Raw genomic sequence first — 44,201 nt, forward strand, 5'->3', positions numbered from 1 at the left:
CGTTGATGGCCGCGCGCACCACGTAGACCAGCACGTAGCACAGCGACAAAAGCCAGATATAGGGGTTTTTCAGCACGTATTTGGTGAGGATCTCTTTGCGGGTTAGCCCCGCGCCCTCCTGCTGCTGGGCGATCTCCATCTCGTCGTGTCGCCAGTCGCCAACGGGGGGAAGCCCAACGGTCTGCGGCTTATCGCGCAAACGCCAGCAGAGGAACAATCCGGCGAGAATGGCAAGCCCGCCCGCAATCATCATCCCCGCACGCCAGCCGTAGTGCAGCGCCGCCGCGCCCACCACGATGGGGATCAGCGCCCCGCCGACGTTATGCGCCGTGTTCCATATTGCCCACCAGCCGCCGCGCTCGTTGCGCGAATACCAGGCGGTGAGCAGGCGGGCGCACACCGGCGCGCCCCAGCCCTGGAAAAAGGCGTTCAGCGCCCACAGCAACGCAAACGCCCACAAGGAGGTGGAAAAGCCAAATAAAATGTTCACCACACCGGTTGCCATCAGCCCAACGCCCATAAAATAGCGGGCGTTGGAGCGGTCGCTGACGATGCCGGAGAAGAACTTCGACAGGCCGTAGGTGATATAGAACAGCGTTGCCAGCAGGCCGATATCGGTGCGCGTCATCACGCCGGTGGCGAGGATTTCCGGCGCGGCGGCGTTAAAACTTTTGCGTGTGAAGTAGAACAGGGCGTAACCGAGCCAGATGGTCATCAGAATATGGCGACGCCAGTAGCGATAGCGGGCGTCGATCTCCGCTTTGTCGCCTAGCGGCGCGGCATTGGCAGGCGTTTTAAACATGGTGGCTCCGTAGCGGTAAACTGACGCTGACGCGCGTTCCGTGGGTGCAGGAGATAGCCAGCGTGCCGCCCAGCGCCTTGACGCGCTCGCGCATCCCCGCCAGGCCAAAGCCCTGCTGGCCAGAGCCTGGCGGCAGGCCGCAGCCATCATCCTCAATCACCAGCATCAGGCGATCGTCCTGCTGCCAGCCCTGCAGCGTCACCGCGCTGGCGTTGGCGTGTTTGACAATATTGTTCAGCCCCTCCTGGCAGACGCGGAACAGCGTGACCCGCTGGCCTTCGCTCAGCGTTGGCTCATCAATGCGCCAGTCGAGATGGCTGACAATACCGCGGCTTTCCAGCTCCATCTCGCGCATCAGGGAACGCACCGCCTGCTCAAGCGAGAGATCATCCAGCTGGCGCGGGCGCAGCCTGCCGAGCAGGCGGCGCACCGAATCGTACACCCCCAGCGACAGCTGTTCGATGTGTGCCCCGCCCTGCTTCACGCCGCTATTTTCCGCCGCCAGACGCTGAACGATGCCCGCCTGGGTGCGGATGGCGGTGATGGTCTGGCCGATGTCGTCGTGCAGCTCGCGCGCCACTTCCTGGCGCACGCTCTCTTCGGTCTCCAGCAGGCGTTCGGCCAGGCGGCGGTTGCGCGCCAGCTCGGTTTGCAGGGACTGGTTCAGCTCGCGCAGGCGCTGAATGCCCGCCCCAAGCAACAGCCCGGTCAGGCTCTGGGCCAGCAGTGAGAGGAGCAAATCAACAGGGTGATCGTGCCAGGTCTGGCTGGCGATCAGCGCGATGGCATTCATCAACGTGGCGATCAGCGCCCCCTGCCAGCCATAGTGCCAGGCCAGGGCGATAATCGGCAACGCCAGGCAAAACGGCGTAAAGCGTGAAAGCTCGGCCGGTAAACCCAGCTGCAGCCACAGGCTCACCACAAACAGCAGCAGATACCAGATGAGATGCCGTGCGCGCCAGTTTACCGGCTGGGAGACCAGCGCCGGGCCGAGCGGCTGCCAGACGGTGCTGGTGAGATAATGCCAGATGACGAGGCAGGTCGGCGCGAGCGTCAGCCCGCCGGTGAGGGTGAGGAGCAGCGCGTTCAGCATCTCCTTTTCGCCGATCCACGGCAGGGATTGCAGCAGCGCGGCGGCAATCAGCGCCGCTCCCTGACGCAACAGTGTGCGCCAGTCCCGCTGGTGCCGGTAGCGGGAGATCAGCGCCACCGGGATCAGGGTCAGCACGCTTCCGGTCATCAATAATGGCAGATGCGCCAGCGCCACCTGCTGCGCCAGCCAGACCAGCATCAGCCACTCTGCGCCCAGCAGCACAGGCCAGTAGCCGCGCGGGCATTGCAGCATCAGCCCAAGACGCAGGCCGAACGGGAACAGCAGCACCGCCAGTTCAGGGCGTTCAACCAGATGCAGGCTGATGCTCCACAGGCAAAACCATGCGGCGGAGAAGATAAAAAAACTGGCAACGACGGCGATCAGCCGCGAAAACACAGAGTTCATTGCCAGCTGTCGAACATACGGCGCGCCAGCTCGACGTCGTTACTGACGCCGAGTTTTTCCATCAGGTTAGCGCGATGAACGTGAACGGTTTTGGGCGACAGCCCCAGTTCGGCGGCAATCTCTTTCACCGCCATCCCCTGCGCGAGCTTTTCCGCCACCTGTCGTTCGCGTCGGGTCAGCGGATCCTGGCGGCCTGCCGCCAGCTTGATGGCGATATCCGGCGTCAGATAGCAGCCGCCTGTCGCGACGGTGCGCACGGCGGCGATCAGCTCGTCCGGGCTGCAGCGCTTGGAGAGAAACCCGCGCGCGCCAGCGTTTAACGCCTGTTCCACCAGCGCCGGGCTGTCGTGAACCGACAGCATGATCGTCGCCATGCCTTTTGGCAGCTGGCTCAACAGCTCCAGCCCGGAAAGGTCCGGCATGGAGATATCGCAGATACAGACATGCACGCCGCGCCCCGGCAGACCCGCCAGCGCCTCGCGGCCGGAACCGAACTCGGCCACCACCTGAAAATCAGGTTCGAGGCTTAAAAGCTGGGCAAATCCGGAGCGGACGATAAGGTGGTCGTCGATAAGGGCGATGGTAATCATGTGCGTTCCTGCGGTCTGAAAGCGCCGGATGGCGCTGCGCTTATCCGGCCTACAAAGGGCAAAGTTCGTAGGCCAACAAAGGCGCTTACCTTAAGCGATTTACTCGAAAAACACCGCAATTTTGTTAAACATGGTGGGATCGGACTGGTTGCGCACCACTTTGGCGACGTCTTCCAGCTTGTCGATCTGGGCCATCATCTGCTCCAGACGCTGATCGTCATTGACCAGCAGCCAGATGCGGCTGTGCTCGCTGCCCTGAATCGGCAGGCAGAGAATGCCTTCGACGTTAAACGCGCGGCGGGCGAACAGCCCGCAGACGTGGGTCATGACGCCGGGATGGTTGCGGACGGTGAGTTCCAGGATGACGTTATCGTGTTGTTTCTGCATGGCTTATTCCCCCACCATCTCAGTATTTGCCGCACCCGGCGGCACCATCGGATAGACTTTTTGTTGCGCGTCGATGCGCACGTGGATCAGCGCCGGGCCGGGACGAGAGATCGCCGCCTGCAGCGCCGCGTGGGCATCCTCCTCCGCGTTCAGATCGCAGGTGTGCAGGCCAAACCCGGCGGCAATCTGCATAAAGTTAATCATTCCCGGATAGGTCGCAGCAAATACCCCCTGCTTGTAGAACAGGCTCTGCTGCTGGTGCACCAGTCCCAGCGCCTCGTTGTTCATCAGAATGATTTTTACGTCTAACTGATTTTCGGCTGCGGTCGCCATTTCCTGAATGTTCATCATCAGGCTGCCGTCGCCGGAGAAGCAGATGACTTTACGATCCGGGTTAGCCAGCGCCGCGCCCACGGCGGCGGGCAGGCCAAAGCCCATGGTGCCCAGCCCGCCGGAGGTCAGCCACTGACGCGGACGGTTCAGCGGGTAAGCCTGCGCGGTCCACATCTGGTGCTGGCCCACATCGGTGGTGATAATTGCGCTGTCGTCCACGCAGGCGGCCACGGCGTTGATCAGGCCGTAGTGGCTCAGCGGGTCGCCTTCAGCGGGGATCGCCCCCGGAAACTCTTTTTGCAGATCAGCCACCAGCTGACGCCAGTCGTCACGGCCGGTTGCCTCGGTTTGTGGGATCAGCTGCGCCAGTACCTCGGCGACATCGCCCTGGATCGCGACGTGCGGCTGCTTGATTTTACCCAGCTCGGCGCGGTCGATATCCACGTGAATGATTTTGGCGTTCGGGCAGAACTGTTCGGTTTTGCCAATCGCCCGGTCATCAAAACGCGCGCCCATGACGATCAGCAGATCCGCTTCTTGCAGGATGAAATTGGTGCTGCGCGCGCCGTGCATCCCCAGCATGCCCAGGGAGAGCGGGTGTGCTTTTGGCAGCATACCCAGCGCCATCAGCGTCATGGTGGTGGGCAGGCTGGCTTTCTCGGCGAACTGGCGCACCTCGTCAGAGGCGTTGATCGCCCCGCCGCCCAGATAGAGCACCGGACGTTTCGCGGCGTTAATCATCGCCGCCGCATCGCGTACGCTCTCTGCGCTGAATTCTGGCGCAGGGGCACGGTCGCCCGGCTCCGGCAGCACGTCAATGTCGATCTCTGCGGTCTGGACATCCTTAGGAATGTCTATCCACACCGGGCCGGGACGGCCAGACTGCGCAATACGGAACGCATCGCTAATAACCTGTGGCAGCTCGCTGATATCGCGTACCAGATAGTTATGCTTGGTGATGGGGATAGAGATGCCGTAGGTGTCCACTTCCTGGAACGCATCGGTGCCGATCATCGAGGACGGTACCTGTCCGGTGATGCAAATCAGCGGAATGGAATCGAGACGCGCGTCGGCGATGGCGGTCACCAGGTTAGTTGCGCCCGGCCCGCTACAGGCCATACAGACCGCCGGTTTGCCCTGGGTACGCGCCATGCCCTGCGCGATAAAGCCCGCGCCCTGCTCGTGGCGAGCCAGAACGTGACGGATTTTTGTGCTTTGGCTTAACGCGTCGTACAGCGGCAGCACCGTGCCGCCCGGGATACCCGCTACGATGGTGATGCCCTGTCGTTCCAGTAAATGCACGATTAACTGCGCACCGGTAAAACGCGTTGTGGATGATGTTGTGCCCGAACTTGCCATGCTCCAGTCCTTTTATGAGCCGACTTTCCGGGGGGTGTTTAAACGAAAAACCCCGCCCGGTTTGCGCCGGCGGGGTTTTGGATTCGTGTGTTGATCCAGTCCCTACGGCGCATTGCCGACGACGACCACCACACGCACGACGACCACTGCGGCGGGTTGCGCAGTTTTTAGTAGGGTCGCGGTGAACAGGGATGGAGTCATTAGGAACCTGTGTTTGGAATCATTGATAGAATTTATACAACCACAGGTTGTAGGGCGTGACAATGGAAAAATGTTCAACCGCACAAAAATGCGTCAGGGATCACGTTTCGTTTGTTACGTGGTGAAAACAGACGATCGGCGTTTTTAGTCTTACTCAATAAACAGCGCAGGTGACACGCCAAATCGGGCTGCCAGCTTTTTAATGTGGGTCAGCGTCAGCTGACGTTGGCCGTTAAGCACCCGTGAAACCATTGATTTACTGCCAATTTCATCCTGAAAATCAGACAAGGTAAGCTTGTACTGATCCATCAGGGTTCTTAGGACGGCGATACCCACGGGAACAGATTCCATCTCCTGACGTAATGCGACGATTTCAGGCTGATTGGCTTCATAACGGCGAATTCTTGCGCATACGATATCGAGCAACGGGCTGCCAGGCTCATTCATAAGCAGATACTCAACCAGCTCAAGCGCATCGTTGTAATCCTGCTCATTCGGATGTTCACCCAGTAGAGGAACAGCCGCAACAAGGGCGTGCGTGGCTTTCATTGCATCAGCGACGATCATCATTTCTTCCCCTTAGTGCGATGTTTCTCCGTAAAACGGTCATATTCCTTATGAGTAAAAACATGGCGCACATAAAACTTTTGGCTTTCAAAGAAAATGAGAGCCACTACTCTGAGATTGTTGTTAGCGATATCAAGGACATAATGTTTATCCAGATACTTAAAGTTGTCGAGCGTCGGAAACAGCTTTTTAAGTGCATCAGGCGTGGGACAATTGCTCTTTTCAATGATTCTCCCCAGAAAAAGGAGTTCTTGCTTATGCTGCGGAAAGAGAGTTACCGCATCAAAAATAGCCTTCATTGAGATTAAATGCATTGTGCATGCCTGCCGCTTCCGTTGCCATTATGGCAACAATAGCATGCATTGCCAAAGAGTCAACAGACATTCTTTTTCGCGACATCAGAAAACAAAAAACCCCGCCTAAGCGAGGTTTTTATCAGGGTTTTGCGGTTGGTTTCCGCAGAACACACTGTGTTACGTCAACGGCAAAAGTATACGCGATCGAAGACGAACGCGCAATTTATGGCACGGATTTTGACGTTTTTGAGTATGGACCGCCTTCTGATTTTTGTCCATAAAATACTGTTCATACATACAGTATTTATCTATACTGAGTGTGTTCGCAGTGAGCGAGGGGGCCGCAGTTCTACCGGCGCAACGACGTCCTGGCTGAAACGGGTGGTGCCGTCAGTGCCTTAACCCCCTGAAGTGAGCACACTGTGTTACGTCAATCCAGGTGCTGGCAACAGGCGGCGGAAAGGTACGCCAGCATCGTGCTCCTTTTGACCAAAAGGAGACGCGTATGAGCGTCGTGGATATGGTTGTACTCATCCTCAAACTCATTGTTGCTGTTCTGCAACTGCTTGATGCTGTCCTGAAATACCTTCGGTGATTCAGGTTCAAGTCGCACCTAAGAGGGGCGGGAAACCGCCCCTCTTTAATAACGAGGGAATGCTATGTCGCGTCTGTTAATTGAGCCTGTTACGCCAGAAGAGCCGGGATACATCGCGCTCAAGGCTGAGAGCATCGCCTTACACTTCAACATGCTGCGCAGGCTGGAAGAGAACTGGCAGCGCGGTGAGAATCGTTTTAATGCGCCGGGCGAAAAACTGCTGGGAGCCTTCCTCAACGGCAGGCTGGTGGGCGTGTGCGGGTTAAACCGCGATCCTTTTAGCCAGCAGCCGCGTGCCGGGCGTATTCGTCATCTTTACGTCAGCGAGAAGTGCCGCGGGCTGGGCATCGGCAAACAGCTGTTAACCGTGGTGATGGCCGATGCCAGCATCTGGTTTGATTTTCTCAATACCCATGCGCCGGAAGCGGCTTACGGGTTCTATCATCGGGTTGGGTTCACGCTGGTGGCGGACGAACCGCGGGTCACGCATCGGCTTTTTTGCGCCGTGTAGCTGGCTGGTAGCATCGTGCGGTGAATGTTACAGTTGGATGACAATTCACCGCCTGACGCGCCATGACCATCACCGTATTCTGCATTCTGCTGTTCGCCGCGCTGCTGCATGCCAGCTGGAACGCCATCGTCAAAGCCGGAACGGACAAGCTCTACTCCGCGATCAGCGTGAGCGGCTCAGCAACGCTTATCGCGCTGGTCCTGCTGCCGTTCTCTCCTCAGCCGTCCGCCGCAAGCTGGCCGTTTTTGGTTGTCTCCTGCGCGCTGCAGGTGGTGTACACCGTGCTGGTGGCAAAAACCTATCAGGTGTCTGATATGAGCCAGACCTACCCGCTGATGCGCGGCACCGCGCCGCTGCTGGTGGCGCTGGTCAGCGTGCTGGTGCTCGGCGATAGCCTTTCGTGGCTGGCGTGGAGCGGGATCGGCGTTATCTGCCTGTCAATCCTGGCAATGGCGATGAACGGCAGGATGCAGTCGCGCAAAGGCGTCTGGCTGGCATTGATCAACGCCTGCTTTATCGCCGGGTATACGCTGGTTGACGGCACCGGGGTGCGGCTGTCAGACACCGCGCTCGGCTATACCCTCTGGACGTTCTTCATGAACGGCTTCTGCCTGCTTGGCTGGGCGATGGTGGCGCGCCGTCGGGAGGCGACCCGCTACCTGAGTCTGCACTGGAAAAAGGGTCTGCTCGGCGGTGTCGGTACGATGGGCTCTTACGGTCTGGCACTGTGGGCGATGACGCAGGCCCCGCTGGCGGTGGTGGCCGCGCTGCGTGAAACCTCGATTCTCTTTGGCGCGCTGCTGGCGTTTCTGCTTTTAAAAGAGAAGGTTGCCGGTGTGCGTATTGCCGCAGCGGTGGGGATCGCAGGCGGCGCCATTCTGCTGCGTCTGGCGTAAAGCGCTGGCAACATTAGTTGCCGTTCTTGTTTACAAATCCTGCCTTTTTGCTTCCATCCATTCATCACAGCAATGCTTAATTTGTCATCTGACTGTGGTAGATTCCTCGCGCATTTATGGGAATGCGTAGTCACTTATTCTTCATTTCTCTCTTTTGGCAAAAGTATTCAGCGACATGAAAAAACAAAGGAACGTTAACTTATTGTTGATGCTGGTGTTACTGGTGGCCGTCGGTCAGATGGCGCAAACCATCTACATTCCGGCGATTGCCGACATGGCGAAGGAACTCAATGTCCGCGAGGGCGCGGTGCAGAGCGTGATGGCGGCGTACCTGCTGACCTACGGCGTCTCTCAGCTCTTCTACGGACCGCTGTCTGACCGCGTCGGGCGTCGCCCGGTGATTCTGGTGGGCATGAGCATTTTCATGGTGGCGACGGTGATTGCCATTAGCACTTCCAGCCTGACGGTGCTGATTGCCGCCAGCGCCCTGCAGGGCGTGGGGACCGGCGTCGGGGGCGTGATGGCGCGAACCCTGCCGCGTGACATGTACCAGGGCACCCAGTTGCGCCACGCCAATAGCCTGTTAAATATGGGCATTCTGGTCAGCCCGCTGATGGCACCGCTGATTGGCGGCCTGCTGGACACCCTGTGGTCCTGGCGCGCCTGCTACGCCTTCCTGCTGGTGCTGTGCGTGATTGTCACCTTCAGCATGGCGCGCTGGATGCCGGAAACGCGCCCGGTGGATGCGCCGCGCACGAAGCTTCTCACCAGCTATAAGACGCTATTCGGTAACGGGGCGTTTACCTGTTATCTGCTGATGCTGATCGGCGGCCTGGCGGGAATTGCGGTGTTCGAAGCCTGTTCCGGCGTGCTGCTGGGCGCAGGGCTTGGCCTCAGCAGTATGGTGGTGAGTATTCTGTTTATTCTGCCAATCCCGGCGGCGTTTTTCGGCGCGTGGTTCGCAGGTCGTCCCAACAAGCGTTTCTCCACGCTGATGTGGCAATCGGTGATCAGCTGCCTGCTGGCGGGCCTGATGATGTGGATCCCGGGGCTGTTTGGCGTGATGACGGTCTGGACGCTGCTGATCCCGGCGGCGCTGTTCTTCTTCGGTGCGGGAATGCTGTTCCCGCTCGCCACCAGCGGCGCGATGGAGCCGTTTCCGTTCCTTGCCGGGACGGCAGGCGCACTGGTAGGCGGTTTGCAGAACATCGGTTCCGGCGCGCTGGCCTGGCTTTCAGCCATGATGCCACAAACCGGCCAGTCTAGTCTGGGCTTGCTGATGACCCTGATGGGGCTGCTGATTTTGCTGTGCTGGCTGCCGCTGGCGTCGCGCGTCCCGCATCACGAGCAGCCGGTTTAACCGCACGATGGCCCGGCTTCTCGCCGGGCTTGTCACAGTCCGGGGCGATCATCACCTGCAGCAACGGCTCAGGCGCGGGTCGCCATGCACCCTCCTCGCCGTCGTAGAACTGAAAATCGGCGTTAACCGCATACGGAATTTTTGCTTTTTGCAGCTCGCAGGCCATGAAGGTCGCGAAAGCCATTTGCGACGCCGTGGGGGTAAACCGGTTCGATTCCCCGACTCCCCAGCCGCCCACCCAGCTCACATGCCCGGTTTTTTGCTGCCAGCGCAGCGCCGTTGCGATACGGTTGTGGATAGCCGCTTTCTCCGCCGCAGTCCCTGACGTCCACGGGTATTTACCGTTATTTTTCAGCGGTCCCCACGGAAAGATGTGCCACTCCGCCAGCAGGTAATTTTGACTGCGGGGCGGCAGCTTCAGGCTGGATAAATCTTCCGGCGCAGCGCGCAGGCGCGGCGCAATGAAGATCATGCGCTGCGGGTCGATGTCGTGGATCGCTTTGATGGTTTTTTCATACACGCGGTTCAACGACGCAAGATTGTGGTTGAGCTTATCGGCAGGTTCGTAAATGAGGTCAAATCCCAGCATGGGCGAGCGTTGGCCAAAATAGTGCGCCACGGCAATCCACCAGTTGATCACCTCTTTCTCGTTATCGGCTTTCGGGTCGTTTTTATATTCATCAGCCTGATAGGCGATAACCGGAATCACGCCGTATTGCTCGCAGGCTTCCACCAGCTTACGCAGGTGGATCAGCCGAGCTTCCGTCGGCTCATCCGCCACGCGAATACGCACATGGCGGATCCCTTTCGCGTGAAAATCGCGGACCACCAGCGGGTCGAACTCGCGGATACCGCGCTCGGTGCGCGCCCAGTCCACGTCGATACCCACGCCAAGCTCTTGCGCATAGCGGGCAGCCGTCAGCGGCGGCTCAGCAGCACAGGCCAGGCCGGAAGCGATTACAAGCGCAGTGGCAATAACAAGCTTTAACACGGTTTACCTTGCGAAAAATCGAAAGCAATAACCTGTATTTAGCACGCTTTTTCACATTTGGTGTAGCCTCAAAACGTAATAATTCTTCACCCTGCCTGCGCTTTCAGCCAGCCGATAAACGCGTCAATTTTCGGCCAATGCCGTTCAGGCAGCGTGGCTATGTAGTAGTGCTGCTGGCACGGCAAGGTCTTATCACCAAAAGGGGCAACCAGTTCTCCGCGCGCGAGGCGTTTTTCAACCAGCCTTTTTCGCCCCATCGCCACCCCCGCATGGTTTAACGCGGCGGTGATGGCTAAATCTGAACGATCGAAGCCCATGCCCGATGAAGGCAGCGCGTTCACGGCAAAACGCTGCGCCCAGAGTTGCCATTCATCCGTGCCGGAATCCTGACTCCAGGCCTGACGGTCGTGCAGGAGCGTGCAGCGGGCGAGATTCTCGGGCTGGCCGAATAACGCGTGCTCGCGGGCATACTCCAGCGAGCAAACGGGTAAAATGTCTTCATCCATCAGGAACGTGTGCGCAAGATGTTTTGGCGGCGAATCGTCGAAATAGAGCGCCAGATCGACGCCGGTTCGCTGCATATCGATGTCGTCGTTGCCGGTCAGAAGGGTGAGTGAAATCGCAGGATAGCGGCGCGTAAAATCGCCGAGCAGGGGCACCAGCCAGCACTGAGCGAGGGATGGCCGTGAGTAGACGGTAAGCGTGCCGCTCAGCGCCTGGTTTTTGATATCCTGAATCTCCTGGTTCAGGGTATCGAGCGACGATTTAAGCGTCCCGTAAAGACGCTTCCCCTCCTGCGTAAGCTCAACCTTACGGTGAGAGCGGACAAACAGCCGGATCCCCAACTCCTCTTCCAGCAAATTGATACGGTGGCTCACCGCGCTGGGGCTAAGCGACAGCTCCGCCGCCGCCAGCGCGAAGGATGCATGTCGCGCCGCGACTTCAAAGGTGTACATTTTTGACAGCTGCCAGCCGTTTAGCTGCGGCTTATCTCCCTCCATCGCCCCTCCCTTTCCTGTTTGGTTCAATCTGGCTCACCTGAAACGCAATTTATATCATTTGTCAGTATGCCCCTTTTTTTGTCCAATGATGAACATGGCCGAATGGAAAGAGACGACGATGAATAACCTCCCTGCCTTAAAGGCACAGTTTCCTCTGATTGAGGATCTGATTGCCCTGAAAGAAACGACCTGGCTCAACCCGCGTACCACCACGCTTGCCGAGGGGCTGCCCTATGTCGGGCTAACCGAAGACGATGTGAATGACGCCCACGCGCGCCTGCAACGTTTTGCGCCTTACCTGGCGAAAGCGTTTCCGGAAACGGCGGCTACCCACGGGTTGATTGAATCGGATCTGGTCGCCATTCCGGCGATGCAAACGCGGCTGGAGAAAGAGGCTGGCGCGGCGATCCCCGGCACGCTGCTGCTGAAAAAAGACAGCCATCTGCCCATTTCCGGCTCCATCAAGGCGCGCGGCGGTATCTATGAAGTGCTGGCCCATGCCGAAACGCTGGCGCTGAACGCCGGGCTACTGAGCGTTGAAGATGATTACAGCATCCTGCTGGAGCCGCGCTTTAAAGACTTCTTCAGTCAGTACAGCATCGCCGTGGGGTCAACCGGCAACCTGGGGATGTCCATCGGCATCATGAGCGCGCGTCTTGGCTTCAGGGTGACGGTGCATATGTCTGCCGACGCCCGCGAGTGGAAAAAAGCCAGGCTGCGCAGCAACGGTGCGATCGTCGTTGAATATGAGCAGGATTACGGCGTAGCGGTGGAGCAAGGCCGTAAGGCGGCGGAGCGTGACCCGAACTGTTTCTTTATCGACGATGAAAACTCCCGCACGCTGTTTCTCGGCTACGCGGTGGCCGGCGGGCGGCTGAAAGCGCAGTTTGCCGCGCAGGGCCGCGTGGTGGATGCGCAACATCCTCTGCACGTTTACCTGCCATGCGGCGTCGGCGGGGGTCCTGGCGGCGTGGCGTTTGGCCTTAAGCTGGCCTTTGGCGATAACGTCCACTGCTACTTCGCCGAGCCGACCCACTCGCCGTGCATGCTGCTGGGCGTCTACACCGGCCTGCACGATGGGATCGCCGTGCAGGATTTGGGGATAGACAACGTCACGGCGGCGGATGGTCTCGCGGTGGGTCGCGCGTCCGGCTTTGTGGGCCGCGCCATGGAGCGCCTGCTCGACGGTTTCTATACCCTCTCGGATCAAAGTATGTACGACATGCTCGGCTGGCTGGCACAGGAAGAGGACATTCGCCTGGAGCCGTCCGCGCTGGCGGGTATGGCCGGGCCGCTACGGTTCAAAGCCGATGCAAGCGTTACCCACCTGGTGTGGGCGACCGGCGGCGGCATGGTGCCGGAAGAGGAGATGGCGAGGTATCTGGCTAAAGGGGAGTAATTATGTCGGGTGGCGGCTACGCCTTACCCGGCCTACAGGTGCAAAATTTGTTGAATGTGGGTTACCGCAAACAGCAGTGACAGTGACAGCACGGCCAGGGCGATCAGGAACTTATCCCGCACCGCCTTCGGTTGCGCAACGTCGTCCTGCGCCACATCCATCAGGTTTCGGCTGCGGGTGTAGCGCCATAAAATCACCGCCACCAGCGCCAGTACCACGATGGAGATCCAGAAAGGCACCCCGGTGCGATGCCAGTTGTGCTTAATCGCCAGGGCGATCAGCGCACCATACCCCAGCAGCGTGCGCAGCCAGGCCAGCGACGTACGCTCGGGCTGCAGGCCGGGGTCGGCTTCGCGACGCGCTTTGCGGCTATCCGCCATAGAACACCAGCCCCATCACCACACCGGCCACTGCCAGCAACACCGCGCTGATGATCAACAGCCCACGCGTATAGGGCAGATCCTGCTTCAGGCGCATCGCCTTTTCGTTACGCAGCCAGCGCAGATAACCGTAAATCGCCAGCACGCCCGCAAACAGACACAGCAGCAGCGCCAGCACTTCGCGGATCAATGGGGTAGCAAAATCGGGAGCCAGCTGGTCGAGGCCGACGCCCGCAGCCAGAAAGCCCAGCGCGGTGCGGATCCACGCTAAATAGGTGCGCTCGTTAGCCAGAGAGAAGCGGTAGTCCGGCGCTTCGCCGAGGCGGGAGATTTTCATGGCGGTTCCTTGTGGTGCATAAGGCAGGCTTCAGCATAGCCTAATGCTGGCACCGTTGTTAGCCTATCCCCCAGAACAGTACCGCCAGGAGTTGCGGAGTAATGATTCGCAGGAACATTACCAGCGGATAGACCGTGGCGTACGACAGCGCCGCCGCGCCGCTGGTGGCGTGGAGGTTATTGGCGAAGGCCAGCGCGGGTGGGTCCGTCATCGATCCTGCGAGCATACCGCAGAGCGTGAGATAGTTCATTTTGGCGAACATTCGCGCCAGTATCCCGACCGTTATCAGCGGAATCGCAGTGATAAAGATGCCGTAACCGATCCAGCTGACGCCTTCGCCCTGAAGCAGGGTATCAACAAAATCTCCGCCAGATTTCAGCCCGACCACCGCGAGGAACAGCACAATGCCCAGCTCGCGCAGCGCCAGGTTAGCGCTCGGCGGCATAAACCAGTACAGCTTGCCGATGCAGCCGATACGCCCGAGGATCAGCGCCATAATCAGCGGCCCGCCGGCCAGCCCGAGCTTCAGGGCCACCGGAAAACCCGGTACATACATGGGGACAGAGCCGAGCAGTACACCAAGCCCGATGCCGATGAACACCGGCAGCATCTGCACCTGCTGGAGTTTTTGCTGGGCGTTGCCCACCATATCCGCCACGGCATCAATCGACGCGGGCCGCCCGACCAGATTGAGGATATCGCCAAACTGCAGGCTGGCGTCCTGGCTGGCAACCAGCTCCACGCCTGCGCGGTTCAGACGCGAGATCACCACGTCATAGCGTTCTTTTACCTGCAAATCGCGGATTTTCTTGCCCAATACCTTCTCGTTCGTGACCACCACGCGCTCGACGCGCAGATCGGTACCCCGGGTAGAAAGTGAGGTCTCTACCTCCTGACCAATCACCAGCCGGGCGTTGTTGAGATCCCCGGGCTGACCAACCAGGTGCAGCAGATCGCCGTGCTGAATAAGCGTGCCGGGCGAGGGAACCATCAGCATGTCGTCACGTTTCAGGCGCGAGCAGATGATGGTGGCGCTGTTCAGAATGGGCACATCCTGAATCGCCATATTGTTCAGGTTGGGGTTTTCAACGCGGATATTGATGGTTTTGATCGGCGCATGGCCGTTGGTCAGGGTGGTTTCATGGTCCTTCGCTTCCTGCTCAACGTTAACGCGGAACAGCACCCGCACCAGCCACATCGAGAGCAGAATGCCGCAAATGCCAAACGGATAGGCCATGGCGTAGCTCATCCCCATCTGATCGACGACATCCGAAGAGATCCCCAGGTCGCGCAGGATTTGCTGGCCAGCCCCGAGCGCGGGCGTGTTGGTCACTGCACCGGAGAAAATGCCGAGCACCACGGGAAGCGGGATCGCGAAAAGTTTATGCAGCACGGCGGTAACCAGCCCACCCATCACCACAATGCCGAAAGCGAACAGGCCCGAGACGCGAAGAGAGGCGAAAAAGCCCGGTCCCACCTGGATACCAATGGTGTAAACGAAGAGGATCAGGCCGAATTCCTGGATAAAATGCAGCATGTCGGCGCTCAGCGCCAGCCCAAACTGGTCGGCAAAGTGGCCGATAAAAATCCCGCCGAACAGCACCCCGCCGATGCCAAAGCCAACGCCGCGAATTTTAATATTGCCTATCCACAGTCCCACCACCGCGACCAGGGCCAACACGCTAACCGTCAACGCGATATCACTCATGATCCACATCCTGTGCATAACCTTAGTTATTTCAGGGATTCTCTCAGAGCCTGGGGCGATTGTATGGGCGATGGCGCACAAAAAAGCCCTGCCGGGGCAGGGCATTATCTTTGCACCCTCTCCCTGTGGGAGAGGGTCGGGGTGAGGGCATCAGCCCGCACACTGTTAGCTGTTCAACGCCGGGCGCGCGCTAATGGCGATGCGCTGAGGCGCAATGGCTTCCGGCACGTTACGGGTGAGATCGATATTCAGCAGCCCGTTAGTGAACGTCGCGCCAGAAACTTCCATATGGTCTGCCAGGGTAAAGCTCAGGCTAAACGGCTGAGTGACAAGCCCCTGATGCAGCCATTTGGTCTCGGTTTCTTGTTTTTCCGGCGTGCCTTTTACGGTCAGACGCGTACCTTCGAGCTGGATGTCCAGGTCTTCCTGACGGAACCCGGCTAACGCCAGCGTGATGCGATAGTGGTTGTCATCGCTTTTTTCGATGTTGTACGGCGGAAAAGTCTGTTGCTCGGTGGTGCTTTGCAGGGCATTCGCCAGTTTGTCAAAACCAATCCACTGACGCAGCAGGGGGGATAAATCATAGTTACGCATACTAAATCTCCTTCTGAGAAGCGAGTTCGGCACAGTCTAATTTTGTGCGCAGTTGTTCCTGCAAATCCTGATGGATTCGCCTATGCTCCCGGTTCGGCAAGCAATTCTGAGTGGGCCGCAGCCGCGACCCGCATGATTAGTTAATTTCGATCCGGCGCGGTTTTTTCTCTTCCGGAATCACACGTTCCAGTTCGATAAACAGCAGTCCGTTGACCAGGTTCGCGCCTTTTACGTGAATGTTCTCGGCCAACTGGAACTTGCGTTCAAAGTTGCGCTCGGCGATACCCTGGTAAAGGTAGGTACGTTCTTTCTGCTCTGCCGTATGGGAGCCTTTCACTACCAGCAGGTTGTCCTGCGCGGTGATCTCCAGCTCGCTTTCTGCGAAACCGGCGACGGCAATGGCAATGCGGTAGTGGTTTTCATCGACCAGCTCAACGTTGTAGGGAGGATAGCCGTTGCTCTGGCTTTGGTTATTTTCTAAATGGTTGAACAGGCGGTCAAAACCAATAGCAGAACGGTATAGCGGAGAAAGATCGAAGTTACGCATACATTAAAACTCCTGAAATCAGCGAGAGATGTAGCCTTCCACCATGGACAGGCTTCTGTGCCCCCGAACACCCCTCAGGCGTGTTCGTTATCGGGTTACATTCTTAAAATGGGTCTGGATACGGGCTTTTCAAGCGTATGCAGACGAGATTTTTTTGCACTTTGCTGGATGTCGCATAGACTGGGACAACAGCACTAAGGGTTAAATTGCGATAGCCGCCACAGAGCCGGGTTGTCGGGCTATTCATTTTGATCAAGGCCCGCTATAACCCTGAGTTACAGGCTCATGCAATGCCATTAACAATGACTGAGTGATGATGAAAAATGTTCTGATTAAGCTGACGACGTTCAGCGGGATTGTTTTACTTTGCGGGTGTTCGAGCGTGATGTCTCACACCGGCGGTAAAGAAGGAACATACCCGGGAACGCGCGCCAGCGCAGCGATGATCTCGGATGACGATACCAACTGGGGCACCAAATCCCTGGCCATTCTGGATATGCCTTTCACGGCCGTGGCGGACACGCTCCTGCTGCCGTGGGATCTGTTCCGCACCGACAGCTCCGTGCGTTCACGCGTTGAAAAAAGCGAGAAGGAAAACCTGGCCACCAACGCCGTTATCCCGCCCGCCAGCCTGTCCGTACAGTAATCGTAATCAGGTTTCCGTTACCCAAAGCTGACGGAAACCGTTCGTTTCTTCCATCCAGGCTATCCAGTGACCGTCCGGGGAAAACACGACAGCATCCGCTGATGGCGGGTTGCCATGATCGGACGTCAGAAACGTCACCGCTCCGGTTTGCGCATCGCAGCACGCTATGCGGTTCTCCAGCACATAGCCCAGTTTTTCCCCCGACGGATGCCAGTTAAAAGCCGATTGAATGCCGCTTTCATGGTGCGTTAGCTGGCGCGGTTCACCGCCTTCCGGCGAGATAAGCCACAGCTGCACAATGCCGTTGTCGTCGCGCATCAAAAAGGCAATCTGCGTGCCCTGCGGATTGCTGCGCACCCAGTGACGCGGCACGTTGACCAGCCCCGGATACGCGTTCTGATGCGTAAAGGTTAAACGGCGCTGCACCACGCCCGCTGGCGGTGCAGGCAGGGTTTCCGGCGTGCCCTGCAAAGGCACCTCGCCAGCAAGTTTCCACCCTTGTTCATCGTTGGGCAGATCGATAACGAACAGTTCGGGCACTTTCTCACCCTTGATGGACAGCGTATCGCCAATAAAGGCCAGCCTGTCGTTACCCACCCAGCCCTCTTCATAGGCGCGGTTGATCTCATCGCTGCCGGGATGCGGCGTTGGCGTGGTGCGGCTGACCAGCACGCTCCAGAAGGCGCCAGCATAGTTACGTGGATGGTTGCCCCGCGGGGTTACCGGGCCAAACGGCGACGCGACGCCGACGTTGCGTAAGTCCCGCTTCGGGTCGCGCTCATGCATGACGTGGTCGTTATAGGTAAAGCTGACCAACTGCCCGTTCGGGCTAAAGACATGCACATGGCTGCCGCCGCGCAGCGCGCCTGCGGTATAGGGCGGAGTGATATCCATAGCATCAAGATTTTCGACCGCACCGTTGCAGGCCACCACCCCCTGACGATGGTGAAAGTCATACTGCCAGTCGGCATCCGGGCGTTGCGGGCCGTGGATAAAGACGTATTTGTCTTGTGCAGGATGAACGGTCACCACGCCGACGTGCGCGCCGTTCGTAGCGCGATAAATCACCTCAACCTCCCCCGTCATGACGTTGACCCGCTCGATGGTTTCGCCGGTGAACGACGCGCCGGACGGGCGCACGTCAAAGGCCAGCCACTGGCTGTCGGGCGTCCAGGTGTTGATATTGGTGAGCTGGTGATGGCGGGAAGCGAAGGTGATTTGTTTCATGGAGATACCCTGATGCGCAGTTATCGCATCAGGGTAAAACATCAGCGGGAATTAGCCTACACGTTTCACATCGCCCACCAGCAGGATGTAAGAAAGCGCGCCGATCAACGCCACGGCGGAGATGTAAACCAGCGCCGGACCAAAACCGTAATCCTGCGCCAGATAGCCGATTACCAGGGGTACGGTGATCCCCCCCAGACCGCCAACGAAGTTGAAGACGCCGCCCGTGAGGCCGATCAGGCGCATCGGTGCCAGCGAGGAGACCAGAGACCAGGTGATGGAGGCAAAACCGTTGCCGAAGAAGGCGATGGCCATCAGGGTCATTATCCACACCGGATCGTTGGTGTAGTTCGCGCCCATGATGCAGGTGGAGATCAGCAGCCCGCAGATGATCGGCGTTTTACGCGCCACGCCCAGCGAGAAGCCCTTTTTCACCAGCCGGTCGGCCAGCCAGCCGGAGAGCAGCACACCGAAGAAGGCCGCGAGGAACGGCACGGTGGTCATAAAGCCCGCCTTCAGTGCGGTGATGCCCTTTTCCTGCGTAAGATAGTTCGGGAACCAGGTCAGGAAGAACCACAGCGTTGAGGTGACGGCAAACTGGCCCAGATACACGCCCACCAGCTTACGGTGGAACACCAGCTTCCAGTCCGCTTTGGTCAGGGGCTGACGCGCCTCTTTTTTCACAGGCGCATCGCCATCCACCAGTCCGCCGCCGTCGCGGATATAGTCCAGCTCGGCTTTGGTGATGCTTTTGGTCAGGCGCGGCGGCTGGTACACCTTGAACCAGATCAGTGACCAGATAATCCCGATACCGCCGGTGACAATAAACACCCAATGCCAGCTCAGCAGCTCCTGGATCCAGATCAGCAGCGGCGTGAGAAACGCCAGGCCGACAAACTGCCCGGAGGTGTAGAACCCAACGGCAGACGCACGTTCATGCTCCGGGAACCAGCTGGTCACCATGCGGTTGTTGGTCGGGAACGCCGGGGCTTCGAAAATCCCGGTGATGGCGCGCAGGCCAATCAGCGACATCAGCCCGGTCGCAAAGCCCTGGAACAGCGTGGCGACGGACCAGCCGAAAATGGCGATAAAGTAGGTCAGACGCGAGCCGACCCGGTCAAGGAACCAGCCGCCGGGGATCTGGCACAGCGTATAGAGCCAGGCAAAGGCCGAGAAGACGTAGCCCATTTCCGCCTTGGTAATACCAAATTCTTCCTGAATATGGGCCGACGCAACGGCCAGGTTGGCGCGGTCGACATAACAAATCACCACGGTAATAAAAATCATCATCAGCGTCAGGTAGCGGCGACGCCCGGTTTTGGTAGCAGTAACTGGAATATCCATCGCAATCTGTCTCCAGATTTTGGGCATAGGGAAGCCGCTCACCATGCCCTGTAGTTTACAGAGGGTTATATTTTTATATGTGCGTTTTTTTGCCCGGTGGCGCTGCGCTTACCGGGCCTACGGGAGAGTAGACCGGATAAGCGTAGCGCCATCCGGCGATTTACCACTCGGCGACGGAACCGTCTTCATGCCGCCATAACGGGTTACGCCAGTCCGGCGCATGTTTACTCAGCTCAATGACTTTGGCTTCGTCGATCTCCACGCCAAGGCCCGGCTTCGTTAACGGTTTAAAGAACCCGCCTTCCATGCAGAAGTCTTCTTTGTTCTTCACAAAATCGAGCAGTTCCGCACCCTTGTTGTAATGAATGCCCATGCTCTGTTCCTGGAACACGGCGTTACGGGAGACAAAATCGACGTGCAGACAGGCCGCCAGCGCGACAGGCCCGAGCGGGCAGTGCGGGGCCAGCGCCACGTCGTAGGCTTCTGCCATACCGGCAATTTTGTAGCATTCGGTGATACCACCCGCATGAGAGAGGTCCGGCTGCAGGATCGCGATTCCGCCCGCTTCCAGCACGCGTTTAAACTCGAAGCGTGAGAACATCCGTTCGCCCGCCGCAATCGGAATGTGCGTCTGTTCCGCCAGCTTCGGATAGTATTCGGCCTGCTCGGCCAGCACCGGCTCTTCGATAAACAGCGGACGGTACGGCTCCAGCTCTTTGATCAGCACTTTCGCCATCGGCGCGCTGACGCGGCCATGGAAGTCCAGCCCAAACTCAATGTCATTGCCGAAGGCTTCACGGATCTGCGCCACGGTGTTCACCGCCCGGTCTACCGCACGTGAATTGTCGATCACCCCCATCTCTTCACAGCCGTTGAGCTTGAAGGTGTCAAAACCAATGCTGCGCAGTTGCTTGATACCGTCGATCACTTCCGCAGGACGGTCGCCGCCTACCCAGCTGTAGGCTTTAATTTTGTCGCGAACCAGGCCGCCCATCAGCTGCCAGACCGGGGCGTTCAGCACTTTTCCTTTGATATCCCACAGCGCCTGGTCGATACCGGCGATAGCACTCATCAGAATGGGGCCGCCGCGGTAGAAGCCCGCGCGATACATTACCTGCCACAGGTCGTTAATGCGCGCCGGATCCTGACCAATCAGGTATTCACCCAGCTCGTGCACGGCAGCTTCCACGGTGCGAGCGCGACCCTCAATCACCGGCTCGCCCCAGCCAACAACCCCTTCGTCGGTTTCGATTTTCAGGAACATCCAACGCGGCGGTAAACGGTACGTGGTGAGTTTGGTTATTTTCATTTCACTGCCTCTCGATACGCTTTCACAAATGCTGCTGCCTGCTGTGCGGTGCGCTCTACGCTCTGTCCGGCGCGATAAAGATCGCTACCCAGCCCGGCGCCTGCACAGCCAGCCTTTATCCACTGCGCCAGGTTTTCTGGCGTCACGCCGCCTACGGCCAGGACCGGTACGCTTGCGGGTAAGACCGCTTTCAGCGCTTTGATGTACTCCGGGCCAAAGGCCGATGACGGGAAAATTTTCAGCGCCTGCGCGCCCGCATCGAGAGCGGTAAAGGCTTCGGTTGCCGTTGCACATCCCGGGCAGACGGTCATGCCGTAGCCCACCGCGCGGCGGATCACCTCTGGGTTGATGTTGGGCGTGACGATAAGTTTGCAGCCCATTTTCGCCAGCCTGTCGACCTGCTCCGGCTGTAACACCGTGCCTGCGCCAATCAGCGCCTTATCACCAAACGCATCGACGACGGCCGGGATGCTTTTTTCCCAATCCGGGGAGTTGAGCGGGATTTCCACCGCGTCGAACCCGGCGTCAATCACCGCGCCTACGTGCGCCAGCGCCTCGTCGGGGGTGATGCCGCGCAATATCGCGATAAGGGGAAGGTTAGTTTTCCACTGCATGAGCGATGCTCCTTATTCCAGCCTGAAATGCCGTGTCGCCCTCTACCGCCGCCACGTCCCGACCCATGGCGTGAAACGCCTGGCGATACCGTGAGGTCAGCGATGAGCCTGCGACGAGAGTAATGGCCTGCTGCCCGGCGAAGCGTTCACTCAGGCTGGCGACTTCGGCGCCAATCAGCAGGCCGGACAGAAACTCGCTGACCTGCTCGCGCGGGAGTTGTCCCAGCACGTGCGAGGCGCGAACCTCAAAAAGCTGCGGCAAAACGGCAGGAGAAGCGATCCCGCGCTCAAGCCCGGCGGCAAACGCCTCCGGCGACGGGGCTTGCTCCGGCAATCCCGCACCTACCAGCGAATTCTTAAGCAGCAAATGGTGTAATTCGCCGGTCATCACGGTGCGAAAATCGTGGATTGTGTCGGTATCGGCCTGCACCCACTTGCAGTGGGTACCGGGCATGACGTAGACAGAAGAAGGAGAAAGCGTGCGTGCGCCGAGCAGCTGCGTCTCTTCACCGCGCATAACGTTGTGGTTATCGTCGCGAGAGACGCACAAGCCGGGAATAATCCAGATATTGTCGCCAACGGACGTTAACTGCTCGCCAATGGATGAGAACGGGGCAGGCACCGGCAGATAGGGCGCAACCTTCCAGCCCACATTGCTGCCCACCATGCCTGCCATCACCACCGGCGTGGCGCCGTCGCGCCAGTTTTGTGTCACCTCTGCCAGCACCGCCTCGGGGGATTTACCATTCAGACGCGTAACGCCTGCTTCTGATTGCCTGCTCTCCAGGCACTGCTCGCCCTGGTACAGCCAGGCGCGCAGATTGGTCGATCCCCAGTCAATGGCGATGTAGCGAGATGTCATGTGATTTCCTTTAACCTTCGTGTCGAGCTGGCGATCATCGTGAGCGCCGCCTGCTCTGCCGCATCGCCGTCCTGATGCCGTATCGCATCGAACAGCGCTTTATGTTCCTGGAGCGTTTTCGGCATGTTGGCCTCATCACCCATCCAGGTACGTTCAAATACCGCACGCTGTAGCGAGCTGATTGCCACGCTAAGCTGCTGCAGCACCGGGTTATGCACCGACTGGAGCACCGCCTCGTGGTAGCGAATATCCGCTTCGTTGAAGGCGTCCCGGTTCTGGTTGTTGGCGATCATGTCGTTCAGGGCCGACTCAATCTGCGCCAGGTCGCCTGACGTGGCGCGTTCCGCCGCCCAGCGGGCTATCGCCGGTTCCACGAGGTTTCGTACCTCGCTCATCGCGCCGATAAGCCGCGGGTCGTAGTCGTTTTCCAGCACCCACTGCAGAACATCGGTATCGAGGTAGTTCCACTGATTGCGCGGAGCAACAAACGCGCCGCGATAACGCTTCATTTCAATCAGCCGTTTCGCCATCAGCGAACGGAACACTTCCCGGATGATGTTGCGCGAGGTTTCAAACTCCTCACACAGTTCCGCCTCGGCGGGCAGCGGTGAACCTGGAACATATTTGCCGCCCACAATCTGGGTGCCCAGCGTGATAACAATGCGATCGGTTTTATTGAGAGTCATGGAGAGTCCTTATGCTCTTTGTGTCCATCCCTACTTTACCGCGACCGCTGAATTTCGCCTCACTTTTGCAGTACAAACGTGATGCTGTTCGTCATGCCTGTAGCCGTAATGTAGTACAATCATTAAATGTTGTACTACAATCCAGATCACAAAAAGAACAATTCAATAAATTGAAGGCAAAAAAAAGCCCCGGTTGATAACCAGGGCCGATGTGTTTAACAAAGCTTAGTTCAGGACAAATTTCTCGATCGCGTAGGCAACGCCGTCTTCCAGGTTGGATTTGGTCACGAAGTTGGCCACTTCTTTCACCGATGGGATCGCGTTATCCATCGCCACCCCCATGCCCGCGTATTCGATCATCGCGATATCGTTTTCCTGATCGCCCAGGGACATGATCTCTTCAGGCTTGATGCCCAGCGCATCGGCCAGCGATTTCACGCCAGTGCCCTTATTGACGCGTTTATCGAGGATTTCGAGGAAGTACGGCGCGCTTTTCAGCACGGTGTATTTCTCTTTGACCTCCGCCGGGATGCGTGCGATGGCTTTATCAAGAATCGCGGGCTCATCAATCATCATGACCTTCAGGAACTGCGTGGCCGGGTCCATGTTCTCTGCTTCGCAGAACACCAGTGGAATGGTGGCGACATAGGATTCATGCACGGTGTAGTAGCTGATATCGCGGTTGGCGGTATACAGCGTATTGCGATCGAGTGCGTGGAAGTGTGAACCCACTTCGCGGGAGAGCTTTTCCAGGAACCGGTAATCATCATAGCTCAGCGCGGTTTGCGCCACCGTGCTGCCATCGGCCGCTTTCTGCACCAGCGCACCGTTATAGGTGATGCAGTAATCGCCCGGCTGGTTCATATGCAGTTCTTTCAGGTAGCTGTGCACACCCGCATATGGCCGGCCAGTGGTCAGTACCACGTTCACGCCTTTTGCGCGCGCGGCAGCAATCGCGTTTTTAACGGCTGGAGAGATAGTGTGGTCTGGCAGCAGCAGCGTGCCGTCCATATCAATTGCAATGAGTTTGATGGCCATGAGATCCCCAGATTGAATGAGTCTGCACTCATGCTAACGCGATTCCGCTCAAAAAACACGGTAAGAAAGGGGATTGGGTGTGAGGGGGGGATTCCTCTTTTGCACAGGTTTACCCTCACCCTAACCCTCTCCCACAGGGAGAGGGAACCGTGCACCCTCTCCCTGTGGGAGAGGGCTGGGGTGAGGGGGATTACTTAGATATCAATATTCGCCGCTTTCAGGGCATTCTCTTCGATAAAGGCACGGCGTGGTTCAACCGCATCGCCCATCAGGGTCGTGAACAGCTGGTCCGCTGCAATCGCGTCCTTCACGGTTACGCGCAGCATGCGACGGCTTTCCGGATCCATGGTGGTTTCCCACAGCTGCTCCGGGTTCATCTCGCCCAGACCTTTATAACGCTGGATTGCCAGGCCACGACGGGACTCTTTCACCAGCCATTCCAGCGCCTGCTCGAAGCTGGCAACCGGCTGACGACGTTCGCCACGTTCAATGAACGCATCGTCTTCGATCAGACCGCGCAGCTTTTCGCCGAGGGTGCAGAGACGGCGGTATTCCGGCCCGGTCACAAACTCGTGCTCCAGCGGATAATCGGTGTCGACACCGTGGGTACGCACGCGGATAACCGGCTCGAACTGCTGATCAGCGTTCTGCTGAACATCGCATTTCCACATGCTACCGTGCTGTTCGTTCTCGTTCAGCTCGCTCACCAGGCTGTTTACCCAGCGGGACACGGTCTGTTCGTCGCTCAGATCCGCTTCGGTCAGCGTAGGTTGATACACCAGCGCTTTCAGCAGCGTTTTCGGATAACGACGCTCCATGCGGACAATCATTTTCTGAGCTGCGTTGAACTCGGAGACCAGACGCTCCAGCGGCTCGCCTGCCAGCGCTGGTGCGCTGGAGTTGGCGTGCAGGGTCGCACCATCAAGCGCGATCGCGATTTGGTACTGATCCATCGCTTCGTCGTCTTTAATGTACTGTTCCTGTTTGCCTTTCTTCACTTTGTACAGCGGTGGCTGTGCAATGTAGACGTGACCACGTTCAACGATTTCCGGCATCTGACGGTAGAAGAAGGTCAACAGCAGCGTACGAATGTGCGAGCCGTCGACGTCCGCATCGGTCATGATGATGATGCTGTGATAGCGCAGCTTGTCCGGGTTGTACTCGTCACGGCCAATGCCGCAGCCGAGCGCGGTGATAAGCGTCGCCACTTCCTGAGAAGAGAGCATCTTGTCGAAGCGCGCTTTCTCCACGTTGAGGATTTTACCCTTCAGCGGCAGGATCGCCTGGTTCTTACGGTTACGGCCCTGCTTCGCAGAACCGCCCGCGGAGTCCCCTTCCACCAGGTACAGTTCAGACAGCGCCGGGTCGCGTTCCTGACAGTCCGCCAGTTTGCCCGGCAGGCCTGCTAAGTCCAGCGCACCCTTACGGCGCGTCATTTCGCGGGCTTTACGCGCCGCTTCACGGGCACGTGCCGCATCGATAATTTTGCCGACCACGATTTTCGCGTCGGACGGGTTTTCCAGCAGGTATTCGCTCAGCAGTTCGTTCATCTGCTGCTCAACCGCCGATTTCACCTCAGAAGAGACCAGTTTGTCTTTGGTCTGCGAGGAGAACTTCGGATCCGGCACCTTCACGGAGACAACGGCAATCAGGCCTTCACGGGCATCGTCACCGGTGGCGCTGACTTTCGCTTTCTTGCTGTAGCCTTCTTTGTCCATGTAAGCGTTCAGGGTACGGGTCATCGCCGCGCGGAAGCCCGCCAGGTGCGTACCGCCGTCACGCTGTGGAATGTTGTTGGTGAAGCAGTAGATGTTTTCCTGGAAACCGTCGTTCCACTGCAGCGCCACTTCCACGCCAATGCCGTCTTTCTCGGTAGAGAAGTAGAAGATATTCGGGTGAATTGGCGTTTTGTTCTTGTTCAGATACTCAACGAACGCCCTGATGCCGCCTTCGTAGTGGAAGTGGTCTTCTTTGCCGTCGCGTTTGTCTTTCAGGCGGATAGACACGCCGGAGTTCAGGAATGACAGCTCGCGCAGGCGTTTCGCCAGGATATCGTATTCAAATTCGGTGACGTTGGTGAAGGTTTCGTGGCTTGGCCAGAAGCGTACCAGGGTACCGGTTTTGTCGGTATCACCGGTAACAGCCAGCGGTGCCTGCGGCACGCCGTGGGTATAAACCTGGCGGTGAATTTTACCTTCGCGCTGGATAACCAGCTCCAACTTCTGCGACAGGGCGTTTACAACGGAGACGCCAACGCCATGCAGACCGCCGGAAACTTTATAGGAGTTATCATCGAATTTACCGCCTGCGTGCAGAACGGTCATGATGACTTCCGCAGCAGATACGCCCTCTTCCGGGTGAATACCGGTTGGGATGCCACGACCATCATCGGTGACGGATACGGAGTTGTCCGCATGGATCGTCACCACGATGTCTTTACAGTGACCCGCGAGCGCTTCGTCGATAGCGTTATCTACCACCTCGAATACCATGTGGTGCAGACCGGTGCCGTCATCCGTATCGCCGATATACATACCAGGGCGCTTACGCACCGCATCCAGCCCTTTCAGGACTTTGATACTGGAGGAGTCATAAGAATTCGACATCAACGTTTCTCGCTCATTTAAACTTGGGTTAATCCGTTATTTTACCCTTTTCCACGGTAAACATCTTCGAATTTTCGTCCGACATGTCTATAACGTGTTCAGCGCTAATGGCACTGACGAAAACCTGCGACTGCGTGGCTTTTAAGCGGCTGGCAAGCAGCCCGCGCCGCGCGTCGTCAAGTTCCGAGGCAAAATCATCTATCAGATACAGGCAGCGTCGCCCGCTCTCGCGGGTAAGAAACTCCCCCTGCGCCAGGCGCAGCGCGCACATCAGCAGCTTAAGCTGCCCGCGCGACAAGGTATCTTCGACCGGCGCACCGTCTGCACGTATGCGAAAATCCGCTTTGTGCGGGCCGTGCGCAGTGTAGGTCAGCATGCGATCGCGCTCGAAACTTCTTTCCAGCACGTCGGCATAATCCGTCTCTTTCTCCCAGCCGCGCTGGAAGGAGAAGGTAAGAGAAAACTCGGGTAAAAATTGTTTGCAGGTATCAGCCATGTCTTCGGCGATCCCTGCACTGTATTCGGCACGCCAGCGGCTGATTTGTTCCGCAAGAGGAATGAGTTCTAAATCCCACGGACGCAGCTGGGCATAGCGCGTGACCTGACGCAACGCGGCGTTGCGCTGCTTAAGCAGACGCTTCAGGTTGCTCCAGGCGTTAAAGAAACCGGCTTCATTGTGAAAGCATCCCCAGTCGAGGAAGGCTCTTCTGTATTTGGGGCCGCCGTTGAGTAAAGTAAACCCCTCCGGCGTGATCAGCTGCATCGGCATTAACAGCGCCAGCTCGGCGACCTTGTGGCCGTCGGTACCGTCGATGCGCACCTTGCTGTCGCCCTGCTTATCTTTGCTCAGGCCGATGGCGGTTTCCCGCTCCGCGCCCTGTAAACGCCCGTGCAGAACAAAGGATTCCTGTTCGTGGCGAATGACGCGACCAATCTGCAAACTGCGAAACGCCCGGCCATGGCCGAGCGTATAGATGGCTTCCAGCACGCTGGTTTTGCCGCTGCCGTTCGCGCCAACCAGGAAATTAAAGCCAGGGGATAAAGCGAGATCCGCGCTTTCGATATTGCGAAAGTCGCGGATCAACAGACGGGTGAGCGACATTACAGTCTCATTGGCATAACAACATAAGCCGCGCTTTGGCTGGCCGCATCTTCAATCTGTACGCTCGACACGGAGTCGGTCAGCAGAATGCGAACGTTCTCGCACTTCAGCGCATTCAGCACGTCCAGCACGTAGCTGACGTTAAAGCCGATTTCCATCTCAGCCCCGGCGTAGGTGACGTCCAGAATCTCTTCTGCTTCTTCCTGCTCCGGGTTGTTGGCGGTGATTTTGATCTGGTTTTCGCTCACATACAGACGCACGCCGCGGAACTTCTCGTTAGAGAGGATGGCCGCACGCGCGAACGCCTGCTTGAGGATATCGCAGCCCGCTTCCAGCGTTTTGTCCGGGTTCTTCGGTAATACGCGGCGATAATCCGGGAAACGACCGTCAACCAGCTTCGAGGTAAAGACAAAATCACCCACGTGTGCGCGGATGTTGTTGCTGCCGATCTGCACGCGCAGCGGGGTTTCGCCGCCGTCGAGCATACGCATCAGTTCAATCACGCCTTTACGCGGCACGATCACCGAATGGTTTGGCAGTGAATCGCCAATCGGCATGGAGCAGACCGCCAGACGGTGTCCGTCGGTGGCGACGGTACGCAGCTCTTCGCCTTCGGTTTCGAACAGCATGCCGTTTAAGTAGTAGCGAACGTCCTGATGGGCCATGGAGAACTGCGTGGCTTCAATCAGACGCTTCATCGTTGCCTGCGGCAGGGTGAATTCAACTTCGCTCTGCCAGTCGTCCAGGTTTGGGAAGTCCGCAGCGGGCAGGGTGGAGAGCGAGAAACGACTGCGGCCAGAGCGCACCAGCATGCGGTCGCCCTCCAGCTGCACGGCGATTTCAGCGCCTTCCGGCAGGCCGCGGCAGATATCGAAGAATTTACGTGCCGGAACAGTGGTCGCGCCCGCGTTATGCGGCTGAGTCAGCGTAACGCGCGCGATCATTTCCATTTCCAGGTCCGTGCCGGTCAGCGACAGCGTACCGTCCGCGACCTGAAGCAGCAGGTTTCCAAGGATAGGCAGCGTTGGGCGACCACCTAATGGGCCACTCACCTGTTGCAGCGGTTTTAATAAATGTTCACGTTCAACGGTAAATTTCATAGCGTCACGATGATAGAGTTCTGATTAAATTGGAAAAATCTTCTTTTATGTCGTGGCTTTCTTCACGCAGCTGCTCAATCTTGCGGCAGGCGTGCAGCACGGTCGTGTGGTCACGGCCACCAAACGCATCGCCGATCTCCGGCAGACTGTGGTTGGTTAACTCTTTTGCCAGCGCCATCGCCATCTGACGCGGACGCGCCACCGATCGGGAACGACGTTTAGACAGCAAATCTGCCACTTTGATTTTGTAATACTCGGCCACCGTCTTCTGAATATTATCGATGGTGACGAGTTTTTCCTGCAAGGCCAGCAGATCGCGCAGCGCTTCACGCACGAAATCGATGGTGATAGCGCGGCCGGTAAAGTTGGCATTAGCGATGACGCGGTTCAGTGCCCCTTCCAGCTCGCGCACGTTGGAGCGCAGGCGCTTGGCAATAAAGAAGGCCACTTCGCCCGGCAGACGAATGTCGTTCTCGTCCGCTTTTTTCATCAGGATCGCAACGCGGGTTTCCAGCTCTGGCGGTTCGATCGCCACGGTCAGGCCCCAGCCGAAGCGGGATTTCAGACGATCTTCAACGCCGTTGATCTCTTTGGGATAACGATCCGAAGTCAAAATGATCTGCTGATTACCTTCCAGCAGTGCGTTGAAGGTGTGGAAAAACTCTTCCTGGGATCGTTCTTTATTGGCGAAGAACTGAATGTCATCGATAAGCAGGGCGTCAACGGAACGGTAGTAGCGTTTAAACTCTTCGATCGCATTGTTTTGCAGGGCTTTTACCATGTCCTGAACGAAGCGCTCGGAGTGCATATACACCACTTTCGCATTGGGCTTGCGCGCCACGATGCCGTTGCCGACAGCGTGCAGAAGGTGCGTTTTACCCAGACCCGTGCCGCCGTAGAGAAACAGCGGGTTATAGGCGCCGCCAGGGTTGTCTGCTACCTGCCGTGCCGCAGCGCGTGCCAGCTGGTTTGATTTACCTTCAACGAAGTTATCAAACGTATGCTTCACGTTCACGTTAGAGCGGTAGGTCTGCTCGGCCGGTGCGGGAACATTGTCCCAGCCCGAACGGGTCGAAGGGAGAACGCGCGGTGCCGGTGCGGGAGTCACCTGAGCAGGTGCCGCAACATTCACGGTTTCGCGAACGGTTTGGGTAACCGGTTTTGTCCCCACTTCAAAGCGCAGTTGTGGGACATCAGAGCCGCAGAAATCATTCAGCAAGCCGTTGATGTTGTTCAGGTACTTATCTCTTACCCAATCGAGCACGAAACGGTTTGGCGCGTACAAAGCCAGCGTGTTATCGCTCAGTTCCGCCTGCAACGGGCGGATCCACATACTGAATTCTGTGGCTGGTAACTCATCCTGCAATCGGGCAAGACATTGCTGCCAAAGCGAAAGTGACACGGCGGACTCCACTCGAACAATAAAAGAAAACTATTGAATATTCATGATTGTTGACACACATCGACAAGACCCGATGTAGAAGGGTGATGTGTGAATTGCTGTCTGCAATTTTCCCCGATCGGGCCACTGGGATCCCGATCAGGACCGCGGATCATAGCGTAAACTGAGCCAGAGATCTTCTGTTTCTCACAGATTCTTCCCGATTTATCCACAGGATGATCCGAAACCGGGTAAGTGTAATCGATCCTGGCGTGGGACCCCACGATTTAGCCCGCATATTGGAAAATTTAATGAGCACAGATAATTTTCTGCTTAAATGATCTAACGAAGATCCGGGACGATCCTTGCGCTTTGTTGATGAGCCCGTATAATCCTCGACCCGGCGCGTGATGGTCATCTTCCTGCGTCGTCCGCTGCTCATTTTCCACGCGAAAACGTGCGGAAATACGCGGGAAATAAGGAAAGAGAATTGACTCCGGAGTGTACAATTATTACAATCCGGCCTCTTTAATCACCCACGCTGAGGCGTTAGTCGTTCGATATTCGTTCGGGTATACGCGAAAGTCAGTGAATTTATTCAAGTTTAGGTAGAAATCGCCATGAAACGCACTTTTCAACCGTCTGTACTGAAGCGCAACCGTTCTCACGGCTTCCGTGCTCGTATGGCTACTAAAAATGGTCGTCAGGTTCTGGCACGTCGTCGTGCTAAAGGCCGTTCTCGTCTGACCGTTTCCAAGTAATAAAGCTAACCCCTGAGTGGTTAAGCTAGCATTTCCCAGGGAGTTACGTTTGTTAACTCCCACTCATTTCACTTTCGTCTTCCAGCAGCCACAACGGGCTGGCACGCCGCAAATCACCATCCTCGGCCGCCAAAATTCGCTGGGGCATCCCCGCATCGGTCTCACTGTCGCCAAGAAAAACGTTAAGCGTGCGCATGAACGCAACCGGATTAAACGTCTGACGCGTGAAAGCTTCCGTTTACGTCAACACGAACTGCCTTCTATGGATTTCGTGGTGGTGGCTAAAAAAGGGGTTGCCGACCTCGATAACCGTGCTCTCTCGGAAGCGTTGGAAAAATTATGGCGCCGCCATTGTCGCCTGGCTCGCGGGTCCTGATAGCCCTTATAAGGGTCTATCAGCGCCTGATTAGTCCGCTACTCGGGCCGCACTGCCGTTTCACACCGACGTGCTCAAGCTACGGAATTGAGGCCTTGCGCAGGTTTGGAGTGATAAAAGGCAGTTGGTTGACGGTGAAACGCGTATTAAAATGCCACCCTTTACACCCCGGTGGAGACGACCCCGTCCCCCCAGGACCATTTGATACCAGAGAACACTAACGATGGATTCGCAACGCAATCTTCTTATCATCGCTTTGTTGTTCGTGTCTTTCATGATCTGGCAGGCTTGGGAGCAGGATAAAAATCCTCAACCTCAGCAGCAGACCACGCAGACCACGACCACCGCAGCGGGTAGCGCCGCCGACCAGGGCGTACCGGCCAGTGGCCAGGGGAAACAGATTACGGTTAAGACCGATGTGCTTGAGCTGACTATCAACACCCGTGGTGGTGATGTTGAGCAGGCGCTGCTGTTGACCTACCCGAAAGAGCTGAAGTCTACTGAACCGTTCCAGTTACTGGAAACCACGCCTGAGTTTATCTACCAGGCTCAAAGCGGCCTGACCGGTCGTGATGGCCCGGATAACCCGGCTAACGGTGCGCGTCCGCTGTATAACGTCGACAGTGATACCTTTGTCCTGGCTGATGGTCAGAACGAAATCGCCATCCCGATGACCTATACTGACGCGGCAGGCAACACCTTCACCAAAACCTTCACCCTGAAACGCGGTGAATATGCGGTGAACGTGGGCTACAGCGTACAGAACGCCGGTGAAAAACCGCTGGAACTGTCGACCTTTGGTCAGCTGAAGCAGTCCATCAATCTGCCGTCTCACCGTGACACCGGAAGCAGCAACTTTGCGTTGCATACCTTCCGTGGCGCGGCGTACTCCACGCCAGATACCAAGTATGAGAAATACAAATTCGACACCATTGCCGATAACGAAAACCTGAACGTCAGTTCTAAAGGCGGCTGGGTAGCGATGCTGCAGCAGTATTTCGCGACGGCGTGGGTACCGAATAACGACGGCACCAACAACTTCTACACCGCGAACCTCGGCAACGGTATTGCAGCCATCGGCTACAAATCTCAGCCGGTTCTGGTTCAGCCGGGTCAAACCGGTAAGCTGGCAAGCACCCTGTGGGTCGGCCCGGAAATCCAGGACAAAATGGCTGCCGTGGCACCGCACCTGGATCTGACCGTCGATTACGGTTGGTTGTGGTTCATCTCTCAGCCGCTGTTTAAGCTGCTGAAGTTTATCCACAGCTTCCTGGGCAACTGGGGCTTCTCGATCATCGTTATCACCTTCATCGTTCGTGGCATCATGTACCCGCTGACTAAAGCGCAGTACACCTCCATGGCGAAGATGCGTATGCTGCAGCCGAAGATTGCGGCGATGCGTGAGCGTCTGGGCGATGACAAACAGCGTCAGAGCCAGGAGATGATGGCCCTGTACAAAGCAGAGAAAGTGAACCCGCTGGGCGGCTGCTTCCCGCTGCTGATTCAGATGCCAATCTTCCTTGCGCTGTACTACATGCTGATGGGTTCCGTTGAACTGCGCCACGCGCCGTTCGCTCTGTGGATCCATGACCTGTCTGCACAGGACCCGTACTACATCCTGCCGATCCTGATGGGCGTAACGATGTTCTTCATCCAGAAGATGTCGCCGACCACCGTGACCGATCCGATGCAGCAGAAGATCATGACCTTTATGCCGGTCATCTTCACCGTGTTCTTCCTGTGGTTCCCGTCAGGTCTGGTGCTGTACTATATCGTCAGCAACCTGGTGACCATCATCCAGCAGCAGCTGATTTACCGTGGTCTGGAAAAACGTGGCCTGCATAGCCGCGAAAAGAAAAAGTCCTGATTCGGTTGAAGGCCGGATAAGGCGAAGCCGCCATCCGGCAAACGGAACGAAAACAAAAGGCGGTCACATGACCGCCTTTTTTATTGCAACAAAATAGAGACCAACCATGAGCCATAACGACACTATCGTCGCCCAGGCAACCCCACCGGGACGCGGTGGTGTTGGCATTCTGCGTATCTCCGGCCTGAAGGCGCGTGAGGTAGCCGAAGCGGTGCTGGGTAAGCTGCCAAAGCCGCGCTACGCTGATTATCTGCCGTTTAAAGACAGTGACGGCACGCCGCTGGATCAGGGCATTGCACTGTGGTTCCCCGGCCCGAACTCCTTTACCGGGGAAGATGTGCTTGAGCTACAGGGCCACGGCGGCCCGGTGATCCTCGACCTGCTGTTAAAACGTATTCTGACCTTGCCGGGCCTGCGCATTGCGAAGCCGGGCGAGTTCTCCGAGCGCGCCTTTCTGAACGACAAGCTTGATCTGGCCCAGGCCGAGGCGATTGCCGACCTGATTGACGCCAGCTCTGAACAGGCGGCCCGCTCTGCGCTGAACTCCCTTCAGGGGGCGTTTTCCGCGCGCGTGAACCACCTTGTGGAAGCCCTGACGCACCTCAGGATCTACGTCGAAGCGGCCATCGACTTCCCGGATGAGGAGATCGACTTCCTCTCTGACGGCAAAATCGAAGCCCAGCTTAACGAGGTGATGAAGGATCTCGACGCGGTACGCGCCGAAGCGCGTCAGGGCAGCCTGCTGCGTGAAGGGATGAAGGTGGTCATCGCTGGACGCCCCAACGCCGGCAAATCGAGCCTGCTGAACGCCCTGGCGGGCCGTGAAGCGGCGATCGTCACCGACATCGCCGGCACCACGCGCGACGTGCTGCGCGAGCATATCCATATCGACGGAATGCCGCTGCACATCATCGATACGGCCGGTCTGCGCGACGCCAGCGATGAGGTCGAACGAATTGGTATCGAACGCGCCTGGCAGGAGATCGAGCAGGCCGACCGCGTGCTGTTTATGGTGGATGGCACCACCACCGACGCCGTTGACCCGGCGGATATCTGGCCGGACTTTATCGCCCGCCTGCCTGCCAAACTGCCGATCACCGTAGTGCGTAACAAAGCGGATGTTACCGGCGAAACGCTGGGCATCAGCGATGTAAATGGCCACTCACTTATTCGCCTGTCGGCGCGTACCGGCGAAGGCGTGGACGACCTGCGCAACCATCTCAAGCAGAGCATGGGCTTTGATACCAGCATGGAAGGCGGCTTCCTGGCACGTCGTCGTCACCTGCAGGCGCTGGAAGAGGCGGCCAATCACCTTGTTCAGGGTAAAGCGCAGCTGATCGGCGCGTGGGCAGGAGAACTGCTGGCGGAGGAGCTGCGTCTGGCGCAGCAGAACCTGAGCGAGATCACCGGGGAGTTCACGTCGGACGATCTGCTGGGAAGGATTTTCTCGAGCTTCTGTATTGGTAAGTAAGTTTTAGTCCATTCTCGTCCGTGAACGTTCACTAACCCGCATTAACTGCATGTCAATGCGGGTTTTTACTTTCTAAATTAGTGCGGGTACATCCGCGATTTTTGTGTTCTTGATTGTGCCCATGCTATCAATCCCGCTTGGAAAAAATCGCAAGAAAAACTCAAACAAAATGACCCGACAACGGTAAAAGCGTTCGGCAAACACTGGCTAACCGATATTGTTGAAAAAAGTAACCGCAACCCACGCAACATCACTCACGTTATCGAGAAGAACATCATTCCCATCATCGGGAAGTTGGAACTGGAAGAACTCACAACCGCCCATATTCAGGTCGTGCTCGATCGTATCAAGCAACGAGGTTCCGATCACGTCGCGCTGCTGACGCGAAACGTGCTTAAACGCATGCTGGCCTATGCGGTTTCCAGGGGAATGATCTTCAACAACCCGGCAGCCGCTCTCGGGGCCCGTTCTATCGCATATGCAACGAGCCGTGACGTGGCGCTAACCGCAGAAGAGATCGGCATCCTGTTACGGGGGGATCTACACCTCTAACATGAACCGACGCCACAAGCTGGCTCTGCACCTGCTGATCATCTGCATGGTGCGTAAATCGGAGTTGATTGAAGCGACATGGAATGAGGTTAACTTCAACGCGCTGGAAAGGCGTATCCCCGGCGAAAGAATGAAGATGGATACCCCGCATATTGTTCCGCTGTCAAAACAGGCGCTGGCGATGTTCGCAGAGCTAAAATTCCTGGTCGGAGATTCTCCATACGTCTTCACCAGCCGAAACGACTACCGACGCCCGATCTCCAAAACAACGCTGAACTGCGCGGTGCGTACGCTGGATCTCAACGTCAGGGATTTTGTTATTCATGACTTTTGGTGTACTGCCAGCACATTGCTACATGAGCAGGGCTACAACTCCGATTGGGTAGAGAAATGCCTGACGCACAAGATCGGCGGCGTTCGCGGCGTTTACAACCGTGCACAGTACCTGAATCAGCGCAGGAAGATGCTTCAATCCTGGGCGGACTTTGTTGATGCGCAGATTGAGGAGGAGTGGAAGGTGGTTATCGGGAAGTTTGGGAAGGCTTATGAGGTCAAATAAGAAAAATGGGGCATTATTACAAATTGATTTAAATAGTTAAGTACCCTACATTTGATACTTCAACAAGCTGCATAAAGCCACAAAAACTGGAATAAACTATATAATTCAATTAATTACAATAAGTTAGTTACAAATAAAAAGGAATAATAATGTGACAAAAGTTAGCTAATAAGTTATCATCATAATTGTTATATAACTCACTGAAAGTAACTAATAATATGAGAGATAGTTACCATTAAGTATAAACATTGTGAGGATAGATGTGCTAAATCCTACGCAACTCTCAGCGCTATCAAGGATGTTTTCTTCGTCAGTGATTTCCGAGATAGCAAAAAAAGGTCAGTCACCTCTTTTTTCAAGGTTACTGTCTGAGGCATCTGTTTTCGAATTTGATGACGCAGATAATGTAACTATTGGTGATGCCTTTGATACAGCATTTTCTTTGCTCAGACGCTCAGGTTTGAGAAACGAGTATGTCTATCGTTCTGCGTTAATTCGAAATGTATTATTAGGCCGTCATTCTTTGCGTACCGCCAGTATGCTTACTGAATTTAGAATTGGCTCAAGCAAAGCAGATATGGTTATTCTTAACGGTTGTGGAACTGTATACGAAATAAAATCAGATAGAGATTCGCTTGCCAGACTTGAGAGCCAAATTGAGAATTATAGAAAAGCATTCAGTAAGATCTACGTCATTGCAGGAACTGCACATATCCAAGATATCTTGGAAAAAACATCAGAAGACGTAGGGGTGATGAGTTTGGTTCGATGGAATAGAATTAGTATTGTACGAGAAGCAAAAGAGAATACTGATTATATTTGCACTGTAACTATTTTTGATTCACTAAGACTTAGCGAAGCTATTGATATCCTAAATGAGTTAAATATTGACATTCCCGATCTACCCAACACATTGATGCGTAATGCAATAAGAGGTATTTTTACCAAACTAAATCCAATTGATGTACAGAACTGCATGATAAAAACTTTAAAAAGGACGCGTAATCTTGCTCCATTAAGTACTTTAATTGCAAACTTACCAAGTGCATTGCAAAGTATAGCCTTAATGGTTCAGTTACGTAGTAAGGATCGAGATCGCTTAGTTGAGACGTTGAATAAACCTCTTAATGAAGCATTTAAATGGGTTTAAAAACTTATGTACTATCCATATTTTAGAGGTAAGCAGTTTGAGTTAATAGCGATTCGTGAGACAGCAGAGACGATGGCTCAGGCAGGTTTCATTCCAATTATTGAACCAGTTAAAGAAACCCTGAATGGATTAGAAAAAACACTAAAAGCTATCTGTGAAGCTAAAGGTAAAGCTATTGTAATAGTAAATCCTTCATATGGTGACCATTCAACAAATGGGCATAATATCTCGCAATTATTGAAAGATAGTTTTCATGGACATGAAAACATTTTTGCAGGGATATTATTAAATGAAGGGATGGATGAAGAAGATATAATAGTGTTGCTTGATGAACATGCCGAACATCAACCTTGTTTCATCCACTCTGGATTTTCTGAGCCCCGCTCTTTATCAGAAAAAACAAATGGTCGAGTATCCAAACATATCTTCTTAGAACTTTACTGCGGTAAACTCTATAGGAAACATTTTAACGGCTGCGAAAGAATTTTAATTCGCGATGGTTTTAAAAAGAGAAAAAATGCTGATTATCCTCCTATTGAAGAGTTTTCAGATCTTCATATAACCTTCGGGGAAGAAGGAATGGATGGATTTGGCGATTTTTTAATCGTTGGGGATGACTATACTGAAGGTGGTGGTCCGGCATATGCGGTAGCAATACATCTCACGTTCTTAGAATCTAAAAAAGAAAATGTTATGTATATTTATCACTTTGTTTCAACAACAAGAGATACACCAACAGACCCTGCGGGGAAATTCGGTCAGGCACTTGAAAAACTCATTACAACAATAAATGAGAATAATTCTCCTGTATTGGAGACCTCAGCTATTTTAGAATTTCGAGCGTTGCATACAAAAGGCCATTTCCCTGGATTGGGTACCGTCAAAAAACTCTCAATGAGGCACCATGTTGAAACATTAGCTAATTATTTTAGGGGCTAGAAATGATTAGAATGTGTTGTGCTGAATGTTTCAATGATATCGGATTGCGAAATAATATAATCCCTACATTGATGCCACAAAAAGGAAACTGTTCTTTTTGTAATAGTCAAGATGTTGATATTATTGATCCTAAACTCTTGTTGGATTATTTTGAACTGCTGATAAATATTTATGAAATAAATCATGAAGGGAAAAATCTTGTTGAATGGCTAAAAGAAGATTGGTGCTTATTTTCCCATCCAAAAATGGACAATGCTCATGCTAAAGAGTTATTGGGAGAAATTCTCGATGACGGAGATATAGTACGAAAGAACTTCTCTCCCTCCGAAAATTATAAAAGCACAGGCCTTGCGCAATGGGATACATTACGAGATGAAATTCTTCACAAAAACAGATACTTCCTTGATGAAAAAATTGACACTCAAAGATTACAGGAATTACTCAACCATTTAAAAGCATTTAATATCCCGCGAATATGGTTTAGAGCAAGGATAAATCAAACTGATACTCCATATAAAATTGAAGATATGGGAGCACCTCCAAGTCGGTATGCTAGTCATGGACGAGCGAACCCAACAGGCATTCCATATCTATATTTAGGGTCAATGCCAGATACAGCGATCTCTGAGATTAGACCACATACAGGTGAAATAGCAACAGTAGCTGAGTTTGAAATACCAGAAGAACTAATTATTGTTGATTTAAGAGAGCCGAGAAAACATGTTTCTCCTTTTGTTCTATCTGATGCACAAGAAATAGGAAAAATGCGGGCAGACATACCTTTTCTAGAAAAATTAGGAGAGGAATTAACTCGTCCTGTGTTACCTCGAAGTGCTGCCATTGATTATATCCCCAGTCAATATTTATGCGAGTTCATTAAGAAAATCGGTTTTCATGGTGTAATTTACAGGAGTTCTGTAAGTGAAGGAATAAACTTAGCTTTATTCGATCCAACATTAGCAACGCCTATTTCAACATCACAATATGACGTTTCTCGCGTAAGTGTTGAAGTACAAGAAAAGCAGTTATAATGGATTTTCAAAAGCTGATGCCAGTAATATTAATTTAAATTTATTATTGGCATTACAATTTTTCCTGCCATTGTAAAGATTAACTTTATTGCAATTTAGAATTTTCAAATCCTACAAACAATTTCCCCCAGCTTTCTCCCTTCCCACGCTCTACCCTATCCCCAACTAATAGCAGTACCCCTAATAGCTTCCTGTACTAAGACGAACTGCGACCTGTAAGAAGCGCCTTTGGCAGTCAGCCCCCCCGGTCAGCCAGGGAACGAAGCGTGGTCTGAAACTGACCTCGTGTCTCGATACAGGTGACCACACACTTTATCGCTACCCTGTTGCAAGCGTAGCGACAGACAGAACGCTGTAGAGAAGTCGGACGGCATTGCCGAAGGCTTTGCGTCCGTACTTCCTGCTGAATGTGCAAAACGCGGCGTCACTTTTAAGAGCGTAAGCGAGTGAAAGTGACGCCAGCACACAGATCAGCTTCAACCCAGCTACTGCCTGCAAATTCACTGCAACAAACAGGCTGACACTCAAACAGATGTCAGAAATTCACTTACCAGAAGGAGAAACCAGCACTACCGAACCGATACAGGAGGACAGGTCATTTTACCTGTGGGGAAATACCTGCCTGAGCAGGCGGCTGCATTCGTGCATCACCGTACCCCGTCATACCTCATCCGCGCATTCTCCGGCGCACCGGGGAACATTTAGTGATAGTACGGCGGCAAGAAGGATGTACGCCACGTACGCTACAGCACGAGATGGTCTCCCGGCGCATCGGTCTGGGCAACAATGCCAGTCGGGTAGGTATGCACTGGCCTTAACGTCAGAATGCTGAGCATCAACGCTGTCTGGTTGTGACAAGAATTTGATAAAAAAAAACTTATGTTTAATCGGGGAGGATAATTGTTTAGCTGAGTCGCTAAAAATCGCCCCCTTCGTAAGCCCTTTTTCTGGCAAATTCTCTTCAACTTAAACGACAACCTCTCTTTCAGACAGTGTTATCGGATTATTAATTGTCCAGTAAATATCGTCTATTTTATACCCAGTTGTTTCAGGTATTCGCGCCCCGTTTCTGATACACGATAACAGTCCATACCAGCAGGAGACTGGGGGATAATATCTACTAATCCAGCTTTAAAGAGATTATCCACAAGCCTTGCAACATGACCTGTACCTTCGATTTTCTTGATGGTCATAGCACGATCGAGATTGTACCAGGTCCAATTAACGTCTTCGTTGGAAGCTATAAGTTGAAGTATATTTAACTCTACATCATTTAACATAACGGGGCTTCCAAGGGGTAATTTTATCACCATTTTCAATCGGTTATCTAATGATTGGATATTTGAATGCTATCTGGTCTAAATTCAGTTTTATCCTTCCGAATCGTTTAAAGATTAAACAGCTATTTTCATCCCTTATTATCCTGTGGATATTGTCTCTTGCATGAGTAAAAATCAATCAGTCGTTCCTGTACCAAACAGAACGTTTTACTTAAAGTTCTGTATCAAGCACTACGTATTTCCTCTCAGGAAATCACCATTGTCCAAATGGCAACTCGCCTAAATCTCTTTCAGCCCCTATTCTGCTTGCCTGTGTTTAGGGGGGAGTTATGGCACGTTTTCTGTTTTGTAGCTTCGCGCTGGTTCTGCTTTATCCGTCAGGTATTGATATGTATCTGGTGGGGCTGCCGCACATCGCTCGCGATTTGAATGCCAGCGAAGCGCAGTTGCATATTGCGTTTTCGGCCTACCTGGCGGGGATGGCGTCGTCAATGGTGTTTGCCGGGCGCGTCGCTGATAAAGCGGGTCGTCAGCCCGTCGCCATTACAGGCGCGGTGATTTTTGCGCTGGCTTCTGTGCTGTGTTCACTGGCTCAGGACAGCACGCTGTTCCTTACGGGTCGCTTTATTCAGGGCATTGGCGCAGGCGGCTGCTACGTGGTGGCCTTTGCGATTTTGCGCGACACCTTAAGCGCCCAGCGCCGCGCCAGGGTACTTTCCATGATGAACGGGATCACCTGCATCATCCCGGTGCTGGCACCAGTGGTGGGCTACCTGATCATGCTGAAATTTCCGTGGCAGAGCCTTTTCTGGACGATGGCGACCATGGGGGCGCTGGTCTTTATCCTGTCGATCGCCGTGCTGAAAGAGACGCATCCCGGCGCGCAGAAGACAGGGCATACCGCGACGATTCACCCGTCAGAGAAACTGCTGAACCGCTTTTTCCTCAGTCGCCTGGCGATAACGACGTTAAGCGTGGCGGTGATCCTCACCTATGTAAACGTTTCCCCGGTATTGCTGATGGAGATCATGGGCTTCGAGCGCGGTGAATATTCGGTTGTGATGGCGCTGAACGCGGTGGTCAGCATGACCGTCTCTTTCTCGATGCCTTTCGCCCTTAATATCTTCCGCCAGCGCACGCTGATGCTGACCTCGCAGGTCGTATTCCTCGTGGCGGGTGTGATCCTGGCGACCACCAGCTTACCCGCGATGATGCTGGTGGGCATTACGCTTATCTGTGCCGGCTTCTCCACCGGATTTGGCGTGGCGATGAGCCAGGCGCTCGGTCCGTTCTCGCTGCGGGCCGGGGTGGCAAGCTCGGTGCTGGGCATTGCGCAGGTCTGCGGGTCGTCGCTGTGGATTTGGCTGGCGGCCATCATGGGGCTGAACGCGCTGAATATGCTGATCGGGGTACTGATTGGCTGTAGCATACTGTGCATTATTTTACTTTTAGCGACCCGGCCCGCAGCGCATTATGAAGAAGCCCCTCAGCAGTCTCGATCTTAACCTGTTGTTGTGCCTGCAGCTTTTGTTACAGGAGCGCAGCGTCACCAAGGCCGCAAAACGGATGAACGTGACGCCGTCGGCGGTGAGTAAATCGCTGGCGAAGCTGCGCGACTGGTTCGACGATCCGCTGTTCGTCAAAACCCCGCTGGGGCTGCTGCCCACGCCGCTGACCGTGAGCCTCGAGCAGGACCTGGCCGACTGGATGCAGATAGGCAACCAGATCCTCGATAAGTTTCATCACGACACGCCCGGCGGCCTGACGTTTGAGCTGGCGGCGGAAACGCCGCTAATGCTGATCCGGCTTAACGAGCTGCTGGCGCAGGTCAATCAGCGCTATCCCCAGGCCACAGTGAAGATGCGTCACTGGGATTACGACTCGCTGGACGCCATTACGCGCGGGGAAGTGGATCTGGGCTTTACCGGACGGGAAACGCACCCGCGCTCACGCGAACTGCTGAAGCTGATGCCGTGGTTTATCGATTACGAAATTCTGTTCAGCGATCGTCCGTGCGTCTATCTGCGGGACGATCATCCCGCGCTGGAGGAGGAGTGGAACCTGGAGACGTTCCTGCGCTACCCGCATATCAGCATTTTTTGGGAGCGCAGCGATACCTGGGCGCTGGACGAAGTGCTGCGCGAAATAGGCCGCGAGCGCAATATCGCCATGTGCTTGCCCGGGTTCGAACAGTCGATGTTTATGGCGGCACAGCCCGGCCATAACTACATCGCCACCGCACCGCATTATTGCCATCACTATAATCAGTACCACCAGCGCAAGCTGGTGAAGCTCCCCATTCCCGTTGATGACGCACAGGCGGAAAAGCTCACCGTGCCCTTCACTCTCATCTGGCATAAACGCAACAGCCACAATCCCAAAATCCTCTGGCTGCGCGAAACCATTAAAGCGCTTTATGGCGCTCCTCTGCGCTAAACGTCCCGATTTTGCCTAAGTAAATGTAAAGTTCGGTCCTAAGGCTTTTCTTAAAGCCATTTACTGATTAAAAGAAAGGCTAAGTTGAGCGATAATGATGTAACCGTTTAACCGACTACGACCATTATCAAGGAGCGAAAAATGGCTACGCATTTTGCACGTGGGACACTGACAGAAGGACGGCTTGTTTCGGCCCGCCTGTCGTCAGCGTGTCACCGTGAAGCACTGAAATTGCCGGAACATCGCAGGACGCGATATTTGGCCTCCAGAGCGCTTCTCGCAGAGCTGATGTTTATGCTGTACGGCACCATCGAACTGCCCGATATGATCACCCAACCCGAAGGCCGACCGGTCTTTGCTGACCCCGACCTCCCTCGTTTCTCCATCGCCTATGCGGGCAACATTATCGGCCTTGCGCTCACCACCGAAGGTGACTGTGGGCTGGATCTGGAGCTTCAGCGTGCCACGCGCGGTTTTCACGTTATTAACCCGCATGAGGATTACCCGCTCTCCAGCAATGAAAAGCTGTGGATCCGAAACCAAAACGATCCCATTGAGGCCAAATCCCAGCTCATCACCCTGCGTCAGAGCATCCGCAAGCTGTGTGGCTGTGCGTCTGATGATGCCAGCCTGCTGCAGCTTCTGCCTGGCTCAGGACGGCTGCGTGCGGCGAAAGCCACGCGGGTCGAAGCGCTCAGCGACGCAGAAGACGTGCTGATCTGGTCCATCGCCGTCACGCCAGCGATTGAACGGCTAAAAATCTGGGAATTTGATAGTTTACGCGGGTGGCACTGCCTTCCAGATGTGCCCGATCGCGCCAACGAACCCGCGGCGCGTCTGATGAGATTAACCAGTTTACCGGCAGAAAAAGCATTTACCCTTAGCTGATCCATTCAGGGTCATCATGATGAAACAGGAGTAATCATGTCTGATACGTTGAAAGTTGTTACGTTACTGGGAAGCCTGCGCAAAGGTTCATTTAACGGCATGGTTGCCCGCACGCTGCCGCAGCTGGCACCGGCGGGGATGGACATCACCGCACTGCCTTCTATTGGCGACATCCCGCTCTACGACGCCGACGTGCAGCAGGAAGAGGGTTTCCCGCAGAGCGTTGAGGCGCTGGCAGAGCAGATCCGCCAGGCCGACGGCGTCGTCATCGTTACGCCTGAATACAACTACTCGGTTCCCGGTGGCCTGAAGAACGCCATCGACTGGCTCTCTCGTTTACCGGAGCAACCGCTCGCGGGTAAACCGGTGCTGATTCAGACCAGCTCAATGGGCGCCATTGGCGGCGCGCGCTGCCAGTATCATCTGCGTCAGATCCTGGTGTTCCTGGATGCAATGGTGATGAACAAGCCGGAATTTATGGGCGGCGTGATTCAGAACAAGGTCGACCCGCAGACGGGTGAAGTGGTGGATCAGAGCACGCGTGACCATCTGTCTGGTCAGCTGACCGCGTTTGGGGATTATATTAAGCGGGTGAAAGCCTGATAAAAAAGCCCGGTGGCGCTT

The 44,201-nt window shown here is 55.4% G+C and carries 45 protein-coding genes, 2 pseudogenes and 1 other annotated feature (1 of these 48 only partly in view); of the genes and pseudogenes, 20 read left to right on the forward strand and 27 right to left on the reverse strand.

Annotated elements, in window-relative coordinates:
* From uhpC to ACWKX3_RS14725, 8 genes are all read right to left on the reverse strand, one after another.
* Positions 1–802, reverse strand: the 5' portion of a protein-coding gene (gene uhpC, locus ACWKX3_RS14690) for an MFS transporter (RefSeq protein ID WP_006177623.1). The gene continues 509 nt to the left of window position 1, outside the view; 802 of the gene's 1,311 nt are visible here — the first part of the coding sequence; it begins with the start codon at positions 800–802; its stop codon lies off the left edge, out of view.
* Positions 795–2,300, reverse strand: coding sequence for a signal transduction histidine-protein kinase/phosphatase UhpB (gene uhpB, locus ACWKX3_RS14695; protein ID WP_006177622.1), 1,506 nt, complete (start codon positions 2,298–2,300; stop codon positions 795–797). Before uhpB ends, uhpC begins: the two co-directional genes overlap by 8 nt.
* Positions 2,297–2,890, reverse strand: coding sequence for a transcriptional regulator UhpA (uhpA, locus tag ACWKX3_RS14700; protein ID WP_454542019.1), 594 nt, complete (start codon positions 2,888–2,890; stop codon positions 2,297–2,299). Before uhpA ends, uhpB begins: the two co-directional genes overlap by 4 nt.
* A 99-nt stretch (positions 2,891–2,989) precedes the next feature.
* On the reverse strand, positions 2,990–3,277 hold the full coding sequence (gene ilvN, locus ACWKX3_RS14705) for an acetolactate synthase small subunit (protein WP_006177620.1): 288 nt from the start codon (positions 3,275–3,277) through the stop codon (positions 2,990–2,992).
* Positions 3,278–3,280: 3 nt separating this feature from the next.
* Positions 3,281–4,969, reverse strand: coding sequence for an acetolactate synthase large subunit (ilvB, locus tag ACWKX3_RS14710; protein WP_153682207.1), 1,689 nt, complete (start codon positions 4,967–4,969; stop codon positions 3,281–3,283).
* A gap of 102 nt (positions 4,970–5,071) precedes the next feature.
* On the reverse strand, positions 5,072–5,170 hold the full coding sequence (gene ivbL, locus ACWKX3_RS14715) for an ilvB operon leader peptide IvbL (RefSeq protein WP_088208941.1): 99 nt from the start codon (positions 5,168–5,170) through the stop codon (positions 5,072–5,074).
* Positions 5,171–5,320: 150 nt separating this feature from the next.
* Positions 5,321–5,740: a helix-turn-helix domain-containing protein gene (locus ACWKX3_RS14720; RefSeq protein WP_152996857.1), complete on the reverse strand. Its 420-nt coding sequence runs from the start codon at positions 5,738–5,740 to the stop codon at positions 5,321–5,323.
* A complete protein-coding gene (locus ACWKX3_RS14725) occupies positions 5,737–6,051 on the reverse strand; it encodes a type II toxin-antitoxin system HigB family toxin (protein WP_058609917.1) in 315 nt (104 codons plus the stop codon). The genes ACWKX3_RS14720 and ACWKX3_RS14725 overlap by 4 nt, the downstream gene beginning before the upstream one ends.
* A gap of 487 nt (positions 6,052–6,538) precedes the next feature.
* On the opposite strand from ACWKX3_RS14725, the gene tisB reads away from it, so the two are divergent.
* From tisB to emrD, 4 genes are all read left to right on the forward strand, one after another.
* Entirely contained in the window at positions 6,539–6,628 is a 90-nt protein-coding gene (gene tisB / locus ACWKX3_RS14730; protein ID WP_071599731.1) for a type I toxin-antitoxin system toxin TisB, read from the forward strand.
* Between the two features lie 64 nt (positions 6,629–6,692).
* Complete coding sequence (locus tag ACWKX3_RS14735) at positions 6,693–7,139, forward strand: GNAT family N-acetyltransferase (RefSeq protein WP_006177617.1); 447 nt, start codon at positions 6,693–6,695, stop codon at positions 7,137–7,139.
* 62 nt (positions 7,140–7,201) lie between these two features.
* Complete coding sequence (locus tag ACWKX3_RS14740) at positions 7,202–8,035, forward strand: EamA family transporter (RefSeq protein ID WP_006177616.1); 834 nt, start codon at positions 7,202–7,204, stop codon at positions 8,033–8,035.
* A gap of 175 nt (positions 8,036–8,210) precedes the next feature.
* A complete protein-coding gene (gene emrD, locus ACWKX3_RS14745) occupies positions 8,211–9,395 on the forward strand; it encodes a multidrug efflux MFS transporter EmrD (protein ID WP_006177615.1) in 1,185 nt (394 codons plus the stop codon).
* On the opposite strand, the gene ACWKX3_RS14750 is transcribed toward emrD, so the two are convergent.
* The gene (locus tag ACWKX3_RS14750) at positions 9,298–10,386 is read right to left on the reverse strand and encodes a glycoside hydrolase family 5 protein (RefSeq protein WP_101736725.1); all 1,089 of its coding nucleotides are present in this window, start codon (positions 10,384–10,386) and stop codon (positions 9,298–9,300) included. The genes emrD and ACWKX3_RS14750 overlap by 98 nt on opposite strands.
* Before the next feature lie 86 nt (positions 10,387–10,472).
* A complete protein-coding gene (gene dsdC, locus ACWKX3_RS14755; RefSeq protein WP_400445760.1) occupies positions 10,473–11,387 on the reverse strand; it encodes a DNA-binding transcriptional regulator DsdC in 915 nt (304 codons plus the stop codon).
* Positions 11,388–11,505: 118 nt separating this feature from the next.
* Here dsdC and dsdA point away from each other — a divergent pair, with 118 nt between their 5' ends.
* Positions 11,506–12,786: a D-serine ammonia-lyase gene (gene dsdA / locus ACWKX3_RS14760; protein ID WP_454542020.1), complete on the forward strand. Its 1,281-nt coding sequence runs from the start codon at positions 11,506–11,508 to the stop codon at positions 12,784–12,786.
* Between the two features lie 32 nt (positions 12,787–12,818).
* On the opposite strand, the gene ACWKX3_RS14765 is transcribed toward dsdA, so the two are convergent.
* From ACWKX3_RS14765 to ibpA, 5 genes are all read right to left on the reverse strand, one after another.
* Positions 12,819–13,166 (reverse strand): DUF202 domain-containing protein, encoded by a 348-nt coding sequence (locus ACWKX3_RS14765; protein ID WP_006177610.1) that lies wholly within the window; start codon positions 13,164–13,166, stop codon positions 12,819–12,821.
* Positions 13,156–13,503, reverse strand: coding sequence for a YidH family protein (locus tag ACWKX3_RS14770; RefSeq protein WP_006177608.1), 348 nt, complete (start codon positions 13,501–13,503; stop codon positions 13,156–13,158). The genes ACWKX3_RS14765 and ACWKX3_RS14770 overlap by 11 nt, the downstream gene beginning before the upstream one ends.
* Before the next feature lie 58 nt (positions 13,504–13,561).
* On the reverse strand, positions 13,562–15,211 hold the full coding sequence (locus tag ACWKX3_RS14775; RefSeq protein ID WP_454542021.1) for a putative transporter: 1,650 nt from the start codon (positions 15,209–15,211) through the stop codon (positions 13,562–13,564).
* A 165-nt stretch (positions 15,212–15,376) separates the two neighbouring features.
* The gene (gene ibpB, locus ACWKX3_RS14780; protein WP_006177606.1) at positions 15,377–15,805 is read right to left on the reverse strand and encodes a small heat shock chaperone IbpB; all 429 of its coding nucleotides are present in this window, start codon (positions 15,803–15,805) and stop codon (positions 15,377–15,379) included.
* 136 nt (positions 15,806–15,941) lie between these two features.
* Complete coding sequence (gene ibpA, locus ACWKX3_RS14785; protein WP_006177605.1) at positions 15,942–16,352, reverse strand: small heat shock chaperone IbpA; 411 nt, start codon at positions 16,350–16,352, stop codon at positions 15,942–15,944.
* Positions 16,346–16,418, reverse strand: a sequence feature (ROSE (Repression Of Heat Shock gene Expression) occurs in the 5'-region of heat shock genes and acts as an RNA thermometer to modulate expression.). Its footprint overlaps the gene before it by 7 nt.
* Positions 16,419–16,665: 247 nt before the next feature.
* Here ibpA and ACWKX3_RS14790 point away from each other — a divergent pair.
* Complete coding sequence (locus ACWKX3_RS14790; protein ID WP_006177604.1) at positions 16,666–16,998, forward strand: YceK/YidQ family lipoprotein; 333 nt, start codon at positions 16,666–16,668, stop codon at positions 16,996–16,998.
* A 6-nt stretch (positions 16,999–17,004) separates the two neighbouring features.
* Here ACWKX3_RS14790 and ACWKX3_RS14795 read toward each other — a convergent pair whose 3' ends face one another.
* From ACWKX3_RS14795 to dnaA, 11 genes are all read right to left on the reverse strand, one after another.
* Positions 17,005–18,225: a DUF3748 domain-containing protein gene (locus ACWKX3_RS14795; RefSeq protein ID WP_454542022.1), complete on the reverse strand. Its 1,221-nt coding sequence runs from the start codon at positions 18,223–18,225 to the stop codon at positions 17,005–17,007.
* A gap of 51 nt (positions 18,226–18,276) precedes the next feature.
* Positions 18,277–19,614 (reverse strand): MFS transporter, encoded by a 1,338-nt coding sequence (locus ACWKX3_RS14800; RefSeq protein WP_220710867.1) that lies wholly within the window; start codon positions 19,612–19,614, stop codon positions 18,277–18,279.
* Positions 19,615–19,729: 115 nt separating this feature from the next.
* On the reverse strand, positions 19,730–20,878 hold the full coding sequence (gene dgoD / locus ACWKX3_RS14805) for a galactonate dehydratase (RefSeq protein WP_006177597.1): 1,149 nt from the start codon (positions 20,876–20,878) through the stop codon (positions 19,730–19,732).
* A complete protein-coding gene (locus tag ACWKX3_RS14810) occupies positions 20,875–21,492 on the reverse strand; it encodes a 2-dehydro-3-deoxy-6-phosphogalactonate aldolase (protein ID WP_454542023.1) in 618 nt (205 codons plus the stop codon). The genes dgoD and ACWKX3_RS14810 overlap by 4 nt, the downstream gene beginning before the upstream one ends.
* On the reverse strand, positions 21,476–22,354 hold the full coding sequence (locus ACWKX3_RS14815; RefSeq protein ID WP_454542024.1) for a 2-dehydro-3-deoxygalactonokinase: 879 nt from the start codon (positions 22,352–22,354) through the stop codon (positions 21,476–21,478). The genes ACWKX3_RS14810 and ACWKX3_RS14815 overlap by 17 nt, the downstream gene beginning before the upstream one ends.
* Positions 22,351–23,040, reverse strand: a complete 690-nt coding sequence (gene dgoR, locus ACWKX3_RS14820) for a D-galactonate utilization transcriptional regulator DgoR (protein ID WP_006177594.1) — start codon at positions 23,038–23,040, stop codon at positions 22,351–22,353. The genes ACWKX3_RS14815 and dgoR overlap by 4 nt, the downstream gene beginning before the upstream one ends.
* A gap of 225 nt (positions 23,041–23,265) precedes the next feature.
* Positions 23,266–24,078 (reverse strand): sugar-phosphatase, encoded by an 813-nt coding sequence (gene yidA / locus ACWKX3_RS14825; RefSeq protein WP_006177593.1) that lies wholly within the window; start codon positions 24,076–24,078, stop codon positions 23,266–23,268.
* Positions 24,079–24,272: 194 nt separating this feature from the next.
* Complete coding sequence (gene gyrB / locus ACWKX3_RS14830; RefSeq protein WP_006177592.1) at positions 24,273–26,684, reverse strand: DNA topoisomerase (ATP-hydrolyzing) subunit B; 2,412 nt, start codon at positions 26,682–26,684, stop codon at positions 24,273–24,275.
* Positions 26,685–26,712: 28 nt separating this feature from the next.
* Positions 26,713–27,786 carry a DNA replication/repair protein RecF gene (gene recF / locus ACWKX3_RS14835; protein ID WP_454542025.1) on the reverse strand — a complete coding sequence of 358 codons (1,074 nt, stop codon included), beginning with the start codon at positions 27,784–27,786 and terminating at the stop codon, positions 26,713–26,715.
* Positions 27,786–28,886, reverse strand: a complete 1,101-nt coding sequence (dnaN, locus tag ACWKX3_RS14840) for a DNA polymerase III subunit beta (protein ID WP_006177590.1) — start codon at positions 28,884–28,886, stop codon at positions 27,786–27,788. The genes recF and dnaN overlap by 1 nt, the downstream gene beginning before the upstream one ends.
* A 4-nt stretch (positions 28,887–28,890) precedes the next feature.
* On the reverse strand, positions 28,891–30,288 hold the full coding sequence (gene dnaA / locus ACWKX3_RS14845; RefSeq protein WP_042321253.1) for a chromosomal replication initiator protein DnaA: 1,398 nt from the start codon (positions 30,286–30,288) through the stop codon (positions 28,891–28,893).
* A gap of 320 nt (positions 30,289–30,608) precedes the next feature.
* On the opposite strand from dnaA, the pseudogene ACWKX3_RS14850 reads away from it, so the two are divergent.
* The 10 genes and pseudogenes from ACWKX3_RS14850 to ACWKX3_RS14895 form a co-directional block, all read left to right on the forward strand.
* Positions 30,609–30,659, forward strand: a pseudogene (locus ACWKX3_RS14850) (hypothetical protein); the annotation flags it as partial.
* 228 nt (positions 30,660–30,887) lie between these two features.
* Positions 30,888–31,028: a 50S ribosomal protein L34 gene (gene rpmH / locus ACWKX3_RS14855; RefSeq protein ID WP_003849659.1), complete on the forward strand. Its 141-nt coding sequence runs from the start codon at positions 30,888–30,890 to the stop codon at positions 31,026–31,028.
* Between the two features lie 16 nt (positions 31,029–31,044).
* Positions 31,045–31,404 carry a ribonuclease P protein component gene (gene rnpA, locus ACWKX3_RS14860; protein WP_003861126.1) on the forward strand — a complete coding sequence of 120 codons (360 nt, stop codon included), beginning with the start codon at positions 31,045–31,047 and terminating at the stop codon, positions 31,402–31,404.
* Positions 31,368–31,625 (forward strand): membrane protein insertion efficiency factor YidD, encoded by a 258-nt coding sequence (gene yidD, locus ACWKX3_RS14865; protein WP_001307474.1) that lies wholly within the window; start codon positions 31,368–31,370, stop codon positions 31,623–31,625. Before rnpA ends, yidD begins: the two co-directional genes overlap by 37 nt.
* Positions 31,626–31,627: 2 nt before the next feature.
* A complete protein-coding gene (yidC, locus tag ACWKX3_RS14870; protein ID WP_006177585.1) occupies positions 31,628–33,271 on the forward strand; it encodes a membrane protein insertase YidC in 1,644 nt (547 codons plus the stop codon).
* 106 nt (positions 33,272–33,377) lie between these two features.
* Entirely contained in the window at positions 33,378–34,742 is a 1,365-nt protein-coding gene (gene mnmE / locus ACWKX3_RS14875) for a tRNA uridine-5-carboxymethylaminomethyl(34) synthesis GTPase MnmE (protein ID WP_006177584.1), read from the forward strand.
* Between the two features lie 117 nt (positions 34,743–34,859).
* Positions 34,860–35,853, forward strand: a pseudogene (locus tag ACWKX3_RS14880) (tyrosine-type recombinase/integrase); the annotation flags it as partial.
* A 262-nt stretch (positions 35,854–36,115) separates the two neighbouring features.
* A complete protein-coding gene (locus tag ACWKX3_RS14885; RefSeq protein WP_454542026.1) occupies positions 36,116–37,003 on the forward strand; it encodes a sce7726 family protein in 888 nt (295 codons plus the stop codon).
* A gap of 6 nt (positions 37,004–37,009) precedes the next feature.
* Positions 37,010–37,942, forward strand: coding sequence for a sce7725 family protein (locus ACWKX3_RS14890; protein WP_454542027.1), 933 nt, complete (start codon positions 37,010–37,012; stop codon positions 37,940–37,942).
* 2 nt (positions 37,943–37,944) lie between these two features.
* Positions 37,945–38,973 carry an RES family NAD+ phosphorylase gene (locus ACWKX3_RS14895; RefSeq protein WP_454542028.1) on the forward strand — a complete coding sequence of 343 codons (1,029 nt, stop codon included), beginning with the start codon at positions 37,945–37,947 and terminating at the stop codon, positions 38,971–38,973.
* A 1,028-nt stretch (positions 38,974–40,001) separates the two neighbouring features.
* On the opposite strand, the gene ACWKX3_RS14900 is transcribed toward ACWKX3_RS14895, so the two are convergent.
* Entirely contained in the window at positions 40,002–40,253 is a 252-nt protein-coding gene (locus ACWKX3_RS14900) for a hypothetical protein (protein ID WP_454542029.1), read from the reverse strand.
* Positions 40,254–40,582: 329 nt separating this feature from the next.
* Between ACWKX3_RS14900 and ACWKX3_RS14905 the strand changes: the two genes are divergently transcribed.
* From ACWKX3_RS14905 to ACWKX3_RS14920, 4 genes are all read left to right on the forward strand, one after another.
* Positions 40,583–41,758, forward strand: coding sequence for an MFS transporter (locus ACWKX3_RS14905; protein WP_006177581.1), 1,176 nt, complete (start codon positions 40,583–40,585; stop codon positions 41,756–41,758).
* Positions 41,727–42,689 (forward strand): HTH-type transcriptional regulator YidZ, encoded by a 963-nt coding sequence (yidZ, locus tag ACWKX3_RS14910; protein ID WP_006177580.1) that lies wholly within the window; start codon positions 41,727–41,729, stop codon positions 42,687–42,689. The genes ACWKX3_RS14905 and yidZ overlap by 32 nt, the downstream gene beginning before the upstream one ends.
* 141 nt (positions 42,690–42,830) lie before the next feature.
* Positions 42,831–43,577: a 4'-phosphopantetheinyl transferase family protein gene (locus ACWKX3_RS14915; RefSeq protein ID WP_102891917.1), complete on the forward strand. Its 747-nt coding sequence runs from the start codon at positions 42,831–42,833 to the stop codon at positions 43,575–43,577.
* A 36-nt stretch (positions 43,578–43,613) separates the two neighbouring features.
* Positions 43,614–44,180, forward strand: a complete 567-nt coding sequence (locus ACWKX3_RS14920) for an NADPH-dependent FMN reductase (RefSeq protein WP_006177578.1) — start codon at positions 43,614–43,616, stop codon at positions 44,178–44,180.
* The last annotated feature ends 21 nt before the right edge of the window (positions 44,181–44,201 follow it).

Source organism: Enterobacter sp. UPMP2052 (assembly GCF_053709675.1).

Coding starts and splice junctions, on each gene's coding strand:
- uhpB (WP_006177622.1), bottom strand. CDS start 2,300: ATGAACTCTGTGTTTTCGCGGCTGATCGCCGTCGTTGCCAGTTTTTTT.
- uhpA (WP_454542019.1), bottom strand. CDS start 2,890: ATGATTACCATCGCCCTTATCGACGACCACCTTATCGTCCGCTCCGGA.
- ilvN (WP_006177620.1), bottom strand. CDS start 3,277: ATGCAGAAACAACACGATAACGTCATCCTGGAACTCACCGTCCGCAAC.
- ilvB (WP_153682207.1), bottom strand. CDS start 4,969: ATGGCAAGTTCGGGCACAACATCATCCACAACGCGTTTTACCGGTGCG.
- ivbL (WP_088208941.1), bottom strand. CDS start 5,170: ATGACTCCATCCCTGTTCACCGCGACCCTACTAAAAACTGCGCAACCC.
- ACWKX3_RS14720 (WP_152996857.1), bottom strand. CDS start 5,740: ATGATGATCGTCGCTGATGCAATGAAAGCCACGCACGCCCTTGTTGCG.
- ACWKX3_RS14725 (WP_058609917.1), bottom strand. CDS start 6,051: ATGCATTTAATCTCAATGAAGGCTATTTTTGATGCGGTAACTCTCTTT.
- tisB (WP_071599731.1), top strand. CDS start 6,539: ATGAGCGTCGTGGATATGGTTGTACTCATCCTCAAACTCATTGTTGCT.
- ACWKX3_RS14735 (WP_006177617.1), top strand. CDS start 6,693: ATGTCGCGTCTGTTAATTGAGCCTGTTACGCCAGAAGAGCCGGGATAC.
- ACWKX3_RS14740 (WP_006177616.1), top strand. CDS start 7,202: ATGACCATCACCGTATTCTGCATTCTGCTGTTCGCCGCGCTGCTGCAT.
- emrD (WP_006177615.1), top strand. CDS start 8,211: ATGAAAAAACAAAGGAACGTTAACTTATTGTTGATGCTGGTGTTACTG.
- dsdC (WP_400445760.1), bottom strand. CDS start 11,387: ATGGAGGGAGATAAGCCGCAGCTAAACGGCTGGCAGCTGTCAAAAATG.
- dsdA (WP_454542020.1), top strand. CDS start 11,506: ATGAATAACCTCCCTGCCTTAAAGGCACAGTTTCCTCTGATTGAGGAT.
- ACWKX3_RS14765 (WP_006177610.1), bottom strand. CDS start 13,166: ATGGCGGATAGCCGCAAAGCGCGTCGCGAAGCCGACCCCGGCCTGCAG.
- ACWKX3_RS14770 (WP_006177608.1), bottom strand. CDS start 13,503: ATGAAAATCTCCCGCCTCGGCGAAGCGCCGGACTACCGCTTCTCTCTG.
- ACWKX3_RS14775 (WP_454542021.1), bottom strand. CDS start 15,211: ATGAGTGATATCGCGTTGACGGTTAGCGTGTTGGCCCTGGTCGCGGTG.
- ibpB (WP_006177606.1), bottom strand. CDS start 15,805: ATGCGTAACTATGATTTATCCCCCCTGCTGCGTCAGTGGATTGGTTTT.
- ibpA (WP_006177605.1), bottom strand. CDS start 16,352: ATGCGTAACTTCGATCTTTCTCCGCTATACCGTTCTGCTATTGGTTTT.
- ACWKX3_RS14790 (WP_006177604.1), top strand. CDS start 16,666: ATGATGAAAAATGTTCTGATTAAGCTGACGACGTTCAGCGGGATTGTT.
- ACWKX3_RS14795 (WP_454542022.1), bottom strand. CDS start 18,225: ATGAAACAAATCACCTTCGCTTCCCGCCATCACCAGCTCACCAATATC.
- ACWKX3_RS14800 (WP_220710867.1), bottom strand. CDS start 19,614: ATGGTGAGCGGCTTCCCTATGCCCAAAATCTGGAGACAGATTGCGATG.
- dgoD (WP_006177597.1), bottom strand. CDS start 20,878: ATGAAAATAACCAAACTCACCACGTACCGTTTACCGCCGCGTTGGATG.
- ACWKX3_RS14810 (WP_454542023.1), bottom strand. CDS start 21,492: ATGCAGTGGAAAACTAACCTTCCCCTTATCGCGATATTGCGCGGCATC.
- ACWKX3_RS14815 (WP_454542024.1), bottom strand. CDS start 22,354: ATGACATCTCGCTACATCGCCATTGACTGGGGATCGACCAATCTGCGC.
- dgoR (WP_006177594.1), bottom strand. CDS start 23,040: ATGACTCTCAATAAAACCGATCGCATTGTTATCACGCTGGGCACCCAG.
- yidA (WP_006177593.1), bottom strand. CDS start 24,078: ATGGCCATCAAACTCATTGCAATTGATATGGACGGCACGCTGCTGCTG.
- gyrB (WP_006177592.1), bottom strand. CDS start 26,684: ATGTCGAATTCTTATGACTCCTCCAGTATCAAAGTCCTGAAAGGGCTG.
- recF (WP_454542025.1), bottom strand. CDS start 27,786: ATGTCGCTCACCCGTCTGTTGATCCGCGACTTTCGCAATATCGAAAGC.
- dnaN (WP_006177590.1), bottom strand. CDS start 28,886: ATGAAATTTACCGTTGAACGTGAACATTTATTAAAACCGCTGCAACAG.
- rpmH (WP_003849659.1), top strand. CDS start 30,888: ATGAAACGCACTTTTCAACCGTCTGTACTGAAGCGCAACCGTTCTCAC.
- yidD (WP_001307474.1), top strand. CDS start 31,368: ATGGCGCCGCCATTGTCGCCTGGCTCGCGGGTCCTGATAGCCCTTATA.
- yidC (WP_006177585.1), top strand. CDS start 31,628: ATGGATTCGCAACGCAATCTTCTTATCATCGCTTTGTTGTTCGTGTCT.
- mnmE (WP_006177584.1), top strand. CDS start 33,378: ATGAGCCATAACGACACTATCGTCGCCCAGGCAACCCCACCGGGACGC.
- ACWKX3_RS14890 (WP_454542027.1), top strand. CDS start 37,010: ATGTACTATCCATATTTTAGAGGTAAGCAGTTTGAGTTAATAGCGATT.
- ACWKX3_RS14895 (WP_454542028.1), top strand. CDS start 37,945: ATGATTAGAATGTGTTGTGCTGAATGTTTCAATGATATCGGATTGCGA.
- ACWKX3_RS14900 (WP_454542029.1), bottom strand. CDS start 40,253: ATGTTAAATGATGTAGAGTTAAATATACTTCAACTTATAGCTTCCAAC.
- ACWKX3_RS14905 (WP_006177581.1), top strand. CDS start 40,583: ATGGCACGTTTTCTGTTTTGTAGCTTCGCGCTGGTTCTGCTTTATCCG.
- yidZ (WP_006177580.1), top strand. CDS start 41,727: ATGAAGAAGCCCCTCAGCAGTCTCGATCTTAACCTGTTGTTGTGCCTG.
- ACWKX3_RS14915 (WP_102891917.1), top strand. CDS start 42,831: ATGGCTACGCATTTTGCACGTGGGACACTGACAGAAGGACGGCTTGTT.
- ACWKX3_RS14920 (WP_006177578.1), top strand. CDS start 43,614: ATGTCTGATACGTTGAAAGTTGTTACGTTACTGGGAAGCCTGCGCAAA.